The 57,671-nt window shown below is 68.8% G+C and carries 50 protein-coding genes, 1 tRNA gene and 1 riboswitch (1 of these 52 only partly in view); of the genes, 17 read left to right on the top strand and 34 right to left on the bottom strand.

The annotated features are described in order from the left end of the window. Positions 1 to 49 precede the first annotated feature (49 nt). Complete coding sequence (locus tag FHS23_RS17075) at positions 50 to 1,405, bottom strand: GntP family permease (RefSeq protein ID WP_183656659.1); 1,356 nt, start codon at positions 1,403 to 1,405, stop codon at positions 50 to 52. A gap of 77 nt (positions 1,406 to 1,482) precedes the next feature. Next, positions 1,483 to 3,234 carry an IlvD/Edd family dehydratase gene (locus FHS23_RS17070; protein ID WP_183656657.1) on the bottom strand — a complete coding sequence of 584 codons (1,752 nt, stop codon included), beginning with the start codon at positions 3,232 to 3,234 and terminating at the stop codon, positions 1,483 to 1,485. Positions 3,235 to 3,360: 126 nt separating this feature from the next. Between FHS23_RS17070 and FHS23_RS17065 the strand changes: the two genes are divergently transcribed. Continuing rightward, positions 3,361 to 3,987, top strand: coding sequence for a GntR family transcriptional regulator (locus FHS23_RS17065; RefSeq protein WP_183656654.1), 627 nt, complete (start codon positions 3,361 to 3,363; stop codon positions 3,985 to 3,987). Positions 3,988 to 4,138: 151 nt separating this feature from the next. On the opposite strand, the gene rho is transcribed toward FHS23_RS17065, so the two are convergent. The 6 genes from rho to argS all read right to left on the bottom strand — a co-directional run bounded on the left by rho (position 4,139) and on the right by argS (position 12,980). After that, positions 4,139 to 6,166 carry a transcription termination factor Rho gene (gene rho / locus FHS23_RS17060; protein ID WP_183656651.1) on the bottom strand — a complete coding sequence of 676 codons (2,028 nt, stop codon included), beginning with the start codon at positions 6,164 to 6,166 and terminating at the stop codon, positions 4,139 to 4,141. Between the two features lie 380 nt (positions 6,167 to 6,546). After that, positions 6,547 to 7,440: a homoserine kinase gene (gene thrB / locus FHS23_RS17055; protein ID WP_183656648.1), complete on the bottom strand. Its 894-nt coding sequence runs from the start codon at positions 7,438 to 7,440 to the stop codon at positions 6,547 to 6,549. Further along, positions 7,437 to 8,531, bottom strand: coding sequence for a threonine synthase (thrC, locus tag FHS23_RS17050; protein WP_183656645.1), 1,095 nt, complete (start codon positions 8,529 to 8,531; stop codon positions 7,437 to 7,439). Before thrC ends, thrB begins: the two co-directional genes overlap by 4 nt. Next, entirely contained in the window at positions 8,528 to 9,823 is a 1,296-nt protein-coding gene (locus FHS23_RS17045) for a homoserine dehydrogenase (RefSeq protein ID WP_183656642.1), read from the bottom strand. Before FHS23_RS17045 ends, thrC begins: the two co-directional genes overlap by 4 nt. 58 nt (positions 9,824 to 9,881) lie before the next feature. Continuing rightward, positions 9,882 to 11,321, bottom strand: coding sequence for a diaminopimelate decarboxylase (gene lysA / locus FHS23_RS17040; RefSeq protein WP_183656639.1), 1,440 nt, complete (start codon positions 11,319 to 11,321; stop codon positions 9,882 to 9,884). Between the two features lie 3 nt (positions 11,322 to 11,324). Beyond that, a complete protein-coding gene (argS, locus tag FHS23_RS17035) occupies positions 11,325 to 12,980 on the bottom strand; it encodes an arginine--tRNA ligase (protein ID WP_183656636.1) in 1,656 nt (551 codons plus the stop codon). Between the two features lie 163 nt (positions 12,981 to 13,143). On the opposite strand from argS, the gene FHS23_RS17030 reads away from it, so the two are divergent. Further along, complete coding sequence (locus tag FHS23_RS17030; protein ID WP_183656633.1) at positions 13,144 to 13,953, top strand: thioredoxin-like domain-containing protein; 810 nt, start codon at positions 13,144 to 13,146, stop codon at positions 13,951 to 13,953. Between the two features lie 54 nt (positions 13,954 to 14,007). Next, on the top strand, positions 14,008 to 14,973 hold the full coding sequence (locus tag FHS23_RS17025; RefSeq protein WP_183656629.1) for a DUF305 domain-containing protein: 966 nt from the start codon (positions 14,008 to 14,010) through the stop codon (positions 14,971 to 14,973). Positions 14,974 to 14,981: 8 nt separating this feature from the next. Here the strand turns inward: FHS23_RS17025 and FHS23_RS17020 are convergent, their stop codons facing one another. Next, positions 14,982 to 15,896 carry a cation diffusion facilitator family transporter gene (locus FHS23_RS17020; RefSeq protein WP_183656625.1) on the bottom strand — a complete coding sequence of 305 codons (915 nt, stop codon included), beginning with the start codon at positions 15,894 to 15,896 and terminating at the stop codon, positions 14,982 to 14,984. Between the two features lie 249 nt (positions 15,897 to 16,145). Here FHS23_RS17020 and FHS23_RS17015 point away from each other — a divergent pair. The 4 genes from FHS23_RS17015 to FHS23_RS17000 all read left to right on the top strand — a co-directional run bounded on the left by FHS23_RS17015 (position 16,146) and on the right by FHS23_RS17000 (position 18,415). Next, positions 16,146 to 16,218, top strand: a tRNA-Arg gene (locus FHS23_RS17015). A gap of 112 nt (positions 16,219 to 16,330) precedes the next feature. Then, positions 16,331 to 16,681, top strand: coding sequence for a hypothetical protein (locus FHS23_RS17010; protein ID WP_183656622.1), 351 nt, complete (start codon positions 16,331 to 16,333; stop codon positions 16,679 to 16,681). Positions 16,682 to 16,866: 185 nt separating this feature from the next. Then, positions 16,867 to 17,202, top strand: a complete 336-nt coding sequence (locus FHS23_RS17005; protein WP_183656619.1) for a site-specific integrase — start codon at positions 16,867 to 16,869, stop codon at positions 17,200 to 17,202. A 38-nt stretch (positions 17,203 to 17,240) separates the two neighbouring features. After that, positions 17,241 to 18,415, top strand: a protein-coding gene (locus FHS23_RS17000) for an IS3 family transposase (protein WP_183656616.1) whose coding sequence is annotated in 2 segments (ribosomal slippage) — positions 17,241 to 17,525 and positions 17,528 to 18,415 — 1,173 coding nt in all. Because the reading frame shifts where the segments join, the coding sequence is not laid out codon by codon here. Between the two features lie 334 nt (positions 18,416 to 18,749). On the opposite strand, the gene FHS23_RS16995 is transcribed toward FHS23_RS17000, so the two are convergent. Continuing rightward, entirely contained in the window at positions 18,750 to 19,826 is a 1,077-nt protein-coding gene (locus FHS23_RS16995; RefSeq protein WP_183656613.1) for a DUF418 domain-containing protein, read from the bottom strand. A gap of 323 nt (positions 19,827 to 20,149) precedes the next feature. Between FHS23_RS16995 and FHS23_RS16985 the strand changes: the two genes are divergently transcribed. Further along, positions 20,150 to 20,674 (top strand): pyridoxal-phosphate dependent enzyme, encoded by a 525-nt coding sequence (locus FHS23_RS16985; RefSeq protein ID WP_425501139.1) that lies wholly within the window; start codon positions 20,150 to 20,152, stop codon positions 20,672 to 20,674. A gap of 538 nt (positions 20,675 to 21,212) precedes the next feature. On the opposite strand, the gene scpC is transcribed toward FHS23_RS16985, so the two are convergent. Next, the gene (gene scpC, locus FHS23_RS16980) at positions 21,213 to 22,724 is read right to left on the bottom strand and encodes a succinyl-CoA:acetate CoA-transferase ScpC (protein ID WP_183656610.1); all 1,512 of its coding nucleotides are present in this window, start codon (positions 22,722 to 22,724) and stop codon (positions 21,213 to 21,215) included. 564 nt (positions 22,725 to 23,288) lie between these two features. On the opposite strand from scpC, the gene FHS23_RS16975 reads away from it, so the two are divergent. Beyond that, the gene (locus FHS23_RS16975; protein ID WP_183656608.1) at positions 23,289 to 24,140 is read left to right on the top strand and encodes a glycine/sarcosine N-methyltransferase; all 852 of its coding nucleotides are present in this window, start codon (positions 23,289 to 23,291) and stop codon (positions 24,138 to 24,140) included. A gap of 25 nt (positions 24,141 to 24,165) precedes the next feature. Here the strand turns inward: FHS23_RS16975 and FHS23_RS16970 are convergent, their stop codons facing one another. From FHS23_RS16970 to FHS23_RS16950, 5 genes are all read right to left on the bottom strand, one after another. Next, a complete protein-coding gene (locus FHS23_RS16970; protein WP_183656605.1) occupies positions 24,166 to 24,921 on the bottom strand; it encodes an IclR family transcriptional regulator domain-containing protein in 756 nt (251 codons plus the stop codon). A 152-nt stretch (positions 24,922 to 25,073) separates the two neighbouring features. Next, complete coding sequence (locus tag FHS23_RS16965) at positions 25,074 to 25,829, bottom strand: succinate dehydrogenase/fumarate reductase iron-sulfur subunit (RefSeq protein WP_183656601.1); 756 nt, start codon at positions 25,827 to 25,829, stop codon at positions 25,074 to 25,076. A gap of 1 nt (position 25,830) precedes the next feature. Further along, positions 25,831 to 27,744, bottom strand: coding sequence for a fumarate reductase/succinate dehydrogenase flavoprotein subunit (locus FHS23_RS16960; protein WP_183656598.1), 1,914 nt, complete (start codon positions 27,742 to 27,744; stop codon positions 25,831 to 25,833). 23 nt (positions 27,745 to 27,767) lie between these two features. Next, positions 27,768 to 28,586 (bottom strand): hypothetical protein, encoded by an 819-nt coding sequence (locus tag FHS23_RS16955; RefSeq protein WP_183656595.1) that lies wholly within the window; start codon positions 28,584 to 28,586, stop codon positions 27,768 to 27,770. Between the two features lie 18 nt (positions 28,587 to 28,604). Continuing rightward, the gene (locus FHS23_RS16950) at positions 28,605 to 28,907 is read right to left on the bottom strand and encodes a hypothetical protein (protein WP_183656593.1); all 303 of its coding nucleotides are present in this window, start codon (positions 28,905 to 28,907) and stop codon (positions 28,605 to 28,607) included. Between the two features lie 268 nt (positions 28,908 to 29,175). On the opposite strand from FHS23_RS16950, the gene edd reads away from it, so the two are divergent. Genes edd through FHS23_RS16935 form a run of 3 tightly spaced genes read left to right on the top strand, consistent with a single transcriptional unit; the run spans position 29,176 to position 32,425 of the window. Then, entirely contained in the window at positions 29,176 to 31,080 is a 1,905-nt protein-coding gene (gene edd / locus FHS23_RS16945) for a phosphogluconate dehydratase (protein WP_183656590.1), read from the top strand. Continuing rightward, positions 31,077 to 31,703, top strand: coding sequence for a bifunctional 4-hydroxy-2-oxoglutarate aldolase/2-dehydro-3-deoxy-phosphogluconate aldolase (eda, locus tag FHS23_RS16940; RefSeq protein WP_183656587.1), 627 nt, complete (start codon positions 31,077 to 31,079; stop codon positions 31,701 to 31,703). Before edd ends, eda begins: the two co-directional genes overlap by 4 nt. A gap of 41 nt (positions 31,704 to 31,744) precedes the next feature. After that, positions 31,745 to 32,425, top strand: coding sequence for a CPBP family glutamic-type intramembrane protease (locus FHS23_RS16935; protein WP_221219696.1), 681 nt, complete (start codon positions 31,745 to 31,747; stop codon positions 32,423 to 32,425). A gap of 17 nt (positions 32,426 to 32,442) precedes the next feature. On the opposite strand, the gene FHS23_RS16930 is transcribed toward FHS23_RS16935, so the two are convergent. Next, entirely contained in the window at positions 32,443 to 33,264 is an 822-nt protein-coding gene (locus tag FHS23_RS16930) for a LysR substrate-binding domain-containing protein (protein WP_183656582.1), read from the bottom strand. A 56-nt stretch (positions 33,265 to 33,320) separates the two neighbouring features. On the opposite strand from FHS23_RS16930, the gene FHS23_RS16925 reads away from it, so the two are divergent. Next, positions 33,321 to 33,716: a DUF5997 family protein gene (locus FHS23_RS16925; RefSeq protein ID WP_183656579.1), complete on the top strand. Its 396-nt coding sequence runs from the start codon at positions 33,321 to 33,323 to the stop codon at positions 33,714 to 33,716. A gap of 30 nt (positions 33,717 to 33,746) precedes the next feature. On the opposite strand, the gene FHS23_RS16920 is transcribed toward FHS23_RS16925, so the two are convergent. Together FHS23_RS16920 and FHS23_RS16915 are read right to left on the bottom strand one after the other, a co-directional pair. Next, positions 33,747 to 34,385 carry an NAD(P)H-dependent oxidoreductase gene (locus FHS23_RS16920; protein ID WP_183656576.1) on the bottom strand — a complete coding sequence of 213 codons (639 nt, stop codon included), beginning with the start codon at positions 34,383 to 34,385 and terminating at the stop codon, positions 33,747 to 33,749. Then, positions 34,382 to 35,446: an LLM class flavin-dependent oxidoreductase gene (locus tag FHS23_RS16915; RefSeq protein WP_183656572.1), complete on the bottom strand. Its 1,065-nt coding sequence runs from the start codon at positions 35,444 to 35,446 to the stop codon at positions 34,382 to 34,384. Before FHS23_RS16915 ends, FHS23_RS16920 begins: the two co-directional genes overlap by 4 nt. Positions 35,447 to 35,610: 164 nt before the next feature. On the opposite strand from FHS23_RS16915, the gene FHS23_RS16910 reads away from it, so the two are divergent. Continuing rightward, on the top strand, positions 35,611 to 36,051 hold the full coding sequence (locus FHS23_RS16910; protein ID WP_183656568.1) for a MarR family winged helix-turn-helix transcriptional regulator: 441 nt from the start codon (positions 35,611 to 35,613) through the stop codon (positions 36,049 to 36,051). Between the two features lie 34 nt (positions 36,052 to 36,085). On the opposite strand, the gene FHS23_RS16905 is transcribed toward FHS23_RS16910, so the two are convergent. Next, positions 36,086 to 36,313 carry a DUF6480 family protein gene (locus tag FHS23_RS16905; protein ID WP_183656565.1) on the bottom strand — a complete coding sequence of 76 codons (228 nt, stop codon included), beginning with the start codon at positions 36,311 to 36,313 and terminating at the stop codon, positions 36,086 to 36,088. A 253-nt stretch (positions 36,314 to 36,566) separates the two neighbouring features. Here FHS23_RS16905 and FHS23_RS16900 point away from each other — a divergent pair, with 253 nt between their 5' ends. Then, a complete protein-coding gene (locus FHS23_RS16900) occupies positions 36,567 to 37,703 on the top strand; it encodes a glutathione-independent formaldehyde dehydrogenase (protein ID WP_183656562.1) in 1,137 nt (378 codons plus the stop codon). A gap of 26 nt (positions 37,704 to 37,729) precedes the next feature. Here the strand turns inward: FHS23_RS16900 and FHS23_RS16895 are convergent, their stop codons facing one another. From FHS23_RS16895 to FHS23_RS16880, 4 genes are read right to left on the bottom strand one after another with little or no spacing between them, the layout of a single operon-like run. Continuing rightward, positions 37,730 to 38,566: an ABC transporter ATP-binding protein gene (locus FHS23_RS16895; RefSeq protein WP_183656558.1), complete on the bottom strand. Its 837-nt coding sequence runs from the start codon at positions 38,564 to 38,566 to the stop codon at positions 37,730 to 37,732. After that, entirely contained in the window at positions 38,563 to 39,615 is a 1,053-nt protein-coding gene (locus FHS23_RS16890; protein ID WP_183656555.1) for an iron chelate uptake ABC transporter family permease subunit, read from the bottom strand. The genes FHS23_RS16895 and FHS23_RS16890 overlap by 4 nt, the downstream gene beginning before the upstream one ends. After that, on the bottom strand, positions 39,612 to 40,673 hold the full coding sequence (locus FHS23_RS16885; protein WP_183656552.1) for a FecCD family ABC transporter permease: 1,062 nt from the start codon (positions 40,671 to 40,673) through the stop codon (positions 39,612 to 39,614). The genes FHS23_RS16890 and FHS23_RS16885 overlap by 4 nt, the downstream gene beginning before the upstream one ends. After that, positions 40,666 to 41,673: an ABC transporter substrate-binding protein gene (locus FHS23_RS16880; RefSeq protein WP_343054026.1), complete on the bottom strand. Its 1,008-nt coding sequence runs from the start codon at positions 41,671 to 41,673 to the stop codon at positions 40,666 to 40,668. The genes FHS23_RS16885 and FHS23_RS16880 overlap by 8 nt, the downstream gene beginning before the upstream one ends. Positions 41,674 to 41,843: 170 nt before the next feature. Next, positions 41,844 to 42,025, bottom strand: a riboswitch (cobalamin riboswitch). 127 nt (positions 42,026 to 42,152) lie between these two features. On the opposite strand from FHS23_RS16880, the gene FHS23_RS16875 reads away from it, so the two are divergent. Continuing rightward, a complete protein-coding gene (locus FHS23_RS16875) occupies positions 42,153 to 44,111 on the top strand; it encodes an aconitate hydratase (protein ID WP_183656549.1) in 1,959 nt (652 codons plus the stop codon). A gap of 151 nt (positions 44,112 to 44,262) precedes the next feature. On the opposite strand, the gene FHS23_RS16870 is transcribed toward FHS23_RS16875, so the two are convergent. From FHS23_RS16870 to FHS23_RS16830, 9 genes are all read right to left on the bottom strand, one after another. Continuing rightward, a complete protein-coding gene (locus FHS23_RS16870; protein ID WP_246382368.1) occupies positions 44,263 to 44,862 on the bottom strand; it encodes a DUF4190 domain-containing protein in 600 nt (199 codons plus the stop codon). A gap of 195 nt (positions 44,863 to 45,057) precedes the next feature. Further along, positions 45,058 to 45,561 (bottom strand): Rv1352/Rv1906c domain-containing protein, encoded by a 504-nt coding sequence (locus FHS23_RS16865; RefSeq protein ID WP_183656542.1) that lies wholly within the window; start codon positions 45,559 to 45,561, stop codon positions 45,058 to 45,060. Positions 45,562 to 45,998: 437 nt separating this feature from the next. Beyond that, positions 45,999 to 46,256, bottom strand: coding sequence for a hypothetical protein (locus tag FHS23_RS16860; protein WP_183656539.1), 258 nt, complete (start codon positions 46,254 to 46,256; stop codon positions 45,999 to 46,001). Positions 46,257 to 46,298: 42 nt separating this feature from the next. Then, complete coding sequence (locus FHS23_RS16855; protein ID WP_183656535.1) at positions 46,299 to 48,194, bottom strand: DNA/RNA helicase domain-containing protein; 1,896 nt, start codon at positions 48,192 to 48,194, stop codon at positions 46,299 to 46,301. Between the two features lie 634 nt (positions 48,195 to 48,828). Continuing rightward, the gene (locus FHS23_RS16850) at positions 48,829 to 49,662 is read right to left on the bottom strand and encodes a hypothetical protein (RefSeq protein WP_183656532.1); all 834 of its coding nucleotides are present in this window, start codon (positions 49,660 to 49,662) and stop codon (positions 48,829 to 48,831) included. Between the two features lie 727 nt (positions 49,663 to 50,389). Then, entirely contained in the window at positions 50,390 to 51,325 is a 936-nt protein-coding gene (locus FHS23_RS16845) for a mechanosensitive ion channel family protein (RefSeq protein ID WP_183656528.1), read from the bottom strand. 279 nt (positions 51,326 to 51,604) lie between these two features. Next, entirely contained in the window at positions 51,605 to 52,231 is a 627-nt protein-coding gene (locus tag FHS23_RS23800) for a TetR-type transcription factor C-terminal domain-containing protein (RefSeq protein ID WP_183656525.1), read from the bottom strand. A gap of 183 nt (positions 52,232 to 52,414) precedes the next feature. Beyond that, positions 52,415 to 53,974, bottom strand: coding sequence for an AMP-binding protein (locus FHS23_RS16835; RefSeq protein WP_183656522.1), 1,560 nt, complete (start codon positions 53,972 to 53,974; stop codon positions 52,415 to 52,417). A 37-nt stretch (positions 53,975 to 54,011) separates the two neighbouring features. After that, the gene (locus tag FHS23_RS16830; RefSeq protein ID WP_183656519.1) at positions 54,012 to 54,662 is read right to left on the bottom strand and encodes a nitroreductase family protein; all 651 of its coding nucleotides are present in this window, start codon (positions 54,660 to 54,662) and stop codon (positions 54,012 to 54,014) included. 249 nt (positions 54,663 to 54,911) lie between these two features. On the opposite strand from FHS23_RS16830, the gene FHS23_RS16825 reads away from it, so the two are divergent. Next, positions 54,912 to 56,828 carry an NAD(P)-binding domain-containing protein gene (locus tag FHS23_RS16825; RefSeq protein ID WP_183656516.1) on the top strand — a complete coding sequence of 639 codons (1,917 nt, stop codon included), beginning with the start codon at positions 54,912 to 54,914 and terminating at the stop codon, positions 56,826 to 56,828. Between the two features lie 54 nt (positions 56,829 to 56,882). Here the strand turns inward: FHS23_RS16825 and FHS23_RS16820 are convergent, their stop codons facing one another. After that, a protein-coding gene (locus tag FHS23_RS16820; protein ID WP_183656513.1) for an FAD-dependent oxidoreductase crosses the window boundary here: on the bottom strand, positions 56,883 to 57,671 show its 3' portion. Its footprint extends 723 nt past the window's final position; 789 of the gene's 1,512 nt are visible here — the last part of the coding sequence; the start codon falls outside the window, past its right edge; it ends in the stop codon at positions 56,883 to 56,885.

Here is a 57,671-nt window from a genome sequence, read left to right as displayed (position 1 = left end):
TTGAATGCAACCAAGGTGCCCCTGGGGGCCCGCGAGCGCTTGCGACACGTCAGACGAAGAAACTCAGCGTGGTCGCGACGACACAGCCGGTGACACCGACGATCGTCTTCATCACGGTCCACGACTTCAGCGTGTCGGCGACCGACATGCCGAAGTAGCGGTTCGCCATCCAGAAGCCGGAGTCGTTCACGTGGGAGAACGCTGCGGCACCGCTGGCGATCGCGATGCAGGTCAGGGCCACCACCGCGTCGCTGGCACCCATCGTCGTGGCCAGCGGGGCCGTGAGCGTGGCGCCCGTGATCATCGCGACCGTGCCCGAGCCCTGCGAGATGCGGATGATCGACGCGGTCACGAACCCGAACAGCACGAGCGGCATGTTCATGTCGCTCATCCAGTCGGCGAGCACATCGCCGATACCGGAGTCGACGAGCAGGCCGCCGAACACGCTGCCCGCACCCGTGATGAGGATGATGACGCCCGCCGGGCCGAGGGCCGAGGTCGTCATCTGCTGCAGGTCGTCCCTGCTCGCACCGCGCCGGATACCGAAGAAGTACAGCGTGTACAGGCAGGTCAGCAGCAGGGCGATCACGGGATGTCCGATGAACGCCAGGGTGGTGCGGACTGCGTTGTCCTCGGGCAGCACGGCCTCACTCGTCGTGCCGGCGAGGATCAGCACCAGCGGCAGCAGCAGGGCACCGACGACGGCACCGAACCGCGGCAGCGTGTCCGGGTCGCGTTCGTCTGCCTCGCCACGAGCGGCGTCGAGCTCTGCGGGCACGGGCACGAAGATCCGCTTCGAGATCCAGCGACCGAAGATCGGCCCGGCAATCGCCATGGCGGGCAGACCGCAGATCACACCGAAGAGAATCACCAGGCCGAGGTCGGCGTTCATGATGCCGGCCGTGGCGATCGGCCCCGGCGTCGGCGGGATGAACGTGTGCGTGACGCTCACGCCCGCGCACAGCGGGATGCCGTAGAACAGCAGCGACTTCCCGGTGCGCTTCGCGATCGTGTACAGCATCGGCACGAGAATCACGATCGCGACGTCGATGAACACCGCGATCGACACCAGGAAGCCCGCGAACCCGAGGCCCCAGGCGACGTGTTTCTCGGAGAACCGGTCGATCAGCGTGGAGGCGAGCCGTTCAGCGGCACCGGCGCGTTGCAGCACGTGCCCGAACACGGCACCCAGGCCGACGACGAGCGCGACCTGGCCGAGGCCGCCGCCCATCTCCTCGACGATGAGCTCGACGAGGTCACCGGGACTGGTACCGGTGGCGAGGCCGAACCCGATGCTCGCGATCAGCAGTGCGATGAAGGCCTGCAACCGGACCCAGATGACCAGGCCGAGGAGCAGAGCGATGGCGAGGACCGCTGCGATGAGGGTCCACGTCGTGGATGTCATGACATCACCATTGATTGTCTAAAAGGGACGGGTGGGTTGGGGAGAATGCCTGCCGTGGAAACGGGGGCGGCCCGCGCTCAGCGAGCGCGCGGCACCGACGCCCGCTTCTGTTCGGCCTGCAGGAACCGGAAATCGGCGCCGTCCTCGGCCTGGGTGACCTGATCGACGAACAGCTTGCGGTAACCGCGCGCCGGGGTCTCCGGCGGTGTCACGGGGTGCTGCTCGCGGCGGGTGGCGAGCTCGGAGTCGGAGACCTCGAGCGACAGCACGCGGTCGGCCACGCTGAGCCGCACGGTGTCGCCGTCGCGCACATACGCGAGCGGACCACCGACCGCCGATTCCGGGGACACGTGCAGGACGATCGTGCCCCGCGCGGTGCCGGACATGCGCCCGTCGGAGATGCGGACCATGTCCTTGACGCCCTGCCGGGCGAGCTTCTTCGGGATGGGGATGTAGCCGGCCTCGGGCATCCCGGGAGCGCCGAGCGGGCCGATGTTCTTGAGCACGAGCACGTCGTCGGCGCGCACGTCGAGGTCCTCGTCGTCGATGCGCTCGGCCATGTCGGCGGAGTTCTCGAACACGACGGCGCGGCCGGTGTGCTCCAGCAGTTCCGGCGTGGCGGCCGCCTGCTTGACGATCGCACCGGCCGGGGCGAGGTTGCCGCGCAGCACGGCGATGCTGCCCGCGGGGTAGATCGGGTCCTCGCGCGGCCGGACGACCTCCTGGGTGAACGACGTGTCGCGGTCGGCGAGCTCCTCCCCGAGGGTGCGGCCCGTGATGGTGAGCGCATCCAGGTCGACGAGGTCGCGCAGCCGGTCGAGCAGCATCGGGATACCGCCGGCCCGGTGCAGGTCCTCCATGTAGTGCGACCCGGCGGGCTTGAGGTTGACCAGTACCGGCGTCTCGCGGCTGAGCTGGTCGAACGTCTCGAGATCGAGGTCGAACCCGAGCCGTCCGGCTACGGCGGCGAGGTGGACGATGCCGTTGGTCGACCCGCCGAGGGCCAGCAACACACGCAGAGCGTTCTCGAACGACGACTCGGTGAGGATCTTGTCGATCGTGAGCCGTTCGCGGGCGATGCCGACGGCGCGCGTGCCCGTCTGCTCGGCGATGCGCATGCGATCGGCGGTGACGGCGGGTGGCGTCGCACTGCCGGGCAGGGCGATGCCCATCGCCTCGGCGATGCCGGCCATGGTGCTGGCTGTGCCCATCACCGAGCAGGTGCCGACGCTGCCGACGAGGCTGGAGTTGACGTCGGAGATCTCCTGATCGTCGATCTCGTCGCCGCGGTACTTGCCCCAGAAGGCGCGGCAGTCGGTGCAGGCGCCCACCCGCTCGCCGCGGTGCCCGCCGGTCAGCATGGAGCCGGTGACGAGCTGGATCGCGGGGATTCCCGCGGAAGCGGCACCCATCAGCTGTGCGGGGACGGTCTTGTCGCAGCCACCGATGAGCACGACCGCGTCGAGCGGCAGCGCCTTGATCATCTCCTCGGTGTCCATGGACATGAGGTTGCGCAGGTACATGCTCGTCGGGTTCGAGAAGCTCTCGTGCAGCGAGATCGTCGGGAAGTCGACGGGCAGTCCGCCCGCGAGCATCACGCCCCGCTTCACCGCCTCGATGAGCTGCGGCATGTTGCCGTGGCAAGGGTTGAAGCCGCTACCCGTGTTGACGATGCCGACGACGGTGCGGTCCAGCGCGTCGTCGGTGTACCCCGCGCCCTTGATGAACGCCTTGCGCAGGAACAGCGAGAACCCGGGATCGCCGTAGTTCGGCAGTCCCCGCGTCATGCCCTGCGTGGGGTCTCCCGCATCGCGCGTGCCGTCCGTCATTATCGACCTCATTATCAATAATCTGTTCAATGAAAACGGCGACATCTAACCACGGTCCTGGAACGGGCGCAACAGCCGTGGGAAACTGACCCGCCGGCCCCGGTACGTGATGGAGGTAGAGACGCGTTGTCCCTGCTCGAAGAACTCGAGGAGCAGATCGTCCTCGGACTGCGCTACCCGAGGGAGCGGCTCGTGGAGGACGAGCTGATGCGGGCCTTCTCCGCGAAGCGCCACGTCGTGCGCAGCGCGTTGCAGGAACTCGAGAACCGGGGACTGGTGGAGCGGAAGCCGAACGTGGGCGCGTTCGTCAAGGCCTACACGGCGCAGGAGGTGCGTGATCTCTACGCGGTGCGCGAGCTACTGGAGGTCCACTGCGCGAGGCTGATCCCCGTGCCGGTGCCGGACGAGCGGCTCGACGAGCTCGTGGCCATCCAGCGCCGTCACGACGAGGGGATCGACGCCGGGGAGCTGCGCGAGGTGACGAAGGCCAACATGGAGTTCCACCGAGCTCTGTTCGGCCTGTCCGACAACACGGTGCTGGTGGACGCCATCCGCAGGCACGCGCAGATGGCGCACGCGATCAGGTCGGTGACCGTGACCTCTCCCGAGTATCTCGAACAGAGCAGGCGCGAGCACTGGGCGATGATCGATGCACTACGCGGCGGGGACACCGACACGCTGGCCGAGACGTGCCGCGCGCACCTGCTCCCCTCCCGCGACGCCTACCTCAGCCGCCTCCCCTCCGCCGACTGACGCCGTATCGGCCCCCACGGGCACCTCAGGGGCGTTCCATGCCCCCGACGTGCCCTGGGGGCATGGGCATCGGCGGACGTATCGACCGTGGACAGCGCAACGGCCCCTCGCCGGGTGGCGAGGGGCCGTTCGCTTGCGATCCGCGGGCGCGTTACTGCTGTTCCTCCGTACCCGGGGCGCTCTTCGAGATCTGCATCAGGAACTCGATGTTCGTCTTCGTCTTCTTCAACCGGTCGATGAGCAGGTCGATCGCCTGCTGCGAGTCGAGCGCGTGCAGCACCCGGTGCAGCTTGTGCGTGACGGCCAGCTCGTCCGGCGAGAGCAGCAGCTCCTCCTTGCGGGTGCCGGACGGGTTGACGTCGACCGCCGGGAACACGCGGCGCTCGGCGATCTTCCGGTCGAGCTTGAGCTCGGCGTTACCGGTGCCCTTGAACTCCTCGAAGATGACCGTGTCGCCGGTGGAGCCCGTCTCCACCATCGCCGTGGCGAAGATGGTCAGCGAGCCGCCGTCCTCGATGTTGCGTGCCGCGCCGAGGAAACGCTTCGGCGGGAACAGCGCCGTCGAGTCGACACCACCGGAGAGGATCCGGCCGGACGCCGGGGCCGCCAGGTTGTAGGCGCGGCCGAGGCGGGTGATCGAGTCGAGCAGCACGACCACGTCGTGGCCCATCTCGACGAGACGCTTGGCCCGCTCGATGGACAGCTCGGCGACCGTCGTGTGGTCCGACGGCGGGCGGTCGAACGTCGAGGCGATGACCTCGCCGTTCACCGACCGCTGCATGTCGGTGACCTCTTCGGGGCGCTCGTCCACGAGCACGACCATGAGGTGGCACTCGGGGTTGTTCGTCGTGATGGCGTTCGCGACGTCCTGCATGATCGTCGTCTTGCCGGCCTTCGGCGGCGAGACGATCAGGGCACGCTGCCCCTTGCCGACCGGCATCACCAGGTCGATGACGCGGGTCGTGAGCTTGTTCGGCTGCGTTTCGAGCCGCAGCCGCTCGTTCGGGTACAGCGGCGTCAGCTTCGTGAACTCGGGGCGCTTCTTGGCGACCTCGGACTCGAGTCCGTTGACCGAGTCGACGCGCACCAGCGGGTTGAACTTCTGCCGCTGCTGCTCGCCTTCACGCGGCTGGCGCACGACACCGGTGATCGCGTCACCGCGGCGCAGCCCGTGCTTACGCACCAACGACAGCGACACGTACACGTCGTTCGGCCCAGGCAGGTAGCCGGAGGTGCGGACGAACGCGTAGTTGTCGAGCACGTCGAGGATACCGGCGACGGGCAGCAGGACGTCGTCCTCGCGGATCTCCGTCTCGCCCTCACCGCGGCCGCCACGACGGCGACGGTCGCGGTACCGGCGGCCACGGCGCCCGCCGCGCTCGTCGTCGTCCCGGTTGTCGTCGCCCCGGTTGTCTCCCTTGTCGCCCCGGTTGGCGTCGCCCCGGTTGTCACCGCGGTTGCCGTCACCGCGGTTGCCGCGGTTCTCGCCCTTGTTGTCGCCACGGCCCCCGGATTTGCGCTGGTCGCCGGACTCGTCGTCGGACTTGTCCTGGCCGCCGTCACGGGCGTTGTCACCACGCGAGTTGTCACCACGGCCGTCGGCGTTGCGGCCGGAACCGCCACGGCGACGGCGACGTCCGCCACCCTCGCTCTGCTGACCGGACTCCCCGTCGCCGTCGGCCTTCGGCTTCGAGCCGCCGCCCTTCTCGGGCTTCTCGCTCTTGTCGGCCTGCTCGGCCTTGGCGGTCGGCTCGGCCTTGGCGTTCTTCGCCGGCTTGTCGGCGGCCTTCCCCGCGGCCTTGTCGACGGGCTTGTCGGCGTCGCCTTCGGGTGCGGTCTGGACCTTCTGCTCCGAGGTGCTCGCCTTGCCGTTGGTGTCGCCGAGCGGCAGCGTCGCCTCGGTGGCTCCGTTGTCGTCCGACGACTCCGAGCCACGCGGCTTCTTGCTCTTGCCCTGGCGTTCACGAATGGCTGCGATCAGGTCCCCCTTGCGCATGCCCGTGGTGTCACCGATACCGAGTTCGGTGGCGAGGGCACGAAGATCGGCGATGACCATGCCGGAAAGCCCGCCGGGACGCCGCTTCGGCGTCGACGCCGCGCCGCCCGTTTGCGACTCCCCGTCACCCGGCGCTGCTGCCTGGGCACTCGCGTCGCCGCTCAAAAGATCGGTGTTGCTCACACATGTCCTTCCTGACCGGTCCACTCCTTGTCGTTGGACCAGCGGACCGCCGCCCGCGTCCGAATTGCGAGACGGCGTTTCGGCTCCCTCCGAGCGGCCTGCGCTGAGACGTGGGAGTCGCAGCGGCGCGGGCCGCCTGCAAGAGATGGGGTCGACCACCGCGAGACCGGTTACCCCCGTCGAGAAAACGGAAGATGCGACCGGGAGGAGTTCCCGTGACCATCGCCGGGTGCGGAATGAGCACGGTGACCGAACGCCCCCGAGCGTAGACCGCCCACCCTGCGGGTGCAACAACCACCCCGCCCAGTGGCGTGCCTCACTCCGGACGACCGGACGGTCGCCGACGGGTGAACCCCGCCCGCTGCGGCGCCCGGAGCCTGTCAGGCCTCGGTCACCTGCACTCCGTCGAGGTCTATCGCCGGCTCGAGGATGTCGTAACCGTCAACGTCGACGTCCGGTGGAATTATTCCCCGGCCGCCCGTGTCGCCGTACGGGAGCGCCAGCACGGTCGGGCCCGCTCCGGACACCGCCGCCGCGACGCCGCGGGAGCGCAACTCGTCGACCAGCCGCATCGTCGCAGGGTAGGCGGGTCGGCGATAACCCTGGTGCAGCCGATCGTCGGTCGCCTCGAGCAGCAGGTCCGGCCTGCTGGTCATGGCGTGCACGGCCAGCGCGGTGCGGCCGCCGGTGAACACGGCGTCGGCCAGCGGCACCTCGTCGGGCAGCAGACCACGGGTCTGGTGGGTCGACGACTGCGTCGGCGGCACGGCCACGACCGGCCGGATCGCCTCGTGCGGGGTGAGCCGCTCGGCGTGGAACCGGCCGCCGGACTCCCAGGCGACGACGAATCCGCCGTACAGGCTGGCCGCGACGTTGTCGGCGTGGCCCTCGAAGTCGGCGGCCAGGTGCAGCGCGTCGGCGTCGAGTTCCCGCTCGGCGAGCGTGTACGCCGCGACGATGCCGGTGACGATCGCCGCCGCCGACGAACCGAGCCCGCGGGAGTGCGGGATCGCGTTGTGGCACCGGAGCCGCAGACCCGGCGGGGTCGTGCCGAGCCGGCTGCAGGCCGCCCGCAGCGCGCGCACGACGAGGTGCCTGCCGGTGCGCGGCACGCGACCCATGTCGCCCGCACCGGCGTCGAGCACCTCGATGTCCACACCGGACCCGGCGGTCTCGAACTCCACGACGTCGTGCAGCGCCAGGGAAAGCCCGAACGTGTCGAACCCCGGGCCGAGGTTCGCGGTCGACGCGGGCACCCGGACCGTGAACCTCACGAGAGCTCCAGCGCCGCCGCGACCGCACGCGGATCGACGGCGAGCGGCTCGACCTCGACGTTGCCTTCGAGGGCGGTGCCCGGGTCCTTCAGTCCGTGACCGGTGACGGTGCACACGACGGTCGACCCGCGCGGGATCCTGCCGTCCTCCGCCGCCGCGAGCAGCCCGGCGACACTCGTGGCGGACGCCGGTTCGACGAACACGCCCTCCTTGCTCGCGAGCAGGCGGTACGCGGCGAGGATCTTGTCGTCGCCGACGGCGTCGAACAGGCCGCCACTGGCCCGCTGGGCCTTCACCGCGCTGTCCCAGGAAGCCGGACTGCCGACCCGGATGGCCGTCGCCACGGTCTCCGGGGTCTTCACCGGCTCACCGTGCACGAGCGGCGCCGCGCCCGCGGCCTGGAACCCGAACATGCGCGGCGTGTTCTCGACGAGCCCGTCGGCGGCGTACTCGGTGTAGCCCGCCCAGTAGGCGGTGATGTTGCCTGCGTTGCCGACCGGAAGGCAGTGGATGTCCGGCGCCGTGCCGAGCGTGTCGCAGATCTCCCACGCCGCGCTCTTCTGCCCGACGAGCCGCACCGGATTCACCGAGTTGACGAGCGTCACCGGGTAGTCGGCGGCCGTCTTGCGTGCGAGTTCGAGGCAGTCGTCGAAGTTGCCGTCGATCTGCAGGATCCGCGCACCGTGCAGCACCGCCTGTGCCATCTTGCCGAGCGCGATCTTGCCCTGCGGCACGAGCACGGCCGTCGCGAGCCCGGCGCGCGCGGCGTAGGCCGACGCAGACGCCGACGTGTTGCCCGTGGACGCGCAGATCACGGCCTTCAGCCCGCTCGCGCGGGCGTGCGTCATGGCCACGGTCATGCCGCGGTCCTTGAACGAACCGGTCGGGTTCGCGCCCTCGACCTTGAGGTGCACCGTCGCGCCGGTCAGCTCGGACAGATGCGGCGCGGCGAGCAACGGCGTGTTGCCCTCGCCCAGCGTCACGACCTCAGCACCCTCGGGGATCGGGATCCGCGAGGAGTACGCGTTGATGATCCCGGGCCAGCCCGCCTTCACGTCGCCGCCGGCACCCGCCGCGTTGTCGGTACTCACTCCGCCTCGCCTTCCACCCGCATCACGCTGATGACCTCACGAACGACGTCCAGCTTGTCGATCTCGTCCACAGTGGACCGCAACGCGGCGTCGGGAGCCTGATGGGTCACGACGACGAGACTCGCCGTGGACCGCCGATCCCGTTGCCGCACCGTGGAAATGCTGACGCCGTGAGCCGCGAACACCTGCGCGACCTGTGCGAGCACACCGGGTTTGTCGGCCACGTCCAGGCTCACGTGGTAGCGCGTCGGCGTCTGCCCCATCGGGCGCACCGGCAGTGCGGCGTGGGCCGACTCGCGGGGACCGCGGCCGCCCGCGACCTTGTTGCGGGCGGCCGAGACCAGGTCGCCCAGGACGGCACTCGCCGTGGGCGCGCCTCCCGCACCCTGGCCGTAGAACATGAGCTGCCCGGCGGCCTCGGCCTCGACGTACACGGCGTTGAACGCACCGCCGACACCTGCCAGCTGGTGCGACTTCGGGATCATCACCGGGTGCACCCGCGCGGACACCGACTCGGAACCGTCCTCTTCGGTCACCCGCTCGCAGATGGACAGCAGTTTCACCGTGCGGCCCAACGACTTCGCAGCCGTGATGTCCGACGAGCTGATGCCGGCGATTCCCTCGCGGTGGACGTCCGCCGCGGTCACGCGGCTGTGGAACGCCAGCGACGCGATGATCGCCGCCTTCGACGCCGCGTCGTAACCGTCCACATCGGCCGTCGGGTCGGCCTCGGCGTAGCCCAGCCGGGTCGCCTCGTCGAGCGTCTCGGCGTAGCCGGCGCCCGTGGAGTCCATCGCTGACAGGATGAAGTTGGTCGTGCCGTTGACGATGCCCATCACCCGGGTGATGCGGTCACCGGCCAGCGACTCGCGTACCGGGCGCAGCAGCGGGATAGCACCGGCCACCGCGGCCTCGTAGTACAGGTCCGCGCCCGACTCGTCCGCCGCCTCGGCCAGCTCGCTCGCGTGTTCCGACAACAGCGCCTTGTTGCCCGTCACGACCGATTTGCCCTTGCGCAGCGCCGACAGCAGCCAGCCGCGCACCGGGTCGATACCGCCGATGAGTTCGACGACGATGTCCACATCGGAGTCGATCAGCGCGGTCGCGTCCGAGGTGATGAGATGCTGCGGCAGTTCCGGGTGCTTGTCCGGCCTGCGGACGGCGATGCCCGCGAGCTCGACCGGCGCTCCGACCCGCGCGGCCAGCTCGCCGGGGTCGTCCAGCAGCATGCGGGTCACCTCGCTGCCGACGGTCCCGCAGCCGAGCAGGGCCACCTTGACCGGCTCAGTCATTCACGCCCCTCCCCTACAGGCAGCTGGCCACAGTTCACGTCGTAGCTCGTGCCGGCGCTCACGACGCCTCCAGTCGCAGCATGTCGTCGTACGTCTCCCTGCGCAGCAGCAGCCGGTGCTCACCGTTGCGCACGGCGACCACCGCGGGCCGCGGCTGCCGGTTGTAGTTGCTGGCCATCGAGTAGCAGTACGCACCCGTGGCGGCGACCGCGAGCAGGTCGCCGGGTGCCAGGGTCTCCGGCAACCAGCAGTCGCGGACGACGATGTCACCGGACTCACAGTGCTTTCCCACCACGCGGGACAGCATGGCGGCCACGGGCTCGGGCTGGCCGTCGTCGCTGGCCCTGGAGACGAGCCGGACGTCGTAGGCGGCGTCGTACAGGGCGGTGCGGATGTTGTCGCTCATGCCGCCGTCGACGCTCACGTACCGCCGCACGCCTTCGTCGCCGAGCACGACGTCCTTGATGGTGCCGGCCTCGTACAGCGTCACGGTGCCGGGACCCGCGATCGCACGGCCCGGCTCGCCCGCGATCCGCGGCACCGGGATGTCGGCGAACGCGCACTCCTTGCGGACGATGTCGCGGATCTGGGTGACCAGCTGTGCGGGCGGAGGCGGGTTGTCCTTGTCGGTGTAGGCGATGCCGAACCCGCCGCCCAGGTCGACGACCGTCAGGCTCTCGAGTGCCTCCGGGCCGTGCTCCTTGCGCAGGTCGGCGAGCAGGCCGACGACGCGCCGCGCGGCGACCTCGAACCCGTCGGCGTCGAAGATCTGCGACCCGATGTGGCTGTGCAGGCCGACGAGCTGCAACGACGGGGCGTTGAGCACGCGGCGGACCGCTTCGGCGGCCTCGCCCGAGGCCAGCGAGAACCCGAACTTCTGGTCCTCGTGCGCCGTGGCGATGAACTCGTGGGTGTGGGCCTCCACGCCGACCGTCACGCGCACCAGCACCTGCTGGACGACATCGTGGCGCGCGGCGACGTCGGCGAGGCGGGCGATCTCGTAGTACGAGTCGAGCACGATCGTGCCGACGCCCGCCTCGACGGCGGCCTCGAGTTCCTCGACGGACTTGTTGTTGCCGTGGAACGTGATCCGCTCGGGCGGGAACTCGGCGCGCTGGGCGATCGCCAGCTCACCGCCGCTGCAGACATCGAGGCTCAGGCCCTGGCCTGCCACCCACCGGGCGATCTCGGTGCAGAGGAACGCCTTGCCCGCGTAGTGGACCAGGCTGGGGTCCTCGAACGCGGCGGCGTACTCGGCGCAACGGAACTTGAAATCGGCCTCGTCGATCACGAACAGTGGCGTTCCGTACGTGCGCGCGAGCTCGCGGACGTCGACGCCCGCGATGCGCACGACGCCGTCGCCCGCGCGGAACGTGTTGCGCGGCCACACCTTCGCGTGCAGCCGGTCGAGCTCGCCCGAGGTGGACGGTGGGAAACCCGCCTGATCGGCGTGCGGGTAGACCTCAGCGTGGCGGGGCCCCGCGGGGTGTGCACACATTCATTACATCCGTTCCGGGGCAGATACCCCGAGCAGGGACAGTCCGTTGGCGAGTACCTGGCGTGCGGCTTCGCACAGCGCCAGGCGCGCGTGGGTGAGGTCGGTCGGGGCCTCGTCACCCTGGGGAAGCACGCGCGCGACGTCGTAGAACTTGTGGTACGCCGACGCCAGCGACTCGAGATAACGGGCGACGCGGTGCGGTTCGCGCAGCTCGGCCGCCTTGGTGAGCACGCTCGGAAACTCGCCGATCGTGCGGATGAGGTCCCCTTCACGGGGATGGGTCAGGAGGCTGAAGTCGGCGTCCGGACGCAGCTCGATCTTCAGCTCGGCCGCGCCTCGCTGCAGCGAGGCCAGCCGGGCGTGCGCGTACTGCACGTAGAACACGGGGTTCTCGTTGGTGTGCTTGCGCAGCAGGTCGAGGTCGATGTCGATACCCGAGTCGACCGAGTAGCGCGTCAGCTCGTAGCGCGCGGCATCGACGCCCACCGCCTCGACGAGGTCTTCCAACGTGACGACCGTGCCCGCGCGCTTGCTCATCTTCACGGGCTTGCCGCCGCTGACGAGGTTGACCATCTGGCCGATGAGCACCTCGACGACCTCGGGGTCGTAGCCGAGCGCCACGGCTGTGGCCTTGAGTCGGCCGATGTAGCCGTGGTGGTCGGCACCCAGCATGTAGATGCACAGGTCGAAGCCGCGCTGCACCTTGTCACGCAGGTAGGCGATGTCGCCCGCGATGTAGGCCGGGTCGCCGTCGCTCTTGAGGACCACGCGGTCCTTGTCGTCGCCCTGGTCGGTGGTGCGCATCCACCACGCGCCGTCTGCCTCGTAGAGGGTGCCGGATTCCTTGAGTTCGCCGACGACCTGCGCCACGGCGCCGCCCGCGTGCAGGGAGTCCTCGTGGAAGAAGACGTCGAAGTCGGTGCCGAAGTCGTGGAGGCTCTGCTTGATCTCCTCGAACATGAGCCCGACGCCGATCTTGCGGAACGTCTCGTGGCGCTCGGCCTCGGGCTGCGACAGCGCGCCGGGTTCCTTGCTCAGGACCGCGGTGGCGATGTCGTCGATGTAAGCACCGGCGTAGCCGTCCTCGGGTGCGGGCTCGCCGTGCGCCGCGGCCAGCAGCGAGTTCACGAACCGGTCGATCTGCGCGCCGGCGTCGTTGAAATAGTATTCGCGCGTCACCTCGGCGCCCTGGGAGCTCAGCACGCGGCCCAGCGCGTCACCGACGGCGGCCCAGCGGGTGCCGCCCAGGTGGATCGGGCCGGTCGGGTTGGCGGAGACGAACTCGAGGTTGATCTTCCGGCCCGCGAGCGTGTCACCGCGGCCGTAGGCGTCGCCCGCGCTGAGCACGCGGCGGACGATCTCGCCCTGCGCGTCGGCCGCCAGGCGGAGGTTGAGAAAGCCGGGGCCCGCGACCTCGGCGGTGTCGACACCGTCGGCGGCGGACAGCTCGGTGGCGAGCGCATCGGCCAGCTCGCGGGGAGCCATACCTACTTTCTTCGCGACTTGCAGCGCCACGTTGGTGGCGTAGTCGCCGTGTTCGGGGTTGCGGGGTCGCTCCACCGTCACCTGCTCAGGAAGCACGTCGGTGTCGAGGCCGCGGGCCTCGAGAACCGTGACGGCAGACGAACGCACGAGGTCAGCAAGGGCGGAGGGAGTCACCCGGCGAGTGTACGTTCGGAGGGGGCGACGCTCGGTCACCGGCTCACCCCGGGTGTGCGCGGTCGCATACCGGATCCGCGAGCCGACGCCCGGCGCTCGGCGCGGCGTCCCTACACTGCTCGGTCGGGGTACCCGACTCTCGCCGAAGGAGACATCTGCAGCCATGGCCAGCGGCAAGAAGGGCAAGAAGGCGCCGAGCGCGGTGCAGGCCGCCCGCGGATCCACGGTCGGCCAGAAGAACGTGCCGTGGGGCACGATCACCGCGGTCGTGGCCATCGTGCTGCTGGCGGCCGGGGTCTTCGGCTACTACTACGTCGCTTCGAGTGACACGCGGGAGCAGCGGCAGCGCGAGGAGGTAGCGGCCGAGAACTTCACTCCCGACCGGAACAACCCGGACCCGTCCGAGAAGATCGACGGCGTCACGACCAAGGAGTACCGGGGCGGCGCCCACGTGCGCCCGAACGAGCGGGTGGCCTACGACCAGTCTCCGCCGTTCGGCGGTCCGCACGACGGCTTCTGGGCCTCGTGCACGGGCACCGTGTACGAGCAGGCCGTGCGGAACGAGAACATGGTCCACTCGCTCGAGCACGGCGCGATCTGGATCGCCTACGACCCGGAGCGGGTCTCCGGCGAGGACCTCGAGACATTGAAGGTCCGCGTCGAGAACAAGCCGTTCATGATGCTGTCGCCGTACCCGGGTCTCGACTCGCCGGTCTCGCTGCAGTCCTGGGGCCACCAGCTGAAGGTCGACGACGTCACCGACGAGCGCATCGACCAGTTCATCGCCGCGCTGAAGCGCAACTCGAACACCTACCCCGAGGTCGGCGCCTCCTGCGACGCGCTGGGCCCGGGTCAGTTCGACCCGGACAACCCGCCGCCGTTCAACCCGAAGGAGCCGGGCCCGGACGCCAAGCCGATGGACTACCAGGGTTCGGCGGGAGCGGCCGACGAGTCGATGGGTGGCGGACAGTAACCTTCCGGCTACTCCCCACCCGCCGACGACCGCACTCCAGGGACTCCGCAGGTCATGAACGACACTCCTGACGAAGCACGCACCACCGAACCGGCAGGCTCGTCCGGCGATCCCGAGGTCGGACCGAACGAGTCGACCGCCACGACAGGTTCGGAGCAGGCCGGGTCGACCGGCGGCGCAGGCTCGGACACCGCGGGCGACGCCGACCGGGCGGCTTCCGGGGCAGGCGGTGTCCACGCAGGCAACGCCGAGTCCGAGGGTGCAGGCGTTGATGGTGCCGACGTCGACGGGACGCGGCCGCCGCGCGAGCGCGAGTGGCCGCGCTACGTCATCTTCGGCGCCGCGGCGCTGGCGCTGCTGCTGGTCGGTGCGACCGTGGGACTACTGGTGGCGCGCGGCACGGACAGTGAACCGGCGACGCGCCCCGGCCCGGTGGACGTCGGGTTCGCGCAGGACATGTCGGTACATCACCTGCAGGCCGTGACGATGGCGAACTGGGCGCGTGACCACAGCTCCGACCCGGCTGTCAAACAGCTGGCGTTCGACATCGCGAGCACCCAGAACGAGCAGGTCGGCCGCATGAAGGGCTGGCTGATGCTGTGGGGCAAGCCGGAGGAGCCCGCGGGCGAGTACATGACGTGGATGTCCGAGCCGATGGGGCACAACCACGGCGAGGAGAGCGAGTCGGCGTCCTCGGAGTCGAAGACGAGCGAGCGGGCACCGTCGGGTCCGTCGGGAGGCCAGGTCGGCGGCAGCAGGGCGATGCCGGGCATGGCGACCGAGCAGGAGCTCTCGAAGATGCGCTCCCTCGGCGGTGAACGCCTGGACGTGTACTTCCTGCAGTTGATGCTGCGCCACCACCAGGGCGGCGTCGACATGGCCACCTACGCTCGCGAGCACGCCCGCATCAGCGCGGTGAGCACCCTGGCCACGAGCATGCTCGCCTCGCAGGTGCCCGAGTCCGACCTGATGCGGAACATGTTGTCCGAGCGGGACGCGAAGCCGCTGCCCTTCCCCTGAGACTCGGTTCACCAGCTGAGTTCGACGCAGCGCTGGGCGTGTTCGCGGGGTTCGACCTGCAGGGTGGCGTGTTCGATGCCGTAGCGGGCCGAGAGCAGGTCCTGGGCGGCGGCGAGGACGGCCGAGGTGTCGCCGTGGGGGCCGATCGTCAGGTGTGCGGAGGCGACCTCCATGCCCGAGGTGAGAGTCCAGACGTGGAGGTCGTGCACATCTTCGACGCTGTCGAGTGTGGCGAGGTCGGATTCCAGAGCGGCGACGTCCACGCCGCGGGGGGCGTGTTGGAAGAGGATGCGCAGCGAGCGGGCGGCGAGCACGGCGGTGCGCGGGAGGATCCACACGCCGATGGCGACGCCCGCGATGGGGTCGGCGTAGCGCCAGCCGGTCAGAAGCGTGATCGAGGCGCTGATGAGCACCGCGACGGAACCCACGAGGTCGGCGAGCACTTCGAGGTAGGCGCCGCGGATGTTGAGGCTCTCCTTGGCACCGGAGCGCAGGAGCAGGAACGCGACGATGTTGGCGACGAGTCCCGCGGTGGCGGCGAGCAGCACGGGAAGGCCCGGTACCGCTGGGGCGTCCCCGATGCGGTCGACGGCCTCGTAGAGGACGTAGCCGCCGACGCCGAACAGCAGGAACGCGTTGGCGAGCGCGGCGAGTACTTCGGAACGGTAGAGGCCGAAGGTGCGTGTGTAGGTGGGACCGCTGCGGCGCGCGAGCACGACGGCCGCGAGCGCCATACCGAGTCCGAGGACGTCGGTGAACATGTGCGCGGCGTCGGAGAGCAGGGCCAGCGAGGCGGTCGCGAAGCCGACGACGAACTCGAGGACCATGAACGCGCCGCTGATCACGAGGGCGGCGGCGAGCCTGCCCTGGTGGGCGCCGGATGCCGAGAGGTCGGCGTGACCATGGCCGTGTCCGTGGCCCATGTCGGTCCCTCTCTCGTCGGCGGTGCTCACCCGCAGGCAGTCGCTCGCGGATGTTCTCGGCGGTGGTTGCGGCCACGCATCGCGAACATATAGCGACATGCGCATGAGTGCAACACAGGTAACCCTAACTCACTGGCGCCGAGGAAGGTACACCGCCGCGGCGGACCTCACATGTCGAAGCTCGGGGACCACGCGTACAGGCTGTGAACGGGATGCGATAGGCTTCTGGATGTCGCCGCAAGGTGGCGGGCCCTCGTAGCTCAGTGGATAGAGCACTGCCCTCCGGAGGCAGGTGTCGCAGGTTCGAATCCTGCCGAGGGCGCCCGATCAAACGGCCCGTGACCAGCAGAAATGCCGGACGCGGGCCGTTTTTCATGATCGCGACCGGATTCGCGTGGTGCGGGTTGTGGTGCGAGTCGCGTTACTCTCGCACCATGAAGCAGCGTGAGGGGCGCTCCCGGGGCTCGATCGAGCAACTCAGCAGTGGCGCACTGCGGGTGAAGGTCTACGCCGGCATCGACCCACTCAGTGGGAAGCGTCACTACCTCCGTGAAACCGTTCCCGCTGGGCCAAAGGCGGACAAGGAAGCCCAGAAGGTCCTGACGCGTCTGGTCAACGAGGTCAACGAAAGCCGGAACCCTCGGACCAACGCGACAGTCGGCCAGCTGATGGACCGATACCTCGAGTACGTGGACGTCGACCAGAGCACGCGGACGCGCTATCGCATCGCGATCGACACACCCATATCAAGCCGTTGCTCGGGGTCACACCGCTGGCGCGTCTGAACGGCGAGGTCCTGGACTCCTTCTACCGGACTCTCCGAACGTGCCGCGATCACTGCGGCGGGAAGCCGTTCGTCGAACACACGACTGACGGGCCTCACACCTGCGATGCGTCATGCCGACCGCACACCTGCAAGCCGCTCGCACCTGCGTCGATTCGCAAGATCCACACTTGCCTCAGCGGCGCGATGAAGGCCGCCATCCGGTGGCAGTGGATTACGGTCAACCCGCTCGAACAGGCGCAGCCCCCGAAACGACCGCCGTCCAATCCACACCCACCGACGCTCGAGCAGGCGACCGCGATCATCAATGAAGCGTTCAAGGACCTGCCGTGGGGAATGCTCGTGTGGGTCGCGATGACAACGGGAGCGCGTCGAGGCGAACTCTGCGCGCTGCGTTGGGACTATCTCGATCTCGACAACGCGAGCATGGCCGTCCGCACCAGCATCGCCCAAGAAAACGGGCACACGTGGGAGAAGGACACGAAGACCCACGGGGCTGCTGCAGGGTTCTGTGACATCTGAGTTCGCTTGCCGAGAGGTGGGCGCGGAAGGATGCCACTGTGCCGAAGCCGTATCCCCGTGAGTTCCGTGAGGACGTGGTCCGGGTCGTGCGTAACCGCGAGCCTGGTGTGACGATCGAGCAGGTCGCCAGCGACTTCGGTGTTCATCCGATGACGTTGCAGAAGTGGCTGCGCGCGGCCGATGTCGAGGCCAGCACCAAGCCGGATCTGTCCTCCGGCGCGGCGGCTGAGTTGCGGGAGCTCAAGCGGCAGAATCGGCTGTTGGAGCAGGAGAACGAGGTGTTGCGCCGGGCTGCGGCGTATCTGTCGCAGGCCAATCTGCCGGGAAAAGGCTCTACCCGTTCGTAAGGGAGTTGGCCGCCCCTGACGCCCGGATTCGGGTGGCGGTGGCGTGCCGGGTGTTGAAGCTCCATCGCCAGCACTACTATGCCTGGCTCGCCCAGTCGGTCACCGACGCCGAACTCGACGAGGCCTACCTGGCGAACGCGCTGTTCGAGGCCCACCGTGAGGATCCCGAGTTCGGCTACCGCTTGTTGCACGACGAGATCACCGCCACCGGGTACACGGTGTCAGAGCGCACGGTGTGGAAGATCTGCTCGGACAACGAGTGGTGGTGCGTGTTCGGCACGAAACACCGTCCCCGCAAGGCGCGGCCCGCCGCGCCGGCGCACGAGGATCTGGTGCGTCGCGAGTTCACCGCCACCAAACCAAACCAGCTGTGGTTATCCGACATCTCGGAACATCCCGCCGGCGAGGGCAAGGTATACCTGTGCGCGGTCAAGGACACGTGGTCGAACCGCGTCGTGGGCTACTCCATCGCCGACCGGATGACGTCCCAACTCGCCCTCGACGCGTTGGAATCGGCCGCCGCCCGACGCGATCGGCACGTTGCCGGCTGCACGCCGCACAGCGATCGCGGAGGTCAGTTTCGCAGCAAGAAGTTGCAGCAAGCGTTGTGGCGCCACCACATGCGCGGCTCAATGGGCCAGGTCGGCTCAGCCGGTGACAACGCCGCAATGGAGAGCTTCTTCAGTCTCCTGCAACGCAATGTGCTCGACCGCCGCAGGTGGGCCACCCGGGAAGAGCTCCGGATCGCGATCGTCACCTGGATCGAACGCACATACCACCGCCGCCGACGCCAAACCCGCCTCGGCCGCTTGACCCCCACCGAGTACGAAACCATCATGAGCCACACCGCCAGCCAGGCGGCCTAAACCACTGTCACAATTTCCTGCAGCAGCTCCGATCCAGACGTACGCCGGGCCGGCACTTCCTGGCCAGCTAGGGGATGGGAAACCGTGGGTACGGTAGTTCCGAGCTTCGGTGCGGGGGGGCAGATGATCGAGGTGGGTGTGATCCTCGAGCGGCCACGAACGTAGCCGGCGCTTACTCTGCCCTGGGCGCGACGGGGACGTCGCTCCCGGGCGAGGCGATGCCTCGCGGGCCGCGGCGGGTCATCGTCAAGGTTGCCATGTCGTTCGCCGTCTGCGGGGATCGTTGCTCGGCAGGCAAGGGTTATGCGGCCGAGCGTTGCGTTGGCGACGGTCCTCAAGAATCGGCTTGTTGGGCGGGTGGCACGGCGTGTTGGTGTGTGCGGCGAAGCGGGGTGCTCTGCCACCACGTCAGGCGCCGCCAGAGCCATTCGGCCGGTCCGTACCGGAAGGAGCGCAGCCACAGTGTGCTCCACACGGCCTGCACGATCAGGATCGTGACCGTGAGGCCGACAATCTGCGTGACGTCGGCGCCGTCGTCGATCCCGAGTAGCGGGCTGATCAGGAGGAACAGGGCCGTCTGGGTCAGGTAGTTAGTCAGGGCCATTCTGCCCATGGGTGCGAACACCGCGGTGATGGCGGCGGCGGCAGGGGTGCGGAGCAACAGGAGAAGGCCGCAGCAGTACGCCAACGCGGTGGCGATCGCCGCAGCGACGGGCAAGAGATCCACGCCGCCTCCCGGGCCGCCGATGAGGTTGACGTACGGCAGGTCCACGCCCGTCAGATCGAGGTATGCGTAGAGTCCTGCCAGGCACCCGAAAACCCCGAATCCGACGGCTATCCGGCCCGTTCGGGCGGCAAGGGCCTCGGGTGCGCCGAGCATCGCCAGGGCGTACCCGAGTGTCAGCAGGCCGGGTATCGGTCCGTAGCCGAGGATGAGCTGGGATCCGAGGAAGAGCAGCACAATCGCGACGACCAGCGCCGTACGCCCTCGCAGGTAGCTCATCGGCAACAGAACCACGAGTCCGAGGGCGCCGTAGGCGGTCAGTACCTCACCGGGGTGGAACGCGAAGTGCACCGCGCCCATCACGAAAAGCACCAAGAGGCGGCGCGCCAGCACCAATCTCGGTCGGTCGGTACGAGCCGCCGCTCGGGCGAAGAAGATACCGAACCCTACTCCGAACAGGACGGCGAAGATCGGTAGGAACCGTTCGTAGAACAGCAACTGCACACCCAACGGCATGTCGGCCGGCCGATACGCCTCGGCGAAGACCACTTGTTGGTAGATGTTGACGACCAGGATGCCGCACAGCGCGAATCCACGGAGGACGTCAAGCTCATCGATCCGTACGTTGTGAGACCCGCCCGAGATGCGCCGACTGTCGTAGGAATTCGTGAGTTGACTGTCCCTCATGGCGGCAGGCTAGCAGGCCAGATTGGACAATGGTGATCGCGTCGCCATGGCCACGAACGCATACGCCGAATCCGACGATGCAGGCCGACATCGTACAACCTGATTTTCCCTTAAGAAATCCTAACAGAATGATCTTGTGCATGTGGTTCGATCTTGCTGGTTGTTGATCAGCTGGCAGGAGGTTGGTGTGGCCCAGCGCAGGCCGTGGGAGGTCGAGGACGAGCTGCGGGAACGGATCGAGCCTCTGTTGCCCAAGGACGAGCGCCGCTTTCGCATCCTAGATCTGGGAAGACCTGGGCTTCGAAGCTCCGACCGCCGTGGTCATCTCGGCCGGTGCCGGCAGCCTCGTGCTCGGTTGCGCCACCGACTTCGCCGAGTTGCACCGGGCCGGGGAAATCACGCGCCTTCCGCGCTTGCTGGTCGCCCAGCCCGAGCACTGCAGCCCACTGGTGCAGGCCTTCGCCTCGGGCGCGGATGCAGTCGAATTCGCCGAACGGCGGCCGACGGTCGCCGAGGGAACCTCCATCGCGCGTCCGGTCCGCGACCGCGAGGTACTGCGCGCGGTCCGCGACAGCGCAGGCGCGATGAGCGCTGTGCCCGAGGAGAAGCTGCGCCCGGCGACCCTCGAGCTGGCCAAGACGGGCCTCTACACGGAACCCACCAGCGCACAGGTGGTACCCGCCGTCGAGCAGTTCGCTCGCGACGGCCAGCTCAGCCCCGACGACACGATCGTCACCATCCTCGCCGGCTCCGGTTACAAGGCCAGCACGGCGAGCAACTACTGGAAGGTTGAGGCTGCGGCCAGCCTCGCGAGGTCTGCGGGACTTGAGCTGCGTTCCGGAAACTAGCGCGGCGTCTGGCTGAACGTGACACATGGCCGACCCGAGTACGGCCGCGCCAGCGCGCCCAGCCCCACCTTTGAGCTACGACGTTGAGTCGCGGAGACGAGCTCCCACGAGGCGCTACATCGGCACGGCAACCAAGCCTTGCGTGGTGCGGGTCGTGGTGCGAACTGATGGCAACAGCGGCTCCAGAAGGCCGTGGTGCGAGACCACTGACAACAAAACCCCACGTAAAAACCGGTGACACGCCGGATGAGTTCCCTCCGGAGGCAGGTGTCGCAGGTTCGAATCCTGCCGAGGGCGCCCATCGAAGACGCGCGAAAACGGCCCGTGACCAGCAGAAATGCCAGTCACGGGCCGTTCGCATGCCACCCGGCGGGCCCCGGCGAACCCCGGGCTCATACGGGGAGCCGTGAACAATGCGTGGACAAAGCCTCGCCGTGGCTCAGCCCGCATGCCCGAGTGCCGTCGACGCCTCACTGAAGGACCACCGCCCGGCCCGGCGATCGCCGCCGGCAGGACCGGTCGCGCCACAGCCGAGCGATCACCGGCGCATCGTGCCGGTGTCCACGAATCGCTGGTGCCAGGACAACGCCTCACCGAGCAGGTGCGGCGTGTGCTTCCCGAAGGCGGACTCCATCGCCCGGCCGACGTAGTCCCGCAGCATGGGCCGGAAATCCGGGTGCGCGCACCGCTCGATGACCAACTCGGCCCGGCGCCGCGGCGAGAGCCCGCGTAGGTCGGCCAGCCCCTGCTCGGTGACGATCACGTCCACGTCGTGCTCGGTGTGGTCAACGTGCGAGACCATCGGCACGATCGCCGAGATCGCCCCTCCCTTCGCCACCGACGGCGTCACGAAGATCGACACGTGCGCGTTGCGCGCGAAGTCGCCCGAACCGCCGATGCCGTTCTGAATGCGACTACCCATCAAGTGCGTGGAGTTGATGTTGCCGTAGAGATCGGCCTCGACGATGCCGTTCATCGCCAGGCAGCCCAGCCTGCGCACGACCTCCGGGTGGTTGCTGATCTCCTGGGGCCGAAGCAGGATCCGGTCGCGGAACTGCCCGGCGTTCCGGTTGAACCGGTCCACCGTCGCCGAACTCAACGAGAACGCGGTCGCCGACGCCATCCGGAGTTTTCCCGACTCGAGAAGGTCGAGCATGCCATCCTGAATCACCTCGGTGTAGGCCGTCATGCCGTCGAATGGCGCGTCACGCAACCCGGCGAGCACCGCATTGGCCACGTTGCCCACGCCGGACTGCAACGGCAGCAGCTCGTTCGGCAACCGGCCCCCACGAACCTCGACGTCGAAGAAGTCCAGGACGTGCGCGGCGATCCGCTCCGCTGTCTCGTCGACCGGCGCGAACGCCGAGTTGCGGTCGGGCGCCTCGGTGGGCACCACCGCGATCACCTTCTCCACCGGGCATTCCAAATAGGGCACTCCGATGCGATCTTCCGTACGCGTGATCGGCACCGGGACACGGTTCGGCGGCAGTGCGGTGCCGTAGTAGACGTCGTGCATGCCCTCGAGGTGCTCGCTCTGCCACGAGTTGACCTCGAGGATCACGCGGTCGGCCTGCTCCAGCCAGGTCTTGTTGTTGCCGATCGACGACGAGGGAATCAACCTGCCGTCCTCGGTGACACCGCTGACCTCGACCACCGCGACGTCGAGCTCGCCGAACACGCCCTGCCACACCTGTTGCGCGACGTGCGAAAGGTGGATGTCGGTGTAGTCCATCCGGCCGTCGTTGATCTTGGCGCGCGTGACGGGGTCGGACTGGTAAGGCAGGCGCATCTCGACGCCCTCGACCTCCGCAAGCACACCGTCGAGTTCGGGTGCGGTCGACGCCCCGGTCCACAGCCCCACCTTCATCGGCTCGCCGCGCGCCTCCGCCATCGCCACCCGCTTGGCCAGCGCCCCCGGCACCTCCTTGGGGTACCCGGCCCCCGTGAAACCGCTCATGCCGACGTTGTCGCCGCTGCCGATCAGAGATGCCGCCGCATCGGCGTCCATCACCATGGCCGCCAGCTCGCGATTCCGAATGCGCCCGGTCATACAGCGTCCTTCCGCCACAGTGAGGTCGAACCGAAGTGAGAGGGACCCGGCCATGGTGCGTCCGGATCGGCCCGGAGCGTAGGCGCACCCACGCGCACCACTCGCTGTGACGCGAACCACCACCTCCCGTCAGGCGCTCGTTGCCTCCGTGAAACGCGCTGGTCACCGAGCCGGACCGCGGTCACTCCGGGCGATCCGCACCCCGAGTGCCGAGTTCGCTCGGCGAACGTCACGATCGCCCAGCGAACGCAGGTCCGGTGTGTGGTGGCGGCCTCCCCTTCGGGGTGTTCGCTCGGTGACACCCGGGGTCGCTGGGAGAACAACGGCGGAATCGGATTTCCGGCGCGCTCCAGGGCTGCAGGCCGTGGCCGTGTAACCACTGGTCAACCATGCTTTCCCACGCCCCGACAACGCCTGCTCAACAGGTGCGGGCGAGCCCTGCGGGACACTTCGAGGTCTTGTCCCGATCTCGACCGTCATTAGTGTCGGCGTCGACGTCGGAATTCCGGATCGGCACCTTTGCCGACGCGCGCAGTCGCCTTCAACGATTCGAGGAAAGGGACAATGTCCAAAGACATTCAGGTCGACAGCACGAGCGAGTTCTTCCGGGCGGGAGAACAGGAATTCGGTGACAACCCCATCGCCGTCCGGGAGAGCGACCATTACGCCCAGGAGTACGTGGGCGGCATCGTCGACAAGTGGGACGACCTGATCGACTGGCCGCGGCGCGCCGAAGGTGAGGGGCGCTTCTTCGTCGACCAGCTCAAGGCACGCGGTGCCCAGCGGGTACTCGATGCGGCAACGGGCACGGGATTCCACTCGGTACAGCTGGCCGAAGCGGGATTCGACACGGTCAGCGCCGACGGCAGTCCTCAGATGTTGGCCAAGGCGTTCCGCAACGGCCTGGCCGGCGGCGGGCATCTGCTGGAACTGGTCCACGCCGACTGGCGGACGCTCAAGGGCGACGTGCACGGCGAATTCGACGCGGTGATCTGCCTGGGTAACTCGTTCACCCATCTGTTCTCCGAGCACGATCGGCGTAAGGCGCTCGCCGAGTTCTACTCCGTGCTCAAACACGACGGCGTGCTGATCATCGACCAACGCAACTACGACGCTCTGCTCGACGGCACATCCACCGGAAAGAGCAGTTACTACTACTGCGGCGACGAGGTCGACGCCGTGCCCGACCACGTCGACGAAGGGCTCGCCCGCTACAAGTACACGTTCGACGACGGCGGCGAGTACTTCCTGAACATGTACCCGCTGCGGCGGGAGTACGTGCGCGGGCTGCTGCGCGACGTCGGGTTCCAGAAGATCGACACCTACGGCGACTTCCAGGAGAAGGCCGGGGACCACGAGCCGGACTTCTACATCCACGTCGCCGAGAAGAGCTACCTCGCCGAACTCGCCGACTGACGGCTCGGCCGCGGCGCCGGCGGCCTCACCGGCGCCGCGGCTTCAGCTGCAGATCGGCCTCGATGCGGGCCGCGGTCCGCGCCAACATCGGGACGATCTCCCGTCGCACTCCCTCCTCGGTGGAGGAATGCACATCGAGGGACACGTTCGCCGCCGCGCACACCCTGCCGTCGGCGTCGTGCACGGGCACCGCGACCCCGCGCAGGCCTTCCTCGAGCTCGTCGTCGGCGATCACGTAGCCCTGCTTGCGGATCTCGGCCAGCTCGGCCAGCAGCTCGCCACGGCTATTGACCGTGTGGGGCGTGAGGGCCGGCAGCTCCACCGCACGCAACCCCGCCTCCAAACGTTCGGGAGCCACCGCGGCCAACAACACCTTGCCCATGGAGGTCGCGTGCGCGGGCAGCCGGGTGCCTACGGGGATCTCCACACCCAGCAACTTCGGACTGGGCACTTGGGCGACATAGCGGATCTCGGTGTCCTCGAGCACCGCGAGCGCGGTCATCTCGCGCACCTCGGCGGTCAGCCGCCGTAGGTGCGGCTCGGCGATCTGCGGCAACGACCGGCTCGAGAGGTAGGCGTGACCGAACTCCAGCACCTGCGGCGTCAGCGCGAACCGACGCTGTTCATGACGCACGTAGCCCAACTCGACCAGCGCCAACAGGATCCGGCGCGCGCCTGCTCTGTCCAGGCCGCTGGCCCGCGCGACCTCGGTCAGCGTCAGCTCGGGCTGCTCGGCCGAGAACGCCCGCAGCACGGCCAGAGTCCGCTCCACCGATCGCACGCAACACCCCCGCTTCGGTTCCCGCAGCCGGTGACTCTAGTCCATCGGCGTGGAGCGAGCGGCCTGCAGGCGCGCGGCGATCCTCGGCTCCACGACCCTGCTGGCCGTAGGTCGCCGGCCCAGGATGCCGGGCGGTCATGCGCCCACCGCGTTCAGGCACCGTCGCGTTTGAAGATCTTGTTGCCCAGCCAGACGATCGGGTCGTAGCGGCGGTCGGCGACGCGCTCCTTCATGGGGATGAGCGCGTTGTCGGTGATGTGGATGCCCTCGGGGCACACCTCCGTGCAGCACTTCGTGATGTTGCAGTAGCCCAGCCCGTGCACGTCCTGCGCATCGCCGACCCGGTCGGCCACGTCGAGCGGGTGCATCTCCAGTTCCGCCACCCGCATCAGGTATCGCGGACCGGCGAAGGACTGCTTGTTCTCCTCGTGGTCGCGGATCACGTGGCAGGTGTCCTGACACAGGAAGCACTCGATGCACTTGCGGAACTCCTGCGAGCGCTCCACGTCGACCTGCTGCATCCGGTACTCGCCGGGCTCGAGCCCCTCGGGCGGCGTGAACGAGGGAATCTCCCGCGCCTTCTCGTAGTTGTACGACACGTCCGTCACGAGGTCGCGGATCACGGGGAACGTGCGCATCGGCGTGACGGTGATGACCTCGTCCTCGTCGAAGATCGACATCCGGGTCATGCACAACAGCCTCGGCCTGCCGTTGACCTCCGCCGAACACGAACCGCACTTGCCCGCCTTGCAGTTCCAGCGCACCGCGAGGTCCGGAGTCTGGGTGGCCTGCAACCGGTGGATCAGATCGAGGACCACCTCCCCCTCGTTGGCCTCGACCTCGAAGTCCTGCAGTTCACCGGACGTCGTGTCTCCACGCCATACGCGCAGCTTCGCGGGATATGCCATCTCACGCGGTCCTTTCCGGGTGGCCGGCGAGTTCGTCCTCGGTGTAGTACTTCTCCAATTCGGACAGTTCGAACAGCTCCAGCAGGTCACCGCGCATCGGTAGTTGCTCCTTCACCTCGACGTCGACCGCCGGCACCGGCTGATCGCCGGTCGCCGCGCACACGAGCAACCGGTTACGCCACTGCGCGTCCAACTGCGGGAAGTCGTCGCGGGTGTGCCCACCCCGGCTCTCCGTGCGGCGCAGCGCCGCCCGCGCGACGCATTCGCTGACCAGCAGCATGTTGCGCAGGTCGACGGCCAGGTGCCAACCGGGGTTGTACTGCCGGTTCCCCTCGACCGTCACCCGGCCGATACGGGCGCGGATCTCGGCGAGCTTGTCGATGGCTTTCTCGATCTCGTCGGCCTTGCGGATGATGCCGACCAGCTCGTTCATCGTCTGCTGCAGCTCGGTGTGCAGCGTGTACGGGTTCTCCTCGCTACCCCCGTCGTCCGGGCCGCCGAACGGGGCGAGCGCATGTTTCGCCGCTGCGGTGACGTCGGCGTCCGACACCGACGGCCGCGCGTCGAGCGACTCCACGTACTCCGCGGCACCCAGGCCCGCGCGACGGCCGAACACCAGCAGGTCCGACAGCGAGTTGCCGCCGAGCCGGTTCGATCCGTGCATCCCACCGGAACATTCGCCCGCGGCGAAGAGTCCGGGCACCGCCGATGCCGCCGTGTCCGGGTCGACCTCGATGCCGCCCATCACGTAGTGGCACGTCGGGCCTACCTCCATCGGCTCGGCGGTGATGTCCACATCGGCCAGTTCCCGGAACTGGTGGTACATGGACGGCAAGCGTTTGCGGATCTCCTCGGTCGGCAGCCTGCTCGCGATGTCGAGGAACATGCCTCCGTGCTGCGATCCCCGGCCTTCCTTGACCTCGGTGTTGATCGCCCTGGCCACCTCGTCACGCGGCAACAGGTCCGGGGTGCGCCGGTTCCCCTCCTGGTCGGTGTACCAGCGGTCGGCCTCTTCCTCGCTATCGGCGTACTGTCCTTTGAACACGTCCGGGATGTAGCGGAACATGAACCGCTCCCCCTCGGCGTTCTTCAGGACACCGCCGTCGCCCCGCACGCCCTCGGTGACGAGGATGCCCTTCACGCTCGGCGGCCACACCATGCCCGTGGGGTGGAACTGGACGAACTCCATGTTGATCAGTCCTGCGCCGGCACGCAGCGCCAACGCGTGGCCGTCCCCGGTGTACTCCCACGAGTTGGACGTGACCTTGAACGACTTGCCGATACCGCCCGTCGCGAGCACCACGGCAGGCGTCTCGAACAGCACGAACCGGCCGCTCTCGCGCCAGTAACCGAACGCCCCTGCGATGCGCCCGTCCTCTTTGACCAGTTCGGTCACGGTGCACTCGGCGAAGACCTTGAGCTTGGCCTCGTAGTCGCCGTAGCTCGTGAAATCCTCCTGTTGCAGCGACACGATCTTCTGCTGCATGGTGCGGATCAGCTCGAGGCCGGTGCGGTCGCCGACGTGCGCGAGCCGCGGGTAGGTGTGCCCGCCGAAGTTGCGCTGGCTGATCCTGCCGTCGGCAGTGCGGTCGAACAGCGCACCGTAGGTCTCCAGCTCCCACACGCGATCGGGAGCCTCCTTGGCGTGCAGCTCGGCCATCCGCCAGTTGTTGAGGAACTTTCCACCGCGCATGGTGTCGCGGAAGTGCACCTGCCAGTTGTCGTGGGAGTTCGCGTTGCCCATCGAGGCCGCACATCCACCCTCGGCCATCACGGTGTGCGCCTTGCCGAACAGCGACTTGCACACCACCGCGACGCTCAGGCCGCGCTGCCGCGCCTCGATCACGGCACGCAGACCGGCGCCGCCGGCACCGATCACCACCACGTCGTAGTTGTGCCGTTCGACCTCGGTCATGTGATTGCCACCTTCGAGATTGTTCAGTTGATGAAGCGCAGATCGGCGATGGCACCGCTGGAAACGAGCCACACGTACAGATCGGTGAGCACGAGCGTGCCCAGGGTCAGCCACGCGAATTCCATGTGCCGGGTGTTGAGCTTGCTCACCTGCGTCCAGAGCCGATACCGCACCGGGTTGCGCGAGAAGTGTTTGAGCCGCCCGCCGGTGACGTGCCTGCACGAGTGGCAGGACAGCGTGTAGCACCACAGCAACACGACGTTGAGCAACAGGACCACGTTGCCGAGCCCGATACCGAAGCCGTTCTCCCCACCGAACGCGAGGATCGCGTCGTAGGTGTTGATGAGCGTGATCACCAGCGCGACGTAGAAGAAGTACCGGTGCACGTTCTGCAGGATCAACGGCAGGCGCGTCTCGCCGGTGTAGCGCTCGTGCGGTTCGCCGACGGCGCAGGCGGGCGGCGCCATCCAGATCGACCGGTAGTAGGCCTTGCGGTAGTAGTAGCAGGTCAGCCGGAATCCGAGCAGGAACGGCAGCGACAGGAACGCCAGCGGGATGAATACCGGTAGTTCGCCGATCGGTGTGCCGAAGTGGCTCGACCCCGCCACGCAGGAATCGCTGAGGCACGGGGAGTAGAACGGCGTCAGGTAGTGGTGCTCGGCAGCCCAGTAGTCGGTGCGCATGAACGAGCGCACCGTCGCGTAGATGACGAAGGTCGCCAGCCCGAGGGTGGTCAGCAGCGGCGGTAGCCACCAGCGGTCGGTGCGGCGGGTTCGTGGCGCGGTATTCGCTCGGACAGGGGCCGGGCTGTCGGTGGGAGAAGTGCCGGCAGGACTTGCCACGTCGAAGCCACCGACCCCTCAGAGCCGGTGGCCGTGGTAGCCGCCCACGCCCTCGTCGTCGGCGTCGTCCCACAACGACGGGTCGTACGGGGTGTCGGGCACGGGCACGACCTCGCTCCGGTCGATGATCGGCGCACCGCGCCCCTGTGCGGGCACGGCTGCACACTCGTCCAACTCCACGGCGTCGATATCGAGCCGTTCGACGTCGTTGGCCAGCCGGTGTACGGCCGGCGTCTCGCCGTAGCGCGTACGCAGGTCGCCGACGCACTGCTTGAGCCGGCTGATCGTGCTGCGGAGCTCACTCATCTCTCTGTTGGACATCTGCGCACCCTCCGGATCGGTTCGGTCGGCGGCGCTGCCGTGTGGTGCTGCCGTGGTGACGCACCGCCAACTCTGCCCTGTCGATGTTCACTGTGACAACTACCACACTGTGATGTGTTCTCGTGATGTGGATCACGCGAATCTGAGCGCCCGACCCGTCCTCACCAGGGGATTCACGCCGTAACTGAATCGATTTTGATTCCAGGGCTGCGCTTCTGTATCGTGTCAGTTTCCACGGAGGACAGCGCCCAACCGACCGGAGACGCTCGTGAATCAAGCGCCACACCACGTCCACCCCGTCATCGCCGAGGTCACCGACCGCATCGCGCAGCGCAGCCGCGAGAGCCGGGCCGCGTACCTCGCTCGCATCTCGGCCGCCACGTCGGCCGCGTCCGGGTCTCCCGCCCGCGCCGCCATGGGCTGCGGCAACCTCGCGCACGGCTTCGCCGCCTGCGCGGGCGACGACCGGCTCGCGATGCGCGGAGTCCGCAAGCCCGGCATCGCGATCGTGTCCGCCTACAACGACCTGCTCTCGGCACATCAGCCGCTCCACGAGTTCCCCGAGTGGATCAAGGACGCGGCACGTGAGGCAGGAGGCGTCGCCCAGTTCGCCGGCGGCGTGCCCGCCATGTGCGACGGCATCACGCAGGGCCGCACCGGCATGGAACTGTCGCTGTTCAGCCGCGACGTGATCGCCATGGCCACCGGCGTCGCGCTCTCGCACGACATGTTCGACGGCACCCTGCTGCTCGGCGTCTGCGACAAGATCGTGCCCGGGCTGCTCATCGGGGCCCTGTCGTTCGGCCACCTGCCCGCGATGCTCGTGCCGGCGGGCCCCATGACGTCCGGCCTTCCCAACAAGGAGAAGGCACGCATCCGCCAGCTCTACGCGGAGGGCAAGGCGACCAGGGAGGACCTGCTGGAGGCCGAGTCCGCGTCGTACCACTCGGCCGGCACCTGCACCTTCTACGGCACGGCGAACTCCAACCAGCTCGTCGTCGAGGTCATGGGGCTGCACCTGCCGGGAGCCAGCTTCGTGCACCCCGGTACCCCGCTGCGCAAGGCCCTCACCGAGGAGGCGGGTCGCCGCATCGTCGAGATCTCGCACGGCGAGGAGTACACCCCGCTCGGCGAGGTCGTCGACGAACGTTCCGTCGTGAACGGGCTGATCGCGCTGCTGGCCACGGGCGGGTCGACCAACCACACGCTGCACCTCGTCGCCATCGCCGCGGCGGCCGGGATCCAGCTGACGTGGGACGACTTCGCCGACCTGTCCGCGATCGTGCCGCTGTTGGCCAGCGTCTACCCCAACGGCAGCGCCGACATCAACCACTTCCACGCGGCGGGCGGTGTGCAGTTCCTCGTCGGCACGCTGCTCGACGCGGGCCTGCTGCACCGCGACGTGCGCACTGTCGCGGGCCGTGGACTCGACCACTACCGCCGGGAACCGATCCTCGACGGCGACCGCCTCACCTGGCGTGACGCGACGAACCAGAGCCTGGACGAATCGGTGTTGCGCCCGGTGGACCGGCCGATGGCCGACAACGGCGGGTTGCGCATGGTCGCAGGCAACCTCGGCCGGGCCGTGATCAAGGTGTCCGCGGTCGCCCACGAGAATCGTCTCGTGGAGGCGCCCGCACGGGTGTTCAGCACCCAGGCCGAGTTCGACACGGCGTTCAAGGCGGGCGAGCTGGAGCGCGACGTCGTCGTGGTGTTCCGCAACCAGGGCCCGCACGCCAACGGCATGCCCGAACTGCACGGGCTCACGCCGGCTCTCGGCGTCCTCATGGACCGTGGGTACCGGGTCGCGCTGCTCACCGACGGCCGGATGTCCGGTGCGTCAGGGAAAATCCCCGCGGCCATTCACCTCACTCCCGAGGCCGCCGCCGGCGGGCCGCTCGCGCGCATCGCCGACGGTGACGTGGTCCGGCTGGACACCGAGTCCGGCACGTTGGACGTGCAGGTCGACCCGGTGGAGTTCGACGCCAGGGAGCCGGTCGACGCGGCGCCGGACGACGCTCAGTGGACCGGGACGGGCCGTGAACTGTTCGCGGCGCTGCGCCGCAACGTCGGACCCGCCGACGCCGGGGCGAGCGTCTTCGGCCCGGTGACGCCCGGGCACTTCGGCATGACCGCAACGAAACCCGAGGCCCGCGTGGGAGGAACGTCGTGACAACAAGCTCGGAACTGCTCGACCTGTCGCCGGTCATGCCGGTCGTGGTGCTCGACGAGGCGGAGGCCGCGCCGGACGTCGCCCGTGCCCTGCTGGCGGGCGGGATCCGGACGATCGAGCTGACCCTGCGCACCCCTGCAGCGTTGGCGGCCATCGAGAAGGTGGCCACACAGGTGCCCGACATCGTCGTCGGCGCGGGCACGGTGACCACTCCCGAGCAGGCCGCGCAGGCTGTCGACGCGGGTGCGGCGTTCCTGGTCACCCCCGGGACCACCGACGCGCTGCTCGACGCGGTCACCGGCACCGGACTGCCGTTCTTGCCGGGCGCCGCGACGGTGTCCGAGGCGATGCGGCTGGCCGAACGCGGGATCGACACGCTGAAGTTCTTCCCCGCCGAGGCCAGCGGTGGTTCGGCCGCGCTGAAGGCGTTCGCCGGTCCCCTGCCGCACCTGACGTTCTGCCCCACGGGCGGCATCAGCGTCACCAACGCACCGGAGTACCTCGCACTGTCCAGTGTGGGCTGTGTCGGCGGCAGCTGGCTCACGCCGAAGGAGGCGGTGGTGGCGCGCGACTTCGCGACGATCGAGACCCTGGCGAAGGAAGCCGCCACCCTCGGCGGTTGAGCGGTGCGGCTCACGACCGTAGCCCACGTATGCTCGGTGGCGTGTTGACCGACGACGCGGTGCCGGTCGCCCGCCGGGACACGCCGTCCATCGCGCAGCGGGCAGGTCTGGCGGTGGAGTTCCTGGCGCTGTTCTTCGGTGTGATCACGGTGTTCTCCGTGCTCGCCGACGGCGTCAGCCCCGTCCCGTTCCTCGTGGTGCTGGGGTTGGCCAGCGTGGTGTACCTGCTGCGCGTCGGCGATTTCGACCGCCGCGACCTGTGGCGGGCGTCAGCGGTCCGCGGGCAGCTCCGGTCGATCCTCGGGCTGTGGGCGGCGGCGTGCGTCGTGGCGGTGGCCGGCGTCTCGGTGTTCCTGCCGGGCGATCTCTTCGCCATGCCGCGCGAGGAGCCCGTCGTGTGGGCGATCGTCGCCGTCGGCTACCCGGTGCTGAGCGTGTATCCGCAGGAGCTGATCTTCCGCTCGTTCCTGTTCCGCCGGTACGCGCCGGTGTTCGGCTCCGGAGCCGGGATGATCCTCGCGAGCGCGGCCGCGTTCGGATTCGCCCACATCATCTTCGGGAACCTGTTCGCCGTGCTCGCGACGACGGCGGGCGGGGTGTTGTTCGCGTGGCGGTACGCGCGCAGTCGCTCGCTGCTGGCCGTGTCGATCGAACACGGCCTCTACGGCTTCCTGCTGTTCACGGTCGGCCTGGGCCGCTTCGTCTATCACGGCGCGGCCTGACGCCGCAGGTCTGCCGGTTACGGGCGACGTCCCTTGCCACCGCCTTTGCCACCACTGCCGCCCTTGCCGCGCCTCCCCGGTTTGCCGGGTCTACCGGGCCTTCCGGGCTTGCCCGGCCGTCCGGAACGGCTCCGCTGCTTACCACCGGTCGACGCCGACTGCTCACGCGCGGACGTCGACGACTTCTGCTGCTTCGGCGTCGGCCCGCGGCCCCGGGTGCTGTTGACGGTGCGGCCGCGGACGATGCCGATGAACTCCTCCATCAGGTCGGTCGTCTCGCCTTCCGGCCAGGCCAGCGCGACCTGCGACTGCGGCACCGGGAGCCCCTCGGTGCCGATCAACGGCCGGTACGTGAGGCTCTTGCGGTGGTGCAACCGCGCCAGTGACTGGGGCACGACCAGCACGCCCACGCCCGCCGCTACCAGTTCGATCGCACCCGCCGTGGTGTCGGGACGGGCGATCGCCGGCTGCCCGGGCAACCGTTCCCACGGCAGGGTGTCGTCGTGGGGATGCAGCACGACGTCGTCGGCGAGGTCGTCGACCGAGACCTCGTCGGCCACCGTGAGCAGATGCTCCTTCTCGACGACCACCACGGTCGCCTCCGTGTAGAGCGGGATGGCGTGCAGGCCGGTGCCGTCGGTCGGCAGGCGCAGGAGCACCGCGTCGACGTGCCCGTCGCGCACGTGCTCGGCCGCCTCGGCCGCCGAGACGCGGACGAGTTGCAGCGGGACGTCGGGCACCCGTTCGCCCCACTTCCGGACCCACTTGTCCGGGATCACCCCCGGGACATGGGCGAGCCGGAACGCCCGGGACTCGTCGCGCTCGTCTGGGGTGGTCACCGGGCCAGATTACCGGGCGTGGTCGGCGGCGCCGCACCAGCGGATACGCTGGGACCATGACGTCGCGTAAGACCACCCAGACGATGAAGCCCGCCACCGCGGCCAAGAAGCTGGGCGTCTACCTCGAAGCCACCCCCGCCGAGTTCCAGGAGGGCGTGGTCTCCCGCGACGAGCTGAACGAGCTGCAGACTTCGCCACCGGAGTGGCTGCGCAACCTGCGCCGCAACGGCCCGCACCCACGCCCGGTCGTGGCCGCGAAACTCGGCATCTCGATCGGCGGCCTCGCCCGCGCGGGCCTGATGGATCCGCTCACGACCGAGCAGATCAACGCGATCAAGGACGAGAACCCGGACTGGCTCCAGCGCGAACGCGCCACCCACGCCGAGGTGAAGAAGGAAGCGGCAGCCAAGAAGAAGGACGCGGAGAAGGACGCCGACGGCGGACGCTCCTGACACCAGCGGCCGTCACGACCGCTGTAGCCGTCACGACTCGCGCGTGACCGCACGCGACCGCAGGACCGCGCGGACATCGTCGAGCGCCACCTCGATACGGCTGTAGACGCGCGGATTCAGCAACGTGGTGCCGTCGAAGTCGCCCGACGAGGCGAACACCGCGACGGGCACTGTCATCGCTTGGAAGAACCCGAACAACGGCCGCAGCGCGTGCTCCAGCACGAGGGCGTGATGGTCCCCGCCCCCGGTCGCCGCCAGGAAGACGGGCTTGTTCGTCAACGCGTACTGGCCGACGAGATCGAAGAAATGCTTGAACATCGCGGTGTAGGAACCGCGGAACACGGGCGTGGCCGCGATCAGCAGGTCGGCGTGTTCGGCGGTGTCCAGCGCCTCCTGAACCTCGGCCGACACGTCGTCGCGGCCGAGCGCTCCGGTGAATCCCGCACCCAGCCGGTAGACGTCGATGCGGCGAACCTCGACGTCGACGCCGTCGGGTTCCAGCAGGTCACGCAACGTCGTCACGACGACGTCGACCAGTGCCGAGGTCTTGGACCGTTCGCTCGGACTCCCGTTGACGACAGCCACGGTGAGCGTGGCCCCGGCCGGTTCCGCTCCAGCCCGTCCGGTCGCTCCCGTGGCCGCAGCCCCCGTGGCCGCAGCCGAGCTCATGAGATGCCTCCGGCCGGCCCTCCGGCCGCCTCGCGGCGCACCACGGGAGCGACCTCGCTGCCCAGGCGTTCGATGCCGTCGAGAACCTCTTTCTGCGGCATGCCCCCGAAACCGGGCTGCAGCAGGACACGGTCCAGCCCGTACAGCTCGTGGTAGGCGAGGAGTTTGTCGATCACTTCCTGCGGACTACCGGTGAGCAGGCCTGCGCCCGGCGCGGTGTGTGCCTCGAACGCCTGCCGCGGGATGCGGAATCCGCGCCCGCGTTGGTGATTGTTGTCAGCCATCCCCTTGGCGAAGTACGGGTACATGGTGTCCCTGGCGTGCCGGCTGGTGCGGCCGACGTAACCGTGCGCGGTGAGGCCGATCCGCAGCGCGTCCGGGTCGTGCCCCGCCTCGGCCGCGGCCTGGCGATACAGGCGCACGGATTCCTCGTGGAAGCCGATCGGCCCCAGCAGCAGGGCCAGCATCATCGGCACACCCAGCTGACCCGCGCGGACCGCCGACGCCGGTGTGCCACCGACGCCGACCCAGATCGGCAGTGTGTCGCCGTCGGCGCGGGGCGCGATGTCGGCGTGGTCGAGGGAGGGCCGCAACCGTCCTGACCACGTGATCGGGTTCTCCTCCCGGATACGCAACAGCAGGTCGAGCTTCTCGCCGAACAGATCCGAGTAGTCGGCGAGGTCGTAGCCGAACAGCGGAAACGACTCGGTGTAGGAACCGCGGCCTGCGATGATCTCGGCGCGGCCGCCCGAGATCAGGTCGACGGTCGCGAACTGCTCCCACACCCGCACCGGGTCGTCGGAACTCAGCACCGTGACGCCGCTGCTCAGCCGGATGTCGCGGGTCGCCTGCGCCGCCGCGGCGAGGATGACCGGCGGTGCCGAGGCCACGAAGTCCGTGCGGTGGTGCTCCCCGACCGCGAACACGTCGAGCCCCACCTGGTCGGCGACCTCGGCCAGTTCGACGGTCTCCCGCATCCGCTCCCGCGGGCTCGGCAGGTCGCCGGTGGTCGGGTCCTCGGTGACCTCTCCGAACGTCAGAATCCCGATCTCGAACGCCATCTCGATGCCTCCGTTTCGCGTGGCGCGGTCGCGCCCACACTCGAGATAACTGCCTGCGCAGACAACTTATTCCGGACAGGCGGGACCACGTGCTCACCGACCTCCCAGCGCACGGACTGCCACTCCACGTGAGCACGCACCCGCCGCCGAGTACCGTGCCTGCCATGACGACCCCGCGACTCAGCGAACTCGAGGACGACGCCTGGCGCGGTTTCCTGCACACCCACGACCGAATCTGGCGTGACATCGAGGCCGCGCTCGCACCGCTCGACGTGTCGATGGCCGAGTACAGCGTGCTGGCCCGGCTGGGCGAGGCGGGACGGAACGGCATGCGGATGTCGGACCTCGCGCGGGAACGACTGATGTCGACGGGAGGCTTCACGCGGCTGGCCGACCGGCTGGAACGCCGCGGCCTGATCGAACGCACCCGGTCGGGCACCGACGGCCGCGCGGTCGACGTCGTGCTGACGACCGCCGGCCGGTCGCTGCTGCGCAAGGCGTGGAAACGGCAGTACACCGAGCTGCGGACGCTCTTCTTCGACCGCCTCGACGACGACGATCTGCACGATCTGGCACGCATCTGGCAACGGCTCGCACCGGAGTGAACCGCGTCGGAGCGGGCGCGGCACGAACCCGCGATCACCAAATCTGGAAGATCATCACCACGAAGATGCCCGCGACGAGCAGGGCCGCCAGCACGGTCAGGACGATCGTCAGTACCGGCAGTACCCGGGGTGGCTCGGGTTCGCGGTGCGACAGTCCGGACGTCTGACCCGACTCCGGCGGAGTGTCGCCGGGCCGGACGCTCCCGCCGGGTTCGAGACCCGGGGTCTCCTCCGGTGCCGGGTCCGGGGGTTGAGCGGTCATCGACGTGCCTCGCAATTCGGCCGGGACTCGGGACGTCCGCGCGATCCAGCCGCGCCGACGCTCGATCACCCGGCCGAGTACCCGCGATCGGCGCCGCCCGAAACGGAACCGGCCGCGGCCGGGACAGGCGGTCGCGGCGCCGAAGGGCCCGGTCGTGCGCACACAGTCGTCCCGCGCCGGTCCCGTTACCGACGACGGCCCTCCGGGTAGGCCGGGAATGTCCGTTCGATTCCCTACTTACCGGGAGGTGGCCATGAAGGCGGTCGTGTACCAGGGTCCCTACGACCTGTCGGTGTCCGACGTCGACGACCCGCGCCTCGAACAGCCGACCGACGTGATCGTCCGGATCACGACGACGGCGATCTGCGGCTCCGATCTGCACATGTACGAGGGCCGCACCGACGCCGAGGCGGGCACGGTGTTCGGCCACGAGAACATGGGCGTGGTCGAGGAGGTCGGCGACGGGGTGACGAGTGTCCGACGTGGACAGCGGGTCGTCCTCCCGTTCAACGTCGCCTGCGGTTTCTGCACGAACTGCCGGGCGGGCAAGTCGGCGTTCTGCCTGACCGTGAATCCGCCGGGCGCAGGCGGCGCCTACGGGTACGTCGGCATGGGCCCCTACCGCGGCGGACAGGCCGAGTATCTGCGGGTTCCGTTCGCCGACTTCAACTGCGTGCCGCTGCCGGAGGGCAGCGAGCACGAGGACGACTTCGCGCTGCTGGCCGACATCTTCCCCACCGGATACCACGCCACCGAGCTGGCGGGGGTCCGTCCTGGTGACACGGTCGCCGTCTACGGGGCCGGCCCGGTCGGGCTGATGGCCGCCTACTCGGCCCTGCTCAAGGGTGCGAGCCGGGTGTTCACGGTGGACAAGGTCGCCGACCGGCTGCAGCTGGCCGAGCGGATCGGGGCCGAGCCGATCGACTTCACCCGGGGCGATCCGGCGGAGCAGATCTCCGACGCCGTCCGCGCCGACGGCGTGGACCGGGGAATCGACGCGGTCGGGTACCAGGCGACGGCGCCCGAAGGTGAGGAACAGCCTGCGTTCGTGCTCAATCAGCTGGTCGACACGGTGCGCCCGACCGGGTCGCTCGGCGTCGTCGGGCTGTATCTCCCGTCCGATCCGGGCGCGCCCGACGACAACGCCGCGCAGGGCATCCTGCTGTTCCAGGTCGGCAAGTTCTTCGAGAAGGGCCTGCGGATGGGGACCGGCCAGGCGGATGCCAAGGCCTACGCCCACGAACTCCGTGACTTGATCGTCGCGGGCAGGGCCGAGCCGAGTTTCGTGGTGTCGAAGCAGCTCCCGCTCGCCGAGGCGCCGGACGCCTACGCCCGGTTCGACAAGCGCGAGGAGGGCTACTCCAAGGTGCTGCTGCAACCAACCGGCTGACCCCGACGGCCACCGGCGGACTCGCGTCACGTGCTGCGACGGGAGTCCGCCGGTGGGCGGGGCAGCACGATCGGGGTTCCGGTGAGCGGGTCGTCGATCACCTCGCAGGTCAATCCGAACACCGATGCGACGGTGTCGGGCTGGAGCACCTCGGCCGGCGCCCCTTCGGCGGCGATGCGGCCGTCCGTGACGGCGACGAGGTGGTGGGCGTAGCGCCCCGCGAGGTTCAGGTCGTGCAGGACGAGCACCGTGGTGCGCCCGAGCCGGGCGTTCAGGTCGGCGAGGAGCTCGAGCAGGTCGATCTGGTGCGCCAGGTCGAGGTGGGTCGTGGGTTCGTCGAGCAGCATCACGTCGGGGTCCTGGGCCAGCGCGAGCGCCAACCAGACCCGTTGCCGCTGACCACCGGACAGTTCGTCGACCGGCTCGTCGGCGAGGTGGGCGATGCCGGTGGCCTCCATGGCGCTCGCGATGGCGGCGCCGTCGGCGTCGCTGTGATGGCGGAACCAGCGCTGGTGCGGGTGTCGCCCGCGTCCGACGAGGTCGGACACGGTGATGCCGTCCGGAGCGAGGGGCTGCTGCGGCAACAGTCCGAGGCGCTGCGCAAGCGTTTTCGCGGCCATCCCCGCGATGTCGCGGCCGTCGAGCAACACGGCTCCCCGGCGCGGGGTCATCAGCCGCGCGAGGCCGCGCAGCAGCGTGGACTTGCCGCTGCCGTTGGCGCCGACGATGGCCGTGATCCGCCCGGGCGGCACGGTGACGGAGACGTCGCGCACCACGGACCGGGCGTGGTAGCCGAGGGTGAGGCCGGTGGCCGACAGCTCGATGGCCGACGGCGTCGTGGTCGGGTTCGGGTCAGCAGTCATCCGGTGTGTCCGATCCGGTTGGCACGAGCGAGCAGGTACAGGAGCACGGGCGCACCGAGCACTCCCGTCACGGCGCCGACGGGCAGTTCGGTGGGTGCGAACAGGAGGCGGGCCGCGAGGTCGGCAGCGATCACGAGCAGGGCACCCGTCGCGGCGGCCGGGGCGAGCCGGGCCGGGCCGCCCGGCAGCAGCCGCCGCGTGATCTGCGGTGCGACGAGGGCGACGAACCCGATCGGCCCCGCGGCCGCGGTCGCCATGGCCGCGAGGACCACGGCGGTCGTGATGAGGACCGGCCGGACCCTGCCGGCCCCGCCGGTGAGGGTGCTGGCCACGTCGTCGCCGAGTTCGAGGACGCGCAGGTGCCTGCCGAACACCAGCAGCACTGCCACGGCCGCGGCCAGGGTGACGGCGATGATGGTGACGTGCAGCGCTCCGCGGTTGGCGAGACTGCCGGTGAGCCACGACGCGGCGCTGAGCACCTGCCGGTACTCGGCCCGCACGAGCAGGAAGGAGATCGCGGAGGAGAGCATCGCCGCGATCCCGATGCCCACCAGCACGAGCCGATAACCGCCGTGGCCGTGGCCGAGTGCGAGGACGACGATCGCCGCGGCCGTCAGCAAGGCGCCGGCGAGCCCGCCGAGCACAAGGGCCGCTCCGGCGCCGCCGAACACCGTGATCACGAGCAGCGCGCCGAACGAGGCGCCCGCGTTCACCCCGATCACGTCCGGGCTGACCAGCGGGTTCGCGGCGATGCGCTGCAGGATCGCGCCCGACAGCCCGAAGGCCGCACCGACGCCGAGGCCGGTCACCGCGCGGGGCAGCCTGTCCCGGACGACGACGTCGTACTCGATGAGCGTGCCTCCCCCGCCGAGTACGCGCAGCGTGTCGGCGGGGCGCAGGTCGAACTCCCCCAGGCCGAGCGACAGCACGGCCACGGCCCCGGCGCAGAGTCCGAGCGCGGCCGTCAGCACCACCGAACGCTTGCTCACGCGGAACGCGACCCCGCGGCCTGCCGGGTGGAGGAGCAGTGTGTCCCGCCGGGCCGTCACAGCTGCGCCACCTTCCGCCGACGCACCAAGTAGAGGAAGAACGGCCCGCCTGCGAGTCCCGTGACGATGCCGACCTGCAGCTGCTCAGGCTGCACGAGCAGTCGACCGGCGACGTCGGCGAGGAGCAGCAGGGCCGGGCCCAGCAGCGCGGACAACGGCATGATCCACCGGTAGTCGGGACCTGCCAGGATGCGCGCGATGTGCGGCACCGCGAGGCCGACGAACGCGACGGGGCCCGCGATGACGGTCGCCGCACCGGCGAGCAGCAACACCGACGACGCCGCGAACACGCGCACCACCACCAGCCGTGTTCCCAAGCTCCTGGCGACGTCCTCGCCCAGGGCGAGTGTGTTGAGACTGCCGCCGACCGCGACCGCCAGGACGAACCCGATCGCCAGGAACGGTCCGACGGCGGCTGCGGCATCGGCTCCGGACCGCGTGAGCGAGCCGACGGCCCAGAACCGGTACTGGTCCAGGGTGGCCGCGTCGAGCAGGGTGACGACGGTGGTCATCGACCCGACCATCGCGCTCAGGGCCGCCCCGGCCAGCGCCAGTTTGACCGGTGTCGCGCCGCCGCGGCCGAGCGAGCCGAGCACGTAGACCAGCAGCGCTGCCGCACCGGCCCCGGCGAAGGCGAACCACAGATAACCGCCCGCCGTGGTCACGCCGAGCGCGATCGCCGTCACCACGGCCAGCGACGCGCCGGCGTTGATGCCGAGGATGCCCGGTCCCGCCAACGGGTTGCGGGTGAGCCCCTGCATCACCGCGCCGGCCACGCCCAGCGCGCTGCCCGCCAACAGTCCGGAGATCGTCCTCGGGATGCGCACGTGGCGGACGATCGTATCCACGGCGCCGGTACCCGGTGAGACGATCGCCGACAGCACATCGGACAGCGGGATCGGATAGCTTCCGACCACAAGGGACAGTCCGCAGGCGACGACGAGCACCGCCACCACCGACACCGACCGGGCCACTGTCGACGGCCGGCGAGCGCCGACCGCGGGCTCGGTGAGGATGCGCTGGGCTTCGGCGACGGTCGACGAGCCGCCCTCAGTCAACGCGGTTCGGGTGGAGGATGGAGGCGACCAGCTCGATGCTGTGGGCGGCGCGCACGCCCGCGGAGCGGTCGGCGAACAGGAACGGGTGCACGGCCCTGTCCGCCACGGCGGTGACGTCGGCCAACGCCGGGTCGCGGAGGATGGCGTCGACCTCCGATTGCGCGTCCCGCCTGGTCATGTCGGCGTTGCAGCACGCGTCGGTCAGGATGACGTCCGGGTCGCGCTCGACCAGTTCCTCGGCGCCGATGTCGACGTTGCGCTTGTCCGACAGGTCGGCGAAGGCGTTCGTGCCGCCCGCCCGTTCGATGATGTGCGAGCCGAAGTCGATGCCGCTGGCGACGCCGTAGCTGCCGTCGTCGTTGGGCGACACGATGGCGACCGACGGCCGCTCGGCACCGGAGACGCGCTTCTCGACGTCGCCGATGCGCCTGCGCATGTCGGTGATGACCGTCTCCGCGGTGTCCTCGACCTCGAACAGCGCACCGAGATCACGCAGGTCCCGGAAGATGCTCTCGACCGTCACCGTGGCCGGATCGATGGACCGGTCGGTCAGGCCGTCCTCGCTCGGGCACAGCGGTGAGAGGATCCAGCTCTGCACGCCGAGTTCGCGCAGGCTCGCGCGGGTGCCGACCGAGCTGTCCGCGCTCTGTTCGGCGAAGAACCCGTTGAAACCGGACAACACGAAGTCCGGCTTCGTCTCCAGCAGCGCCTCCCTGCTCGGCAGGCTCGGCACGTACTCGACGCTCGCCTGCTGGTCGACGTACTCCGGCAGGACCTGCGCGTCGAGGAACGCCGTCCCGACCAGCCGGTCGGTGATGCCGAGCGCGTGGGCGATCTCGATACCCGGCTGGTAGGCCGCGTAGACGCGCTCCGGCGGGCCGCCGACGGCGACGTCGATCCCGCAGTTGTCCCTGCTGATCGCCTCCCCCGACGTCGACGCGGCCTGCGGCGGCGGTGGCGCGCACGCCGTCGCCACCGCGGTCAGGGCCGCGACGCCCACCGCCGCGGCTCGCCGGGTGACGGCACGCGGGGTTGCGGCACGTCGAGAAGTGGTCGTGGCAGAGTTGCGCCTCCGGCGCAGGGTGGCAGAGCGCCTCCGGCGCAGCGGCAATGACATCGTCAGCCCGCCCCTCCAGTTCCTCGTGGATCGGGTCATCGGTGTGTGCGATCGCATCGCACGGTGCCGTGGCCGGTCTCCTGGCTGACGGGTCGTACGCGCTGCGCCTGCCTTCCCGGAACGTGGCGTTCCAGTGGCCCGATCGTCGAACGGCGCAGCACTTCCCGAATCACAGTGGCGAGGGCCGCTCCGGTTTTCCACCGGATTCCCGTGCACCACGGCGGTATGGACCTTACAGGCGCACCGGCGGCGCATGCCGTGGCGGCCCTCACACGGGCGGGCGGCGAGATCGGTGTGAACGTTTCGGCAGGCGCCGCTGTGGCAACTCCACCCTGCGGACTCCCCCGGGCGAAGGAGGACGCATGCCTCGCAACGTCGCACAGAAGCTGATCGCCGACCACCTGGTGAGCGGCACGATGACGCCGGGTGAGGAGATCGGGATCCGCATCGATCAGACGCTGACCCAGGACGCCACCGGCACGCTGGTGATGCAGGAGTTGGAGGCGCTCGACCTCGAGCGCACCCGCGCCGACGTCAGCGTCCAGTACGTCGACCACAACCTGCTGCAGGCCGACGAGCGCAACGCCGAGGACCACGCGTTCCTCCGTTCGGCGTGCCGCCGGTACGGCCTGTGGTACTCCAAGCCCGGCAACGGCGTCTCGCACCCGACACACATGCAGCGGTTCGGCGTGCCGGGCACGAGCATGGTCGGTTCCGACTCCCACACCCCGGCGGCCGGGTCGCTGGGGATGCTGGCGATCGGTGTCGGCGGACTGGACGTGGCGACCGCGATCGCGGGCGAGCCGTTGTACGTGCGGATGCCGGAGGTCTGGGGCGTGCGGCTGACCGGTGAGCTGCCGCCGTGGGTGTCGGCCAAGGACGTGATCCTGGAGATGCTGCGCAGGCACACGGTGTCCGGTGCGGTGAACCGGATCATCGAGTACCACGGACCCGGCGTGGACACGTTGTCGGCGATGGACCGCCACGTCATCGCGAACATGGGCGCCGAGCTGGGTGCCACGACGACGGTGTTCCCCTCGGACGACGCGGTGCGGCGGTTCCTGCGCACCGAGGGCAGGGAACAGGACTTCGTGGAGATCACCGCCGACGACGGTGCCGAGTACGACGTGACCGACGAGATCGACCTGTCGACATTGGTGCCGCTGATCGCGAAGCCGTCTGCGCCGGACAACGTCGTCGAGGTGCGCGAGGTGGCCGGTACGCCGTTGGGGCAGGCAATCATCGGCTCGTCGGCCAACCCGGGGCTGCGGGATTTCGCGATCGCCGCCGCGATGGTCCGCGGCAGGCAGACCGCGGGCGGTGTCAGTTTCGACATCAACCCGACCTCGCGGGAGATCTTCGCCGACCTGACGAAGATGGGCGCCACGGTCGACCTGGTGTCGGCGGGTGCGCGGATCCACCAGGCGGGGTGCATGGGGTGCATCGGCATGGGCCAGGCGCCCGCCGTGGGGCACAACTCGCTGCGCACGTTCCCGCGCAACTTCCCCGGCCGGTCGGGCACGCCGGAGGATTCGGTGTGGTTGTGCTCGCCGGAGACGGCCGCGGCCAGCGCCCTCGAGGGCGTGATCACCGACCCGCGGGACCTGGGGATCGAGGAGCCGACACTGGAGCTTCCCGAGCAGGCGACGGTCAACCCGGACATGCTGGAGGCACCGCCTGAGCCCGAGGAGTCGCGCCACGTGGAGCTAACGAAGGGTCCGAACATCTCGTCGCTGCCGGATTTCCCGCCGTTGCCGGACCGGATCGAGGCGCCGGTGCTGCTGAAGGTGGGCGACGACGTGTCGACCGACGAGATCTCCCCCGCGGGCGCCGCCGCGTTGCCGTACCGGTCGAACGTGCCCGCGCTGGCGGAATTCACGTTCACGCGGATCGACCCGGACTACCCGGCGCGGGCGCAGGAGACGGCCGGCGGTTCGGGGCACGTGATCGTCGGCGGGCGCAACTACGGGCAGGGTTCGTCGCGCGAGCACGCGGCGATCACGCCGCGACACCTCGGGTTGCGGATGGTGATCGCGGTGTCGTTCGCGCGGATCCACTGGCAGAACCTGGCGAACTTCGGGATCCTGCCGCTCGAGTTCTCCGATCCGGAGGACTACGCCCGCATCGACGCCGACGACACACTCGTGGTCGAGGACCTGCGCCGGCTGCTGAGCGAGCCGGACGCGCGCCTGTCGGTGTACAACGCCACGCAGGACCGGAGCTACGAAGTGCGGCACACCCTGTCGCAGCGGCAACGCGACGCCGTGCTCGCCGGCGGGAAGATCCCGTTGCTGGCACAGAGTTCGGCCCCGGTGTCGTGAGTGGCTGGGTCGTGAGTGGCCCGTGTTTCGAACCCCGGAGTGCGGAACCCAGGGGCTTCGAACGCCCACGGAGCCGACGCGCCCCGACAATGTGCGCGGCAGGAGAACCGCGTCGCCTCACCGAGCGCGGCGTGGCTCTCCTTCACGTCGCTCAGCCGCCGAACCCGTCACAAGAGGCCGTTGCGAACTGACCCGTGGCGGTGCTCGACTTGGCATCCTGCCCGTCGACCGTCACAGTGCACGTCACGCTGCCACCCTCGGCGCCGGTACTCACGGTGAGACTGCCACCCGAGAACAGCCCCTTCGTCGTAAGATCCTTCGACCACGGCAGCTCAGCGACCGTCTCCTCGCTCGTCGACGTAGTTCCGTCACCGAACGTCGTGTAGCTGACCGACGCATTCCGCGCGTCGCCCGTGACCTCGTAACGGATGGCCGTCTCGCGGTTGGCCTCTTTGTCGACCTCATTGGCCGCGTTACCGAAGGCGCCGAGCCAAAGAATGCACATGACGAGGCCGACGGCCGACACCACGATTCCCGCGATGGACATTCCCTTGTTGGTCGCTTTCCCACCTCGCGCGCGGAAGAACCCGATCAGCGAGAAGACGAGCCCCAGGATCACCAGCGGCCAAGCGATCACACCGATCAGTGGTATCAGCGAGAAGATCAGGCCGATCAGGCCCAGGACGAAACCGGCGGTCCCGAGCCCGTTACGGGGTACTACGGGAGACGGGCTTACCGAACCGGGCGACATTGAGTGCGGAGTGGGATTTGACATGACGACACTTCTTTCGTCGTTCGCTGACAGAGCCGTCGATCCGATACAGATCTCGAGCAGGACATATCCTTGACGATTTTTTGAACGGGTGATCTTCGAACCACTCTCAGATATGATCCTGACAGTGAGCCGTTCGTCCGTGACAGACGGACGAACACCGACACCCCAAGATCATTCCTGAAACCACACACACGAGCCCTCGACGCTGAAGAACTCGCCCTCCTCCACAGTCACCGACGCTTTACCCATCGGCATCCCGTTCGTGATAAGCGAGTCGAATTCCCCGGAGTCGTCACTGGTGCGCTCCCAGTAGCAGCCCATCGGGTCGTCCGGCGTCGGACCATCGGTCACATACCGGCCCGGCGGCGCGTCGACACCCACCTGGTACATGCCCATCGTCAGACCGCCCGCCTCATTCTCACCCGCAGACTCGTCCGGCGCAGGCTCTACCGGGGCCGACTCGGCGAGATCAGACTCGATCACCGTCTCCGTCTCCGTCTCGGTGATCGGCGCGGCCGACTCGGTGACCGTCTCGGTTTTCGGCGGCGGAGCGGGTTTGGCGACCGTCTTCGTGGGTTGTGCTGCCGCAGTGGCTTGCTCCTCATGTGCAAGACCGGCCGACCCTGCACCGATCACCGTACCGACCAGCAAAGCCGCAACCACCGCGACCACCATCGGCCACCGCCTACGCCGCGGCGTCGCATCACTTGAGTACACATTCATGGTCGTTCCCCCTCGCCCGGCGACGAATTTCACCGGTTACTTCGGTGGTATGGCGCCGCCGTCAGCGCCGCGGCCTGTACCGCCATCTCGAAGCGGCCGAGCAGCCCAGCGAGACCTTCCACCGCCGCCGGTTCCCTTGAATGCCTGCCATACTGCGCCCCAGCGAAAACGGCCCGGAACCAGCATCGGGCCCGATGGATCACCTCGGCGCGTACCCGTTCATCGCTCGAGCACCGCGAAACGCAACACACATTTATGGTTCTGTGACCCAGGGCGAACGAAATAATTCACGAATTCGGGACCACCGCGGCGAAACGGCAACCATGCGAACGAAACCTAACCGGGCGGAACCGGAAACTCGCGACGAGACATGCTGGACACGGCGTCCATCAGTACGTCCACTCCCAGCCCGACGGTCTGTCGGCCATCGCTCCCGGGTCGAGTGCGAGCGTGCCGCTCGCCTCGGGGACGACGATCTCGATGGTGCCGCTGTACTTCTGGTTCACGCCGAAGTTGGACGAGAGCTCGTCCTCGTAGTCGGTGCACGACCCGATCTCCGCCGGATGCGACAGGCCGTCGGCGCCGATCTCGACGAAGCTGAACGGCACGTTAGAGGCACCACGATTGCCGTCGAGCTGAACCTTCAACAACGCTCCACGACGGAATCTCCGACTGTGCAGCGGTCGGGATCAGCGGCTCATCTGCTCAAGAAATGCTTGAGTCTCCGGATCGGTCGAGTACACGCACGCCCCGGCCATGCCGCGCGTGAGCAGAACCTTGTAGGTGTTGCGGATCAGGGCCCCGAAATGCAGGTCATCGGCCTTTTTCACCGCAGGGTCGTGGGAGTACTCGCGGCGGGCTACCCACTGCCCGTTGCGACGGACAAAGTCGGGCCCGAAGATCACGCCCGCCCAGTCGTATTCGAATCCTTGTGCGGTGTAGATGCAGCCGACCTGCCCGAAGCCCCGTTCGTCAGAGGCCCAGTAGTACGACTCGGGTGCGTCCGGAACTCGCTTCCCCGGTTTGGCGTTCCACGGTCTCGCCCACTCGCCGATCGTCACGTCGTCAACGAGGTGTTTCCCGTCCTCGGTCGCGACCGGGTCGCTCCAGCGCCAGCAATAGCCTGCCGCGAGGCGTGCCGTGGTGCCGGCATGATCAGCCTGTTTCGCCAAGAGCCATGATTCCATGGCCTCCGGTGACGCCACGTCGGCGAGTTCGAAGTCGTCGTCAAGTGCGGAAGCCACGTTGCTCCACGACGTCGGAGGAAGCCGGTCCAGTCCGACTAGCCGTTCGACCCAGGTGTCGAATGCCGCCGACCCACCGCAGCGGAACTGGCCTTTCAAGTGAACGATTTCCACGTCGCAGCCTTTGGCCCGAGCCGCCGTCGTGATCTCGTCCAACGAACCCATCTCCCCGGGCCGCACGATCTGGTTTTCGTCCAACAGGAACACAGGCACCCAGGCCACGTCGATCAGTTCGTCGATCTGCCTGCCCGCCTGGGCACGAACCTCCTTCCTGGTGTACCGATTTACGCTGGTCTCGCGGATGCGATGCGCCTCGTCGCAGATGAGCACATCGAGCTCGCGAGGTTCGGACGCGGTGTAGTTGTTGAAGTACTTGAAAAGACTCTGCACCCGAGGCGCATGTTTACCCGCGGTCTTGCGCATGGTCCTCGTGAAGGCGCTGGAACCCGTCGCATGGTGCACCGTCCGTCCCCGTCGAGCCAGGTTGCCCATCAAGTTGAGCGCGATGACGCTCTTGCCGGATCCAGGCCCCCCGAGAACGACGACGGCCGTTCGCGTGTTGGCGGTACGCGCACGGTCCACCGCGTGCATGACCTGCTCGTAGGCGACCTTTTGTTCGTCGAGAAGGACGAACTGGTCACGCTCTTGAATCTCGCGCGCGGCCAGCTTGAGCAGTGGCTTCGACGGTGCGTGGTGGCAGTTCAGGAAGTCGTCGGCGGCGGTGCGTGCAGTCTGTCGATCACCGTGCGGATCCAGCTTACCGCGCAGATACTCGACGAACTCCTGTTTGTCGTCCAACGTGAACATGCGGCCGTACTCGTCCGGCGTGTACTGCTTCAAGGACGCGATCCCCGAGGTCTGCGCATTGTGCAGGTAGGCGACGCCGTGCACCACATGCGGCTGCGCCGCCAGTGACGGGGTCGAGTCGACCAGGTACTCGCAGTACTGCCGGACCTGGTCGACCGGGTGGAGCACGGGCTCCTTCCCGTACGCTGCGACACGCACCAGGTCGGCAAGAACGAGCTCGGCCTCCGACCACTGCTTGAGTTCGACGAGGACGTAGCTCGGTTCGCGGGTCCGCGGGTGCGTTCCGCACAGCACCGCGTCGACCCGTTTGGGACTGTGCGGCAGCTTGTGCTCCAACAGGACTTCCACGTGGCCGAGGCCTGCATCCGTGAGATCACGGAGGAGCACGGGAAGGCTGCGTCGCCACGATCGAACCTCGCCGGTTCCGGCGCGGCTTTCGAGCTGGAACTTCGCCTGTTCCGAAAGCAGTTGATGCAGTCGGTCGGCCTTCGCTTCCTCGAGCAGGTCTGCCGCACTTCGACGGACGAGCGCCACGTCTGAACCCCCACTGGACACGCGTGATCCACGCGCGGGTGGGGGCAGCGACGAAGCGATACTTCGGTGCCCGTCGGGCCGCGATTTCGGTCGATCATCCTAACCGTAGTACCTACGGCGCGACTGAACGACTCGCCACTACGGCTACGCATGAACCCAGGAGATATCAACAACTCCAGGAGTACAGTCGCCGGAAGCGTGTACCACACCGACGTCCGCACAGTTGCCGATGAGCGTCTCGGTCCCCTTCCCCGGGCTCGGTGTTGGGCCCGAACTCGAGCTCAACCCTCGTGCCGCGTGTCCCTCGGACCGGCCGCGTCCGTGCCGAACACCGCCAGCGAGAACCGGCCGGGAGGATACGGGTAGGTACTCGTGACAGCCGCTCGTCTGACCCGGCTCCGAGCTGCACGGCGCGGGGTCCAGGACGACCTTTTCCACGCCTCTCACAGCGCCGGCGTACCTGTGGGAGACGTTTCGCCGGTGGAGTCGAGTCCCTGCCATTCGGATCAGTCGGCGTGCACCCACTCGATGTCCGCCGGCGCTGATGGCTGCGCAGGAACTGCTCCAGCGCTGCGAGGACATCGTGAAGAGACAGGACGAACACGGCGGATCCCCGCCGGGAAAGCCGGGCCGGTCAGGCGCCGTGCTCTCCCTTGCGGCGGGACAGCCACACCGTGCCGCCGCCGACAGCGAGCAGCGCCGCGCCGGCAGGCACAAGCCACATCAGCGTGCCGCTGACTCCGGTGTCGGCCAGGTCGTCGTTGGCGGAGACCGCGTCGACCGTCACCGGGGCCGACGAGGTGGGGCCGGGCATGGTCACGGGAGCCACGCCGTCGTCGGTCTCGGACGGCTCGCCGCCCTTGTCGTCACCGTTGTCGCCTCCCTTGCCACCCTTGTCGTCACCGTCGTTGCCCGGCTTCTCCGGGTTCCCGGGCTCGTCGCCCGGATTCTCGCCACCGGGCTGTTCACCGGGCTCCTCACCGGGGTTCTCGGGATCGTCGCCGGGCTCCTCCGGTTTCGGGGGTGTGGTGGGCTCGGGCTCGCACAGGTCGACGTCGACGGACTCGGCAGGTGCGAAGAAGTGCTGCTCGGGGCCGCGGTCGATCCAGGCCCGCACCGTGATCACACCGTCGCCGTTGAGATCCGGCGTGTCGACGGGCACCTCGACGGGGACCGTCTCCTCGTCGCCCGCCGCGATGGGGGTCAGGTGGAAGACGTTGCCCCACTTCTGGCCGGCGAGCGGGCCCTCGGCGATGGTCTCGCCGGTGACCTCGTCGGCCGTGCCGCTCTCGGAGCCGACCTGGTAATCGCCGAAGAACTCGAAGTCGGTCGGGTTGGTGAAGGTCACGGTAGCGATGCCGCACTCGTCGCTGCCGATACTGACCGAGGTTCCCTCGTCAGCCGCCGCGGGGGACACGCACAGGAATACACCCGCCACCGCAGCAGGAATGGTCAACAGTTTCCTCATCGTCTCTCTTTCTTGTTGCAACCGCACAGCCCGAGGGGTCGTGACCCTTCCGATTCTCGGACGATGCGGGAACGTCGAATTCCACAGTGGACTGTTGTCGTCACCACGTCGGATGACGCGCCGGAACAGCGTGAACACGCAAGCCACACCCCGCTTCTCGTGCTCACACCGAAGCCCTTCGATGGCGCGACCGGAAATGTTTCCCACTTCAGTGGAATGTGATCGCGGCGTGACAAACGATCACGCTCGGTGCTTTACGACGGCCCATCGACAACACGGGCGGTCACGAGCATGAATGGTCCACGCCAGAATGGAATCAGTGGAAAATCTCGACCATTGACCATTGACCGTTGCGAGTTGCCCACAACTCAGCGCCGTACCTGGGAAGTGACCGTCCACAACCGGACTCCACCGGCACAAGCCGACGCCCGCCAGGCCCGCAGGTGCCGCGACGCAGACGCCGACACGCCTACACCGGCGCAGCTGTATCGACACGAAGAGCCGCTCGCCGGTACGAATCCGGCGAGCGGCTCAAACCACGTAACTCGTCCCCGCAGGGGTCTTAGCGGCATGCACGAACGCAGAACACGGCGTCCCGGATGCAGAACCCGCGCCACGGAATCCGCGACACGGACCCTCAGGAACGCAACACGAGCCCCGGAACCTGCAACACGGGCTCCCAGGAACGCAACACGAGCCCCGGGATCCGCAACACGGCGTGCCCGCGTCAGCCGGACTGGGAAGCGCCGGCGTTGGCCAGGGGGAGGATCGGGTAGGCGACGCGGACGCCCGCGGCGTCGAGGCCCGCCTTGAGGTGGCCGCGCAGTTCGCGACCCATCGCCCACTGCTCGCCCGGCTGCGTGGTGACCATGACCCGCACCGTGACGGCACCGTTGCCGATGCCGACCACACCGGTGATCGACGGCCGCTCGATGATCTTCGGTGCGAACTCCGGGTTGTCGGCGAACTCGTCGATGTTGCGCTGGATGACGGCCTTCGCCTCGTCCAGGTTCACCGAGTAGTCCAGCGGCAGCTCCACCACCGCGTTGGCCCAGTCCTGGTTCATGTTGCAGACACGCATGATCTCGCCGTTGCGCACGTGCCACAGCCCACCGTTGAGGTCGCGGATCTTCGTGATCCGCAGCGTGACCGCCTCGACCGTGCCGACCGCGTCGCCCACGTCGACGACGTCGCCCACGCCGTACTGGTCCTCGACCATCATGAAGATGCCGGACAGGAAGTCCTGCACCAGGCTCTGCGCACCGAACCCGATCGCGAGACCGATCACACCGGCGCTCGCGATGATCGGGCCGATGTTGATCCCGAACTGCCCCAGGATCGTCACGAACGCGATGCCGAATATCACGAACGACGCCACGCTCTTGAGCACCGAGGCGATCGTGTTCGCCCGCTGCCGCTGCCGCTCACCGCGGCCGTCGTTGCTCTGCTTGATGACCCGGCTCGCCGCCTTGGCCTTCGCCTTGTCGATCCGCTCGCGCGAGTTGACCATCCGCTTGGCCAGCTGGTCGATGACCCGGCCGACGATCGCACGCAGCACCAGTGCGAGCACCGCGATGATCGCGATGTTGATCAGACCGGACACCATCTCCGTGGAGTTCTCATTGAACCAGTCCACGAACGCATTGGCCTGGACAGGAGGCATGGGCACGGGTCTCCCCTCTTCCGCTGGCAGCGGACACGTACTCGGCGTCACCTGGCAGGGTAGGCAGCCACCCTCGCGTCGTCCGCACGCGGGGCGCCGCCAACCTTGCGAAACAGCCCGTGACCAGCACGTCGGGGTGCATCAGCTTCCCGCCGGCTTCATCGCCCCGGCCGACGTCACCGGCGCCTCACAAGCGCAGCCCGCCACCTCAGGACAGCGCAGCCGGGCACAGCACGTCACAGGCACAGCCCGGCACGTCACGGGCGCAGCCTGTTCACCTCAGGGGCGCAGGCCGTCGAACAGCATCCGCAGATACGTGTCGGCGACGTCCTCGACGTCGTCGTCCGACGCCCCGCGGATCCAGCCGCTGACCCCGTTGAGCATGTCGAGCATGCCCAGCGCCACCAGCTTCGGGTCAAGCTCGCGGAACTCGCCCGCGCGCATGCCCGCGGCGATCACGTCCCGCACCCGCCGGTGGTAGTACTGCCGATACCGGTCGACCTCGGCCAGGTGCTCCTCCGTCAGCGACGTGCGCTCGTGCAACGCCACCAGGTGCTCCACCCGCCGCCTGCGCAACTGCCGGATGTGCGCCTGCAGCAGGCCGGCGAGCCGCTCCGCCGGGGTTCCCGCCGCGTCGAGCAGCGGCAGGTTCTCCTCCACCGGCTCCCGTGTCACCGCCAGGCAGATCTCGTAGAGGATCTCCTCTTTCGACGAGAAGTGGTGGTACAGGCTCGCCCCGCGGATACCGACGGCCTCGGCGATGTCGCGCATTCCGACGTTGCCGTACCCGCGGGTCGCGAAGGTCTGCGCCGCCGCCGTGACGATCTCCGCACGCCGGCCACGACTCCGCTCCGTGCGCGAGCCCGTGCGGTTCGCCGGTTCGGCCCCGTCGGTCGGCTCGGCCACCCGTTCCACGTCTCCCCTCGCGCCACCACCCGGTGCCGCCGTGTCCGCCTACCTGCCCGCATGTCAGCCACACACCCGCGCGGGCGCGATCACTATCGCGCACCGCGCGGGCACCGCTCCAGCAATCCTGCCGTTCCAGCAACCCCGCCGATCCGGCAGCCCTGCCCAGACACCGCACAGGGCTCAGGCAGGCGCGTTCGCCACCTGCCCGCGCAGCTGCCGCTTCAGAATCTTGCCCTGCGGATCCACGGGCAGCTCCGAGACCACGTGCACGGCCTTGGGCACCTTGTACGAGGCGAGCCGCTCCCGGCACACGGCGACGACGTCCTCGGCGGTGACCTCGTGGTCGCCGTCCGGGACGACGAACGCCGTGACCGCCTCCGACCAGTACGCGTCCGGCATGCCGACGACCGCGGCCCTGAGTACGCCCGGATGGCCGTACACGACCCGCTCGACCTCCTGGGACGACACGTTCATCCCGCCGGTCTTGATCATGTCTTTGAGGCGGTCGTGGAAGAACAGGTTGCCCTCGCCGTCGATGCGCACCATGTCGCCGGTGTGGACCCAGCCGTCGCGGAACACCTCGGCGGTGCGCTCCGGATCGTCGAGGTAGCCCAGCATGGCCGACGGGGTACGGCACAGCAGCTCGCCGACCTCGGCGTCGTTGCCGTCGGCGTCGACGACGCGGATCTCCAGGTGCGTGACCGGCTTGCCGATCCACGCCGCGTCACCGCCGGGGACGTCGTCGAGCGTGCGGAAGAACCCGACGGTGCCGAGCTGCGAGAGCTCCGACTGGCCCCAGTACGTCCCCCACATCACGTCGGGCGCCGCCGCGGCCCAGGCCTCGACGACGTGCGGCGGGATCAGCCCGCCGTAGGTCATGCACCGGCGCACCTGGCCGACCGCGTCCGATCCGAACGCCGGCTCCTGCGACAACGCCGTGTAGAACGTCGGCGTCTGCGCGATGACGGTGATCCGCTCGGCCGCGATGATCCGCAGGGCTGCGGCCGGTTCGACCGTCGCGGGCAGCACCAGCGTCGCTCCCATCAGCGTCAGGCTGGTCATGGAGCCCAGCCCGGCGATCGTGTGGAACGGCATGACGAACAGCCACGTGTCCCGCGGTCCGGTGTCCAGTCCCCAGCCCCACGCCGGAGCCGTGGAGGCGAGGTAGTTGCGGTGCGGGATCAGCACGCCCTTCGGGCTGGCCTCGGTGCCGGAGGTGTAGACGATCAGCGCCACGTCGTTCTCGTCCACGGCGACGTCCGGCTCGTCGGCAGGCTGCTCGGCCAGCAGCCCGTCCAGATCGGCGCCGTAGGTCAGCCGTGCCGTGTCCGGCGGCCGTGCCGCGTCGACGACGGCCTGGAAGTCCGGGTCGGCGAGCACGAGCGTCGCCCTGCTGTGGCTCAGCTGGTGCGCCGCCTCCGGTTCGCGGTACAGCGGATTCACCCCGGTGAACGCGGCACCGATCTTGAGGGCGCCGTAGTAGGCCGCGACGACGTCGACGCTGTTGCGTGCCATCGACGCGATCCTGCCGCCGTGGCCCAGTCCGCGTGCCGTGAACAGGTGCGCGAACCGGTTGGCCCGCTCGTTGAGCGCGCCGTAGGTCGTCTCGGTGCGGGTGCCGTCGGCGCCATAGGCGATGAACGCGACCTTGTCCGGCTGCGTCCTGGCGTGCCTGCGCAGCTGGTCACCGATCGTCGCGCGGCCCAGCGGGGTCCGGTGGTGCGGGGCGAGGTCGGGCACGGTGTCTCCTGCGGGGATCGGGTCGCCTGCGGCCGGCTCAGACGGCGGCGTCGGCGAAGTAAGGCCGGGTGAAGGTCTCTGCGGCGACGATGTCGGCCACCGGGCTGCGCGACAGTTTCGTCGGGAAGCCCTTCTCCGGATAGCCGACGGTGACGTGCGCGGCCGTCAGGAAGTCGTCGGGGATCTCGAGCAGGTCGCGCACCTGCGGTTCGGCGTGGCACAGCAGCGTGGTGACGGCCGACGCGACGCCCTGGTCGCGCAGCGCGAGGCAGAAGTTCTGCACCGTCGGGTAGATCGACCCGCCGCCGACGACCGACACCCGGTCCAGCTCCAGGTCCGTCGGGTGCAGCCCGTCCACCTCGGCGCAGACCACGACGATCGCGGGAACGTCGGCGAGATGCTCGGCGAAGTGGTCCGCATCGCGCACGGCCTTCGGCATGGCGCCGATGTTGACGCTGCCGTCGCCGATGCCGCCGAGGTACGCCTTCCACATCGGCAGGTACAGGTCCTGCAACGCCTGTTTGCGCGCCCGGTCGCGGACCACGATCCAGCGCACGGGCTGCCGGTTGCCGCCCTGCGGCCCGAACCGCGCCGCCTCGAACGCCCGGTACAGCGTGTCGTCGGGCACCGGGTCCCGCCGGTAGTACCGGCACGTACCCACCGTGCGCATCGCGTCGGTCAGCTCCATTGCTCAACCCTTCACCATCGGTATTACCTATCCATTGTTAGGTTATGAGCAGCGATACTCCTGTGACCGGAGGCACATGTCAAGACGCCTCCCGAAATGATCAGCGAACTTGACGCAGCGTGTCGCGGCGTGTTGACACTGTTCCCACGGCTCATCGGAACCACCAGAACCTAACTGCCGTTAGACTTCTCGGTGAGTACCACTTCCTGATGAGTCCCACTGCGCGGCGGAAGCGGAGGACCGACTGCTGTGACCGAGACACCCCCGGAGACGAGTGACACGGATGCGGCCGACCTCGCCGCAGCCCTCGAGCACGCCAACCTGCCCGCCCTCGTACCGGTGCTGTACCAACTCACCGGTGATCGCGCCTGGCTCCAGGACCCGTACCGGCCGAGCCGCAGCCGCGGTATGGACAACAACGACTCGGGCGGCTTCCCGCCCGAGGTCGCGGCCCGGATCAAGGACGCCACACTCGACGCCGTGCTGACCCACGAAACCGGCACCCCGCCCGCCGTGCCCGCGCCGGTCGGTGACGAGCTCCGCGAGCTGCTGGAACTCGCCAACGGCGAGGCCGTTCCCGCCGAGTACGCCGACATGGCCGCCGAGGACATGGGATTCACGCCGTCGCCCACGCCCGCCGCCCCGGACGGTGACATCGACGCCATCGTGATCGGCGCCGGCATCTCGGGCATGCTCGCCGCGATCACACTCCGCGAGGCGGGCATCGACCACGTCGTGCTGGAGAAGAACGACGACGTCGGCGGCTGCTGGCTGGAGAACGTCTACCCGGGCGCCGGTGTCGACACCCCGAGCCACCTCTACTCGTACTCGTTCGCACCACGCGACTGGCGGACCCACTTCGGCAAGCGCGACGAGGTGGAACAGTACCTCCGCGGCGTCGCCGACGACCACGACCTCCACAAGGTGATCCGCTTCGGCACCGAGGTCCTCACCGCCGACTACGACGCCGACAGCGCCACCTGGACCGTCCACACCGAACACGGCGAGCGACTCACCGCACGCATCCTGATCAGCGCGACCGGCGCCCTGAACCGGCCCAAGATTCCCGCGATCCCCGGCATCGACGACTTCCGGGGCCCGATCTTCCACACCGCCGCCTGGCCCGAGGAGCTCGACCTGACGGGGAAGCGCGTCGCCGTCGTCGGTAGCGGGGCCAGCGCCATGCAGGTCGTACCGGCCATCGCCCCGACGGTGTCGCAGCTGACCGTCTTCCAGCGCTCACCCCAGTGGATCGCACCCAACGACGTCTACTTCAGCGAGATCGACGACGCCGTCGCGCTCCTGATGGAGCGGGTCCCGTTCTACCGCGCCTGGTACCGCACCCGGCTCGCGTGGAACTTCAACGACCGCGTGCACCCCGCCCTGCAGATCGATCCGGAGTGGCCGCACCCCGACCGGTCGGTCAACGTGATCAACGACAGCCACCGCCGCGCCTTCACCCGGTATCTGGAGTCGCAATTGGACGGAAGGCCGGATCTGATCGCCAAGGCGTTGCCGGACTATCCGCCGTTCGGCAAACGCATGCTGCTCGACAACGGCTGGTTCACCGCGCTGCGGCGCGACAACGTCGAACTCGTCACCGAAGGCGTCGAGGAGATCACGCCGACCGGTGTCCGCGGCAGCGGCGGCACCGACGCCGACGTCGACGTCGTCATCCTGGCCACCGGCTTCCACACCCACCGCTTCCTGTACCCGATGCGGGTCACGGGCCGTTCCGGTGCGACGCTGGCCGAGACCTGGGGTCCCGAGAACGCCCACGCCTACCTCGGCATCACCGTTCCCGACTTCCCGAACTTGTTCATCACCTGCGGACCGGGGACCGCGCTGGGGCACGGCGGCAGCTTCATCACGGTGGCCGAATGCCAGGTCCGCTACATCGTCGACACCCTGGTGACCATGGCCCGCCGCGGCCTGCGCGCCGTGGAGGTTCGTCCCGAGGTGGAGTCCGACTACACCCGGCGGCACGACGAGGCCCACGAGAAGATGCTCTGGACCCATCCCGGCATGACCAACTGGTACCGCAACGCCGACGGCCGCGTGGTGTCGACCATGCCCTGGCGCATCGTCGACTACTGGTCCATGACCCGCCGCGCCGACCTCGCCGACTACCGCACCGAACCCGCGCTGCCTGCCGACGAGGGGTGACGCCGCCCGCCTCGCCCGGGGCGGCCGCCGCGCGGTCGCGTGGGCCGTCCCCGGTCAGGACCGGCGGAGGAGTCCGGTCCGCTTCGGTTTCGCCGAGCTGCCCCGCGACGTCCGGACGGTGCCGCTGCGGACGTCGTCCAGCAGTGCGGCGACGGTCTCCTGCGCGCACGTCTTGTTGGCGCCGATCCCGCCGGACGGGCCGCGCTTGATCCACCCCACGACGTACGTGCCGTCGCGTCCCTGCACTCGGCCCGCCGTGTTGGGGATCGTGCCCGTCGTCTCGTCGAACGGCAGGCCCCGCACCCCGGTCCCGCGGTACCCCACGGCGCGCACCACCAATCCCGCTTCGATGTCCACATCGGACTTGGGCCCGCCGGTTCGCAATCCGGCCACGCGGTCGTCGCCGAGCATGTCGCGCGGCGAGGAGTGGAACCGGAGTACGATCCGTCGCCGACCTCCCACGGCCGGTGCCGACCAGTCGATGCGCTCCTGGGCGACCCCCTGCAGCAGGTGCGCCTTCTCCCCCGGCTCGGCGGCGTCGATCGCCTTTGTCACGCGGTCGTCGTGGGTGTCCACGACGACATCGAAGTCCGGATGCCGCGTCAGGGCCAGCAGTTCCGGCTCGGTGTACGCGGCGTGTTCCGGTCCGCGCCGGGCCAGCAGCACGACCTCCCGCACCGAACTGGACCGCAGCCGCGTCAACGCACTCTGCGAGATGGACGTGTTCGCCAACGTGTCCGGATCGCTGGACAGGATGCGGGCGACGTCGAGTGCGACGTTGCCGTTACCGATCAGCACGGCGCGCTCCGACGACAGGTCGAGGTCGGCGCTCGCATCGGGGTG

Source organism: Prauserella isguenensis (assembly GCF_014191605.1).
Lineage (GTDB): Bacteria > Actinomycetota > Actinomycetes > Mycobacteriales > Pseudonocardiaceae > Prauserella > Prauserella isguenensis.
This window is presented reverse-complemented; position numbering and strand designations above follow the sequence as displayed.

Coding starts and splice junctions, on each gene's coding strand:
- FHS23_RS17010 (WP_183656622.1), top strand. CDS start 16,331: ATGAAGCAGCGTGAGGGGCGCTCCCGGGGCTCGATCGAGCAACTCAGC.
- FHS23_RS16845 (WP_183656528.1), bottom strand. CDS start 51,325: ATGCCTCCTGTCCAGGCCAATGCGTTCGTGGACTGGTTCAATGAGAAC.
- FHS23_RS17070 (WP_183656657.1), bottom strand. CDS start 3,234: ATGACGGACGGCACGCGCGATGCGGGAGACCCCACGCAGGGCATGACG.
- FHS23_RS16910 (WP_183656568.1), top strand. CDS start 35,611: ATGACGACCCCGCGACTCAGCGAACTCGAGGACGACGCCTGGCGCGGT.
- FHS23_RS17075 (WP_183656659.1), bottom strand. CDS start 1,405: ATGACATCCACGACGTGGACCCTCATCGCAGCGGTCCTCGCCATCGCT.
- FHS23_RS16920 (WP_183656576.1), bottom strand. CDS start 34,385: ATGAGCTCGGCTGCGGCCACGGGGGCTGCGGCCACGGGAGCGACCGGA.
- scpC (WP_183656610.1), bottom strand. CDS start 22,724: ATGACCGGGCGCATTCGGAATCGCGAGCTGGCGGCCATGGTGATGGAC.
- FHS23_RS16865 (WP_183656542.1), bottom strand. CDS start 45,561: ATGGTGGTCGCGGTGGTTGCGGCTTTGCTGGTCGGTACGGTGATCGGT.
- FHS23_RS16950 (WP_183656593.1), bottom strand. CDS start 28,907: ATGTCCAACAGAGAGATGAGTGAGCTCCGCAGCACGATCAGCCGGCTC.
- FHS23_RS16975 (WP_183656608.1), top strand. CDS start 23,289: ATGTCCAAAGACATTCAGGTCGACAGCACGAGCGAGTTCTTCCGGGCG.
- FHS23_RS16965 (WP_183656601.1), bottom strand. CDS start 25,829: ATGGCATATCCCGCGAAGCTGCGCGTATGGCGTGGAGACACGACGTCC.
- FHS23_RS16960 (WP_183656598.1), bottom strand. CDS start 27,744: ATGACCGAGGTCGAACGGCACAACTACGACGTGGTGGTGATCGGTGCC.
- FHS23_RS16900 (WP_183656562.1), top strand. CDS start 36,567: ATGAAGGCGGTCGTGTACCAGGGTCCCTACGACCTGTCGGTGTCCGAC.
- lysA (WP_183656639.1), bottom strand. CDS start 11,321: ATGTGTGCACACCCCGCGGGGCCCCGCCACGCTGAGGTCTACCCGCAC.
- FHS23_RS16850 (WP_183656532.1), bottom strand. CDS start 49,662: ATGAGGAAACTGTTGACCATTCCTGCTGCGGTGGCGGGTGTATTCCTG.
- FHS23_RS17005 (WP_183656619.1), top strand. CDS start 16,867: ATGAAGGCCGCCATCCGGTGGCAGTGGATTACGGTCAACCCGCTCGAA.
- FHS23_RS17020 (WP_183656625.1), bottom strand. CDS start 15,896: ATGGGCCACGGACACGGCCATGGTCACGCCGACCTCTCGGCATCCGGC.
- FHS23_RS16875 (WP_183656549.1), top strand. CDS start 42,153: ATGCCTCGCAACGTCGCACAGAAGCTGATCGCCGACCACCTGGTGAGC.
- FHS23_RS17045 (WP_183656642.1), bottom strand. CDS start 9,823: ATGACTGAGCCGGTCAAGGTGGCCCTGCTCGGCTGCGGGACCGTCGGC.
- FHS23_RS17025 (WP_183656629.1), top strand. CDS start 14,008: ATGAACGACACTCCTGACGAAGCACGCACCACCGAACCGGCAGGCTCG.
- FHS23_RS16925 (WP_183656579.1), top strand. CDS start 33,321: ATGACGTCGCGTAAGACCACCCAGACGATGAAGCCCGCCACCGCGGCC.
- FHS23_RS16830 (WP_183656519.1), bottom strand. CDS start 54,662: ATGGAGCTGACCGACGCGATGCGCACGGTGGGTACGTGCCGGTACTAC.
- FHS23_RS17030 (WP_183656633.1), top strand. CDS start 13,144: ATGGCCAGCGGCAAGAAGGGCAAGAAGGCGCCGAGCGCGGTGCAGGCC.
- FHS23_RS16995 (WP_183656613.1), bottom strand. CDS start 19,826: ATGAGGGACAGTCAACTCACGAATTCCTACGACAGTCGGCGCATCTCG.
- FHS23_RS16905 (WP_183656565.1), bottom strand. CDS start 36,313: ATGACCGCTCAACCCCCGGACCCGGCACCGGAGGAGACCCCGGGTCTC.
- FHS23_RS16915 (WP_183656572.1), bottom strand. CDS start 35,446: ATGGCGTTCGAGATCGGGATTCTGACGTTCGGAGAGGTCACCGAGGAC.
- FHS23_RS16870 (WP_246382368.1), bottom strand. CDS start 44,862: ATGTCGCCCGGTTCGGTAAGCCCGTCTCCCGTAGTACCCCGTAACGGG.
- FHS23_RS16895 (WP_183656558.1), bottom strand. CDS start 38,566: ATGACTGCTGACCCGAACCCGACCACGACGCCGTCGGCCATCGAGCTG.